The organism is Klebsiella sp. PK18, assembly GCF_057784655.1.
This window is the reverse complement of the sequence record NZ_CM173493.1, coordinates 3343098-3399988: the sequence shown is the minus strand read 5'-3', so window position 1 is coordinate 3399988 and position 56891 is coordinate 3343098. Positions and strand designations below refer to the sequence as shown.

The following is a 56891-nucleotide window of genomic DNA, read 5'->3' as shown; positions in this document are numbered from 1 at the left end:
GGTAAATCGGTAGCTCGGACTATTAGGTACACCTTCCTTTCGTTACTGCCTTGGTAGCCGACTTTCCTCCAGCTTCTCTAAGTGGTTTTTTTGTTCATAATCTGCTCGAATTTGTGGCGAGCTTCCACAGATTGATTTTCAGTATGGTTATACTGTGAACTTATTTCCTTAGTTGATAACGATTATTGTTATCACTCCTTGCCTCGTTAAAGAGCTAACACCGCGTTACATGCGTATTCCGGGGATAAGCGCCGGAAAGGGGATGTGACTAAATGTATCGAGACCCAGCTCCTGCGGGGTTTTCTTTTCCAGTGCCCCTTCAATAGTTGCAGAACCTTTACATTTTTATTGATTAGGTTCTTAATCCACCCTGAGGAACACAGAATAAGAAGGTGGAGTAGTGGATCTCATTGAGTTGGCAGAGGGCGTAATCTGGCTATTGCTTGTAGTTCTCGCAACGTTTTTAATTGACCTTTGGTTCAGGCGTAAATGATTTCGTTATTAATGAGTTGAAGTAAGCATAATTCTCAAAAGGCTCGCATTCGCGGGCCTTTTACGTAACTGCAATCCCGTCAGGGCTATTGGATAGAGCTGTGCTGCGCGACACGTCAATGCCATTCCGCGCAGAGTCCTGAACCAGATTGGAAGATGCCACTCAGTGGTGGCAGCACCGACGGCGCGTTAAAGAGCACCGCCGGGGCCCTGGTGGGCTATGACCAATTTGTGTGAACTGACTAACCTTTGTCATTGTGTATATCGGAATTACCATCAGGAGGTGCTCGGTCTGTCTCATAGTCATTTGCGGAGTAACAGCGGACGGGAGCGGAATTGGATGGCCTATCGTCGTCGTCGATAGTGGCTATTTTGCATAGCTCACCATCAGCCGTATTAAACAACAGAACCTCGGTCACATCTCCTTTGGCATTTTTCTTTTTTTCGATAAGTTGCCATGTTCCTGCTTGATTTTCGTATTTAGCATGCGGCTCGTCAGGAATTGGTGGGGGAGAAGATCTAGCATCATCACACCCGGAGATGCAAATCATGACAAGAACCGGAAGAAATTTGTTCATGTGATTACCTTGATTTGGCAGAATTTATCGGTAAGACGTTAGATGTTCATGAAAGTTCACTATTGACTTATTCAATTCGGTAACCTGTATGGCTCACATTCGCGGGCTTTTTCATCTATGCACCTGTGCCGGTGCATATCATCCTCAGAGCCTTAACAGGCGTGAGCCGATCAGTGGATCCTATGCATCCTGTCAATATATGTAGGGGCTGGAAAAGGATTATGCCAAAGTCGAGAGCAACGCCAAAGGCGGTGCGCGCTCGCTGGCGAAATTCACCACAGGCGAGTATGACGCCTTCCTCTGGGTATCTGCGCCGGGCCGGTCGAATAAGTTTCTGGGCGCTGTTTGCCGTTGTGCTGGTTGTAGAATGGCACTGGCTGGCATGCTCATGGATGTGCTGCTGGTTATCCTCGAGGCGTTGGAGGTCTGCAGGTGCTGGTCATTTACAAGAAAAACGTGACTTTGTGCAAAAGGCATAGAAATGATGCCTTTGACAGAATGCCTGCTATTGACGATAAGAGTGATAGCATCATAGATTGTCGGCGTGGTGAATCCCCCTATGCGGAGGGGCGTAAACAGCATTGTTATTATCTGCTAAACCGTATGCGCGAGTCATGGTGGCTGACCAAATGCTCACCGGGAGGCACCCGGCACCACACTTCCACTAAACATATTTAAGATTTATGGCAGGTTTACTTTTGCGGTTGCCCTTCTATGTTTATAGAACGTAACGGCAAAAGTGAATGCTTCCTGGTAAATCGGTAGCTCGGACTATTAGGAGTGCCTTCGTTTCGTTACTACCTGGAATGCCTACTTTCTGCCCGCCTTCAGGCGGGCTTTTTTACGCCATCAATAGGGCGCTTCAGAAAGAAAAGGTAAACATCATTTGAAGGCTGCGCTTTGCGTGGCCTTTCTTATTTCAGGCTCACGGGAACCATCATCGATACGGCTCGTTGTTAAATCAGCCCGATGGGCCTGACCCCCTACACGCACAAAGCACCCCGTTAACCCGGAGGTGGAGTATGTATCGAATGGACAAGCTAACAACAGGTATTGCCTACGGAACTTCCGCAGGTAACGCGGGGTTCTGGATGTTGCAATTGCTCGACAAAGTATCCCCATCCCAGTGGGCCGCTATCGGTGTTCTGGGAAGTCTGGTATTCGGCTTGCTGACATACCTGACGAATCTGTTTTTCAAAATTAAAGAAGACCGGCGAAAAGCTGCTCGAGGTGAATAATGTCTCCGACACTACGTAAAAGCGTTCTTGCGGCGGTCGGCGGCGGGGCCCTGGCGATTGCCTCTGCACTCATCACTGGCCCGACGGGTAATGATGGGCTTGAGGGAGTGCGATACGACCCTTATCAGGATGTGGTAGGTGTCTGGACGGTTTGTTACGGCCACACAGGGAAAGATATCATGCTCGGCAAAACCTATACCGAGGCAGAGTGTCGGGCCCTACTAAATAAAGACCTGAACACCGTCGCCTGGCAGATCAACCCTTACATCAAAAAACCGATCCCAGAAACAATGCGTGGGGCTCTGTACTCATTCGCCTATAACGTCGGAGCCAGGAACTTCCAGAACTCTACTCTGCTTCACAAAATCAACCAGGGGGACCAGAAAGGTGCGTGTGATCAGCTGCGCCGCTGGACCTATGCCAAAGGTAAGCAGTGGAAAGGACTTATTACCCGGAGGGAAATTGAGCGTGAAGTGTGTTTATGGGAGCAAAGATGAGTCGCTTAACCGCCGTTATCATCGCAATAGCAATCCTGCTAATGTCCTGTGCCATTTCATGGCGTATGGGATGGAGTTCCCACGCTGATCACATCAATGCTCAGGCTGCGAAGAAGAGAGAGAAGGCCGAGAATGCCATTAAGCCTGTAGAGGAAAAGGCCGCTACTGCTAACGAAGCGGGTAAGGTCATCTACAAAACAATAACCCGCGACGTGGTGAAATATGTTCAGTCTCCGAATCGTACTGTGTGTAGGTTTGATGATGCTGCTGTGCAGTTGCGTCAGCACGCCATCGATGCTGCCAACTCCATCCCCGGATTTGATGAGTCCGCCGTGCAAAGCAAGTGACGCAGGGAATGACAGCGATGAAGATTTACAGTCTGATGTAGAAACCGCTCAATGCCTGCGCCAGCTCCGTTTGGATAAGTATCGCTGGCAGGCGTACTATCGGGCGGTGAGTAAGTAACAGGCATAGCACATGAAATAAGTGGCCTTAAGTGAACAAAAAATCTGAAAACAAGACATTCAAGCTTTCAGCATAGAAATGTTTGTATCTAATTCAGGGAGTGTCATGCACTATAGGTTCTCAAACCACTCTTAACTAAGTAGCCACTCATGACAGTAAACTTACTACCACAACTACCATGCGGTTATCGTTACGGCATTGAGCGCTCGATCCGGCCCCAGACTGGTGCGGAATTTTTTCCGCCACAAGGGTGTGTTATCAAATCTGTTAACTTTGGGGATGGTGTGGTTATTTGTGTGCCCATCCAATGGTACATTAAACAATTAGATTTATGGGTCACTGTCTAAGGAACCATCGAATAATATGTTAGTTACCAGCCTCGTTAGGGCGAACTGATAATTGCTCTCAAAAGACCAGCATAGAAGCCTGTTGCTCTGGTTGAATGTTCCGGCAAGTTGAAAATGATTGGTTCAATGAGCTCTTTCGATATTTAAATGCTATCGATAACTTAAATGAAGCTATCATCACGTTATCACTGCCAGCCAACACCGAAACGGCAGTGGTCAGTTAAAAAGCAGAAAAGCCTCTCTTGGGTGGCTCCTGAGAGATTTTAGTTTTCTAACTGGTACTAACCAAAGGTCGCATATCTATGCGGCCTTTTTTTTAGCCGGTTTCATGGCTTGAGGACATCCTGGACGAGAATATGTGACAAAACCAATCAGGGGAAACAGGAATGCCCTGTGAGCGGATTTACGAATCGGTGCGAACGTCTATCCCCTCTAAGGGATAAAAAAACGATATCCCTTTTAAGAGATAATGAGGAGAAGCAACTTGAAAACGTTGAAAGTCACTATTACAAACCTTCAACAGATTAATGATGGCATTGTCTGTGGGGTCAAAGTCAGATTTAAAGTCATTCAGTCTGGTTGCGTGCTGGTCGAGAAGGTTATATCAGGCAAGGCTACCGCTCCGTTTACCTTATCTTATGATGTCAATGCGAATGATGAATCTCTGGTGGTGGAACATGATCGCCCAGACCTGCAGGAGCTTGTAGTCTCAGCGGCAATTTCCTCTGCAGAGTGTTATAAACCGGATAATACCCTGACCTCTGTCAGTGCTTGGAGCATTCAAACGCAGGGTAAGATATACGCTTCAGGTATGCAGCCAAACATTGATGAGGTATTCAAACGGTTAGATGCTGCTGAGGCACTACTACACTTTATGGACTGTAAGATTGCGGAACTACAATTAAGATATCGAAATAAATAATAGATCGGCAGACAGCCTGTAACCGTCTGCCATAGCTATTAAGGTCGGTTATGGATATGTTGGATTTGCTTTAGCATCTCCAAGTTTTTCTGGTTGTATTCATCATCAATCTGCGAAAGTTGATGTATTACGACACCCTTCATATCCTGATCAAGGCAAACAAACATAGTTGCCAGAAGACCTTTGAGAGCTCTTATTTCTTTTGCTGCAGACTCCAGAGTTGAGCAATCCACCTCGATGTTATATTTAATTTCTTCTTCCATTTTAAAGTTCCTTAAGCAGAGCTAATCAGCCATTCCTCTGCAAGTACAATATTTAACTGTGTCCCACCACAGATAGGCTGAGCCGCAACCTTACACTCTGAGCTTTCACAGTAACACCCTGATATTTAACCAGTAGCCTCGCATCTGCGGGGCTTTTTTATTCGCAAAAGGTAACGCGATGAAGAACTTAAAAATTGCATACGTAGACGAGAAGCTGGTGGCGATTGAGTGTGACGGATTGTCATGCTCATCGCTGCCCGTTTCAGAGTTTCCCATCGACAGTGCCGCTTTAACTCTTCTCCCTCAACTCATGCTCGAGGATGTTTATGCCGCCACGAGCTAAACGACCTTGCCGGCACAGAGGATGCACGGCTGTGACCAATGATGTCGGAGGATACTGTGAGATGCATAGGCAGCAACACGCTGGTGATGGCTGGCGTAACTATCAGCCCGGAAAAACTCGGCAGGAACGTGGTTATGGTCGACCGTGGGAAATTAAACGGGCCCGTATCATGAAGAGGGATAAATACCTTTGTCAGAACTGCAGGCGAGACGGTATTGCCACGAAAGCCTCAAGTGTCGACCACATCATTCCTAAAGCTCATGGCGGTACCGATGATGACTTTAATCTGGAGTCATTGTGCTGGACCTGCCACAGCAAGAAAACAGCAACAGAGAGAACCCGATGAAGAGTTTCAAAATTGAATACGTTGATGGTGTTTTGACCGTTCTGGAGACGGATGGTCAGTCACGAATGAATGAAGCCGTACATGGCATCCATTTTGAGCATGTCCAGGGCGGCCGCCCACTGCTGAAACTGACGATTGCACATGATATTGCTCCGGCCCCTGTTTCATCACCTGCACTGGATCAGGAGCCTTTAGAGGGGGAGTTGGTGCAGGAACAACAGACAATGGTTCCCGGTGGTCGCCGTTCACGTCATCGTCGTGGAGGTAAGCAATGATGTATCAACGCACGGATCTGACGCTTTCCATGTTCTATGCATCCAGCGCTGATGCAGACGGGAACAAAGTGGCTACGTTGACGATGCAGGTCATCGCTGCAGAGGCTGGGGCCGTCCAGACCAGCCAGCTGCGATGTATCACCGATAGCGCGAAGAAAAAAACGTATAGCGTAGGTGAACAATCTGTCAGTAATGGTTCCGATCCGTTGCTGGTCGCGATTGAGAATTACTGGCGTCAGAGTACGGATGTCGTCGTTAAAGGATTGATCGCCGAGGTGACCGACTTCATCGCAGGGAACATCAACTCAGTCAGCACCTGGATCGGTCAGTTTGGCATGAAGGTGTTCGAGAACCAGCCATTAGATGAACGGCTACCAGAAAGCGTACTGCAGGCCGATGGAGGCTCCGCTACCGAGACAGGATCCTGATCGCCGGTATAACAACTGGTGTTCATTGAACGTCTGAGATACGCCGGCCCACGCAATGCGAACCGTATTCGCCGCCGGCGCAGCCGGAATGACGACCTCCACCTCGACAGAGGCAGCTGCAGCCAGGGGTAGGGGGGAGCAAATCCCTGACCCCTTTCGCGCTTCGGGACTGCCCGTTGAAGTCTATTTTTACACGCCAGAAATAAGAAACTTTTTTCCGGAAGGTTTCATCTATCAAAGGAACGTTTATGGCCGGAGGAATTCGATCGTCCGGTGGTGGCCGAAAACCCACTTTACCCACCGGGCAAAAAAGCAAATTAACACGTATTGCGCCTCCCGCTGAGTTAATGGGGGAGGCGGCAATAAGAATGTGGAAGACGCAAAGCAAAATACTCATCGACCGAGGGGTGTTTGAGCTGGAGGACGCACCTTTGTTGCTGGCTTACTGCAATGCTTTTCATCTGATGCTCGAAGCCGAAAAAATGCTGGCCAGCGGACTGACCTCAGAAAGTGAAATGGGGGGCTTGAAAAAACACCCTGCAGTTAATGTCCGGAATGACTCGGTTTCCCAGCTTGCCCGCCTCGGCTCTCTGTTGGGGTTAGATCCGCTCAGTCGTCTTCGCATGACCAGCGGACAAAAGGATCCGGACGATGACGGGAATGAATTCGATGAGTTTGACTGATGGCTACCTATCCGAACGTCAATGCGGCGAACCAGTATGCGCGGGATATCGTTGGCGGGAAGATTCTGGCGTGTCAGTTAACGGTACTTGCCTGTCAGCGACATCTGGACGACCTCGAACGAGCAAAGGATCCCCACTGGCCCTACCGCTTCGATAAAAACAAAGCAGAACGATTTCTTCGTTTTGCCCAGAAAATGCCTCATACCTCAGGGGAATGGGCCCGGCGTAAACTCCGGATTGAATTTGAAGCCTGGCAGAAGTTCGCTCTTGGCGTACCGTTTGGATGGGTACACAAGAAGACAGGCCTGCGTCGTTTCTCTGAAATCTATATCGAGGTGCCCAGGAAGAACGGGAAATCCGCTATTGCCGCTGCTGTAGGAAATTATATGTTTTGTGCAGATGGCGAGCATGGTGCAGAAGTCTATTGCGGCGCCACGACTGAAAAACAGGCATGGAAGGTATTTTCTCCGGCGCTGCAAATGGTGAAAAAGCTGCCGGCATTGCGGCAAAAATTCTCGATAAAACCTTGGGCAAAAAAAATGACGCGCCCTGACGGTTCGGTTTTTGCGCCTGTGATCGGTGACCCGGGGGATGGTGATTCGCCATCATGCGCCATCATTGATGAATATCACGAACATACTACTGATGCGCTTTACACTACCATGACCACCGGTATGGGGGCTCGTGAACAACCGATGACACTGATCATCACCACCGCCGGCTATGACATTACATCCCCTTGCTATGAAAAGCGTACTCAGGTTGTCGAGATCCTGCGGAGAACCCGTAATGGCGAGGAAAATGAAACCATATTTGGGCTGATTTATGGCCTTGATGACGATGATGACTGGACGACTCCTGAGGCATTAATCAAGGCAAACCCCAACTATGGCATTTCGGTAAAAGCAGATTTTCTCCGGGCTAAACAATTATTGGGTATGTCGACGCCCGGGCAGACAAACAAGATTCTGACCAAGCATTTCAATCGCTGGGTAAGCGCAAAATCAGCTTATTACGACCTGAGAAAATGGATGGATGCAGCCGATAAAAACCTTAAGTTGTCAGATTTTGAAGGGGAAGAATGCTGGCTGGGTATAGATCTGGCCTCGAAAGTTGACCTCAATGCCGTGGTTCCAGTTTTTCGTCGTGAAATAGACGGAATAACACATTTTTACTGTGTTTCTCCTCTGTTCTGGGCACCAGAAGAAACCATTTACTCGCAGGAGACCGCGCTGAAAAGTACCGCAGAACGTTATCAGTCCTTTGTCCGGCAGGGTAAGTTGATCCCGACCGATGGTGGCGAAGTTGATTACAGGCTGATATTTGAAACGATCCTGAAGCTGCGGAATACCGTAAAAATTGCCCAATGCCCCATTGATCCTTATGGCGCGACTTCATTACGTCACATGCTTGAGGAAGAGGGGCTTGAGCCTGTCGAGATAAGACAAAATTTTACCCATATGAGTGATCCTATGAGAGAGATTGAGGCTGCGCTCATCTCGGGGAGATTCCATCATGACGGACACCCTGTCATGAACTGGTGTATTTCCAATATCGTCGGCCAGTACCTTCCCGGAAGTGACGATATTGTGCGTCCCGGGAAAGAAGGGCGGCAGAACAAGATAGATGGTGCGGTTGGTTTAATGATGGGGCTGGGGCGCGCCATGCTCAACAGTTCAGTGATGACATCCGTATACGATGAGGAAGATATAGCATGCTAATTTCAGTTCTGAGTTTTATTGTCGGCCTCACTGGTGCTGGATTGTTATCCGCAGGTGCCTGGCTTATTTCTCCATCAGTGGGATTGATAACAGGAGGGATTATTTGTCTGGGCTGGTCATATATGACAACCCGGGCCTTTTCCTCCGGCATCAGCAATGGCGGAGGTAAATAATGTTCCTACCCCAGATGTTCAGGGGCCGACAATACTCGGGTAATAGCTTCTGGGAAGCCATGCTGGGCGGGGTTCGTTCAAGCCAGAGCAAAACTGGCATCATAATCACGCCGGAAACCGCTCTTGGACTTTCAGCGGTCCGGGCCTGTGTCACCCTCCTGGCGGAGTCAGTCGCGCAGCTGCCGTGCGAACTCTACCGGCGGGATAAAAATGGCGGGCGCCAGCGTGCGACGGACCACCCGGTTTATGACCTGATTCACTCCCAGCCCAACAGGAAAGACACCTCATTCGAGTATTTCGAGCAGCAGCAGGGGTTGCTGGGGCTTGAGGGAAATTGCTACTCGATCATCGAACGGGACGGAAAAGGCTACCCGAAAGAGCTGATCCCCATTAACCCGAAAAAGGTCATTGTGCTGAAAGGGCCGGACGGTATGCCGTATTACGAACTCCCGGAAGTCGGCGAAATTCTGCCGATGCGCATGATGCACCATGTGAAGGTCTTTTCTCTGGATGGCTATATCGGCAGTTCCCCAATTCAGACGAACGCCGATGTTCTGGGGCTGAATCTGGCGGTTGAGGAGCATGCGGCCGCGACATTCCGGCGCGGGACAACGATGAGCGGGGTGATAGAGCGTCCGAAAGAGGCTGCGACCATTAAAAGCCAGGATGCTATTGATCGCCTGCTGGCGAAATGGACCGAGCGCCATTCCGGTATTCACAATATGTTCTCTGTGGCATTGCTGCAGGAGGGCATGAGCTACAAACAACTGTCGCAGGATAACGAAAAGGCGCAGCTGCTACAGTCGCGGCAGTGGGGCGTGGAAGAGGTCTGCCGGCTCTATAAAATCCCGCCACATATGGTGCAGATGCTGGCGAAAGCAACCAACAACAACATCGAGCACCAGGGCCTGCAGTTCGTGATGTATACGCTGCTGGCCTGGCTGAAACGCCATGAGGGTGCGCTGCAGCGCGATCTGCTTCTGCCCAGCGAACGCCGCGATTTGTACATCGAGTTCAATGTTTCCGGGCTGCTGCGAGGCGATCAGAAATCACGCTATGAATCTTATGCGCTGGGCCGCCAGTGGGGATGGCTATCCACTAACGATATCCGGCGTATGGAGAATCTGCCGCCAATTGCCGGCGGGGATAAATACCTGACGCCGCTCAATATGGTCGACAGCGCGAAGATCCTTCCTGGCGATAAATCGCCGACAGCAAAACAGCTGGCCGAAATCGAAACCCTTCTGGCCAGAGCCTGATTATTTCCCGCCGCGCGGGATGACCTGGAAGACAACATGACAACGAAATTAATTAACCTGCCGCACCTAGCAGATATGGTCTTTGGCGTGCCGCATTACGTGACGCGGCAAACAATGGACTCCGTGAAAGCGGTGCTCATCCCCCGTATTCAGGGGATCACCGAAGATGCCGCCATTCAGATGGCATTGAATCCGGGTAAATCACCTGCTGCTGAGCAGGTCCAGCCCACCGGCGGGGTGGCGGTGATCCCCGTTCACGGCATTCTCGTTCCACGCCGGGGGCAGATTACGGCGATGTGCTCCGAGCTGACCAGCTACGAGCGGATTCGCGGGCAGTTGCAGGCGGCGTTAAACGACCCCTCAACAAGCGAAATCGTTCTGGATATTAACTCCGGCGGCGGCGCAGCGGTGGGGTGCAAGGAGCTGGCCGATTACATTTATCAGTCTCGCGATACGAAGCCCATCACGGCGATTGTGAACTACAGCGCGTATTCCGCCGCGTATTTCATCGCATCGGCCTGCAGCAAAATCATCGTCAGCCAGACCAGTGGCGTGGGGTCGATTGGTGTGATCATGGAGCACCTCGATACGTCGAAGATGGAAGAAAAAATGGGGCTGACGTTCACCACCATTTACCGGGGAGATAACAAAAATAACGGCACCCAACATGAACCACTGAGTGAAGAGTCGCTGGGTATGTTCCAGGGCATGATCGACGAAATGTACGAGACGTTTACGGGGTCGGTGGCCGAATATCGCGGCCTGAAGCAGCAGGCCGTCATTGATACGCAGGCGGGGCTGTATTTTGGCCCTGGCGCTGTGTCTGCCGGCCTGGCGGATGAAGTCTCTGACCCTCAGGCGGCGATCAATGCTATCGCGGCAAAGTATCAGCAACCCCGTCAAAAAACCTCCATTCAGATGCAGGCAGCCGCGATGGACCTGCAAACCAAAATGTAACCCGGCGCAAACATAAACCGCGTCACCTTAAGCAGCCAGCAGGCTGCTTTTTTTATGTCTAAAAAGAGAGAAATAAAATGCCACATATTGAAGAATTGCGTCGTCAGCGTGCGGGTATCAACGAACAGGTTCAGGCCCTGGCAACCATTGACGCCAGCGGCGGTACGCTGACTGCGGAGCAGATGACGGAGTTTGCGAACCTGCAGCAGCAGTTCACTGATATCAGCGCCAAAATTGAACGCCTGGAAGCCGCCGAACGTGCTGCGGCGCTGGTCGCAAAGCCCGTGAAAGCGACTCAGCAGGCCCCCGGCATTATTGTTAAGCAGGAGCCGAAACAGTACACCGGTGCTGGCATGACCCGACTGGTGATGTCTGTCGCCGCAGGCGCAGGGAATCTGCAGGACGCGGCAAAATTCGCTTCAGAAGAGCTGAATGACCAGTCCGTATCGATGGCCATTTCAACCGCTGCGGGTTCCGGTGGGGCGCTCATCCCGGAGAACATGCAAAACGAAGTCATCGAGCTGCTGAGCGACCGTACCATTGTCCGTAAGCTGGGTGCCCGCTCCGTTCCGCTGCCTAACGGCAATCTGACGTTACCGCGCTCGGCTGGCGGTGCAACGGCCAGCTACACCGGCGAAGGAAAGGATGCCAAGACGTCTGAATCAAAATTCGACGACGTAAAACTGAGTGCCAAAACCATGATCGCCCTGGTCCCGATGTCGAACCAGCTGATTGGTCGCGCCGGTTTTAACGTTGAGCAGCTGGTCCTGCAGGATATTCTGACCGCCATCGCTGTTCGTGAGGATAAAGCGTTTATGCGCGATGACGGTACCGGCGATACACCGATTGGTATGAAGTCGCGTGCGACGCAGTGGAACCGCCTGCTGCCGTGGGAAGCGGGTTCCACGATCAACCTGAACACGGTTGATGAGTACCTGGACAAGATTATTCTGATGGCGATGGATGGCAACAGCCTGATGATCCGTTGCGGCTGGGGTATGTCGAACCGTACCTATATGAAGCTGTTTGGCCTGCGTGACGGCAACGGCAACAAAGTCTACCCGGAAATGGCGCAGGGTATGCTCAAGGGCTATCCGATTCAGTATACCAGCGCGATCCCGGTTAACCTGGGCGAAAGTGGTAAGGAAACGGAAATTTATTTCGCCGACTTCAATGATGTTGTCATCGGTGAAGATGGTTCCATGAAGGTCGATTTCTCCAGAGAAGCCACCTATCTCGATGCAGAAGGTAACCCAGTTTCCGCGTTCTCGCGTAACCAGTCGCTGATCCGCGTCGTCCTCGAACACGATATCGGCTTCCGTCATCCGGAAGGCCTGGTGCTGGGTACCGGCGTCCTGTTCTAACCCACCCCCTCTGTTAATAAAGCCCGCATATGCGGGCTTTTCCCTTAAAGGAGAATGCTATGGCTGCGAAAAATAAAGCAGTGGAGCCGGAAGAAACGGTCGTACAGGACAACCATGCGACCGTGGTCGCACAGGTTGAACGTAAATCCGTTGTGTTCCTCGGTCCGCATAGCCGTTATTCCCGTGGTGATATCGCGTGGTTTGAAGGATCGCACGCCGAAGAGCTGGTTAAGCGCCGTATCGCGGTATGGCCGAAGGATGCCGAACGCGCGCTGAAACCGAAGCCGGGAGACAGCGATTTTGATACTGACATTGGATGATGTGAAAACCCAGCTACGCCTGGAACTGGACTTCACGGAGCATGACGCCATGCTCACGCAAATGGTGAATGCCGCGCAGCGGAGCATCGAGCGTGATTATTACTGCAAGCTGGTCACCAGTGATGAAGAGCTGCAGGCACTCCCGGAGACCGTCCGCGGATTTATCGCGGATGAAGATATCCGGCTGGCCATTCAGTTTCTGGTCAGCGATGCGTATCTGAATGGCCATACCGGACAGTGGCTGGAAACCGCTGCGGTGAGGCATCTTCTTTTCCCCCTGCAGGAGCATACGCTATGAGCCTGAAACCGGGTGATATGAACTGTCGCATTGCGATTAGCTACGTTCAGTCCGGTCGGGGGCCGCTGGGCGAACCGCTACCGGAAAAGCAGGTTGAATCGGGAAAAGCGTGGGCAAAACGGGAGCTGGTATCGGGGCGGAAAGTCCGCACGCTGGATCAGCAGCAGGTGGTGGAAACCTGCCTGTTTACGGTCTATCCGGGTGTGCTGGTTGATATTGACTGGAAAATCACGACGAAAAATCTGGTTTATACCGTCCGGAATATCGACCGCAAAACGGACCGGATCATTATCACGGGGGAGGCTGACGGGCGGCATGATAGAGCTGGCGATTAAGGGTGCGCTGGAGCGCATCACCGGCATGAATGCGTATCCGCTTTTACTGCCGGACACGGTCCAGGAAGGAGCGACCTTTCAGCGTATCTCTGACCCGGAGATGGTCTCGGGAATGCTGCGAACGGGGATCGTCTCTGCCCGTATCCAGGTGAACCTGTACCTTCTCGATAATTACACCTCACTGCTGCAGCTGGATAAAAAAATCTGGGCGGAACTGAAGTCAGTCGTTCATGGCCAGCTGGAGGGTATCCCGGTTCAGTATGTGGAGCGAGGCGGTATCCATCAGGATAAAAACCAGCTGACGAATCGTCGCATTCAGTATCGCCTGACCCGAGATTTCATCATTCACTACGTGGAGGACTCCTCGTGATCCGAATGGAAGTTAAAGGGCTGGATGAGCTGGAGCGGCAGTTAATGGCCCTGGGCGAAAAAGTGGCGACGAAGGTATTGCGGGATGCCGGGCGCGAAGCGCTAAAGGTCGTCGAGGAAGATATGAAGCAGCATGCCGGCTTTGACGAAACGTCTGCCGGGCCGCACATGCGGGACTCAATCAAAATCCGCTCTTCCACCCGCAAGGGTAAAGGGAACGCGGTTGTAACGCTCCGTGTTGGCCCCAGCAAGCAACACCATATGAAGGCGCTGGCGCAGGAGCTTGGCACGGTTAAACAGGTTGCAGACCCCTTTATCCGACCCGCCCTGGATTACAACCTCCAGACCGTTTTGCGCGTGTTAACCGTGGAAATCCGAAACGGCATTGAAAACAGGTAGCATCCGCTGCCGTATAAAAAGAGAGAGAAACATGGCTGATAAAACTTCGCCTGAATATGCGATGTTGCCGGCGGGCACCATTGTGAAATACGGGGAGCCTGGCGCTGCCACGTCAGCGCTGAAACCGCTGATTAACTGTAAAGCGCTGGGTGCAATGGGGCAGACGGGGGGCTTTGTCGACTGCACCACGTTACTGGATAAGCAGAAACAGTCCATCAGCGATCTGCCTGACGGGCCTGAAAAGTCGCTGGGCTTCATTGATGATCCGGGCAATACCGATTTTGCCGCGCTGCTGAATGCAGCAGAGGCCCGCAAGACCATCCAGTTATACGTCGAATTACCCAACAAGCGAACAGCGACGATGCTCCTGGCGCTGTCCGGCTGGCAGATGAATGAAATCGCCGCTCCGGCGAATGAGGTCATCCAGATCACTGTTCAGGGTAAGCAGAACAAGATCACCTGGGGAACCGTCGCTGTCTCCGGCGGCGCCTGATTAACTTAACCTGTAAACAGCCACCTTCGGGTGGCTTTTTATTTTTAAGGACTACCTGTGAAAGATAAAGATTACCTGTCCACGCTGAAATCCGCGTTGCTTAAATCGGAGCCAACCGTCATTAAAACCGAGTTGTTTGGCGCCACCGTATTCATCCGCCGCCTGACCGGGGATTACCTCATCAGCTACGAAGAGAAAATGGCTGAAACCGCAAAAGCTGGCGCAGCGCGCGAGGCATCGGAGCAAGTCATCCAGATCGTCATCGATGCACTGGTTCAGCCGGATGGAACGGCCATTCCGGATGAGTTTAAACCCACGGCAGCCGAGCTGCTGAAGGCCCATGAAAACCCCGAACTGCTGGCCGCAGTGGAAAAAGTGAAGCAACACGCAATCGGCAAGCTGGAGGAAGCGGAAAAAAACTGAGTGACTCGCCCTGGCTGGAGCTGATTTTCTGGCTGGCCGACCGCTGGGGCGAGCCTGACCCATCCAAAATTGCCGCGTTGCCGGCAAACACTCTGTACCACTGGCGAGCCTACTTCCTGAAACAGGGCACTTTCCGCCGTCCTGGCGATGAAAACGCGCCACCAACCGAAACCACACCTGCGCCATCCCGGGTCGATGATGAATGCGCGGCAGTCATGAGGGCATTAATGTAATGGCAGACGTCGCATCTTTAGCGGTCGGGCTGCACCTGAACGCAGCCAGTTTTAAATCCCAGCTGCTGGGAGCGTATGGCGATGCGGAGAACCAGTCACGACGGTTTAACCGTAATGCCCAGGCGGACGCGAAAAAGACGGAAGACGCCTATAAGAAGGTCGGTCTGTCGATATCCGGGATGGCCAGCCGGCTGGCGGGGCTGGCAGGAGCCGGCCTTTCCATCGGTACGATCGTCACCACGTCCAGACAATATGGACAGGCGTTATCAGATCTGCAGGCCATCACCGGTGCGACTGCAGCTGAAATGAAAGCGCTGGATCTGGCTGCGCAGGAAATGGGGCGCACGACAGAGTACAGCGCCAGCCAGGCCGCCGAAGCGTTAAAGCTGATGGCGTCGGCTAAACCGGAGCTTTTAAAAACGTCCGATGGACTGCAGAAGGCTACGAACAGCGCGCTTATCCTGGCGCAGGCCGCCGGCACAACGCTGCCCGATGCGACCAGAACGCTGGCGCTCTCCTTAAACCAGTACGGGGCGAGCGCGCAGGAAGCGGATCGTTATATCAACGTGCTGGCCGCCGGCGCGAAGTACGGGTCGTCGGAGATTGTGGATACAGCGGCCGCCATTAAAAATGGTGGCGTTGCAGCCGCACAGGCCGGCGTTGGTTTTGAGCAGCTGAATGCCGCGATTCAGGTGCTGGCAGAGCGTGAAATTAAAGGCGGTGAAGCCGGCACGGCGCTGCGTAACGTCATCCTGAACCTGGAAAAGGGCACAGACAAGAGCCTCAAGCCATCCGTGGTTGGTCTCAGCCAGGCGCTGACCACTCTTTCCGGGAAAAATCTATCCACGGCCCAGGCCGTAAAACTGTTTGGCGTGGAGAACCTGAATGCGGCGTCTATCCTGGTCCAGAACCGTTCAAAGCTTGATGAGCTGACCGCTTCCCTGACCGGTACCAAAACGGCGCATGAGCAGGCATCCATCAGGGTTAACAACCTGAACGGCGATTTGCTGGGGCTGAGCAGTGCGTTTGAAGGGATGGTCATTAAGATCGGCCAGAGCAGTAATGGGCCACTCCGCAGCGGGATTCAGGTTGCTACGGAGGCACTGAACAGCCTGGCAGACAATTTCAACACCGTCTCCAGCGTGGCGCTTTACAGCCTGATCCCCGTGTTATCCACGAAACTGACTGCAGGGCTGCGGGAGAATATCGCGGCCTGGCGGGAAAGCCAGGCGGCGGTAAAAGCGCGGGCGCAGGCTGATGCGGATATTGCCCGCAAAACTCTGGATTCGACAGCTGCCATCCTGAAACAGAACGACGCTGAGTTTGGTCACTACCGGCAGATGGAGCGGACGGCTAAACAGTACGGGATGAATATCAGTTACCAGGATGAGTTTACCCGCCTCATCCGACAGGAAACTGAACAAACCAATCTGGCCAGCCAGGCGAAACTGAAACTGGCGGCGGCAAACCGGCAATTGTCGATATCAGCCCGTGCGGCCTCCGTTGCGGTGGGCCTGGCAAGAGGCGCCCTGGCTTTTGTTGGTGGTCCGGTTGGCGCGGCGACGCTGGCTGGCTCTGCATTACTGTATTTCCATCAACAAGCAAAAGAAGCCCGGCAATCGGCCATTGATTTAAAAGATGCCGTAGTGGAAACCAGTGAAGCGCTGATGCGCCTCTCGCTTAACCAGTTAAATGTGAAGCAGTTCGACCTGGAGGATAAGTACGAAAACCAGGTCGTGCAGCGTAACCAGCTGATAAAAGAGATTCAGGATGCCGACAGTCGTATCGACAGCCTGAAAGGGTTTGACCCCTTCGGCCAGCTGGAAGGGGTGACAAAAGACCAGACGCGGGCGCGGGCGGATCTCGATAGCGTTAACGAGGGACTCCGCAAAACCGAGGAAAACATTAAGCGTGTCAGTGATGCAAAAACACTGGCTCAGCTGGGTTTATCGGGAAAAATAACCTCCCTTACGGACGATCTGAAAGGAGCGTTAAGCACGCCCCCCAAAGAGACCGGAGATGGAAATCCCTGGGGCGGCGATGGCGGTACCGGCACGGGGAAAGGCAGTAAGTCCCAGGTCGACCAGTTCAAAACGCTGCGGCAGCAAATTGAAGAAGCCCATGCATCCAGCCTGGCCAGAATTAACCTGCAGGAAAAGGACAGCAACAGGGAGCTGCAGGAAGCGGCGAAGAAAAATGGCGCCAGTGATGCTGACCTGCAGCGCGCGCTGTTAATGAATGCAGAGAACTACCAGAAACAGCGACTGGATCTGGCCGCGCAGTATTCCCCCGCCCAGGAAACCCTGCGAAAAGAGCAGGAAGCCAGCCGGGACCTGGCTGAGCTTTTCAAAGCCCGCCTTCTTGATGAAAAAGAGTACCAGGCCGCACGAATAACGCTGGCCAGAGATACTGCGAAAGAGCTGCTGCAGGCGCATGCCGATGAAATCGCTGCGCCGGCACTGGATATCGCCGGCGAAGTTGATCCACTGGTCTCGCTGCGCAATCAGCTTGCGCAGCGGCAGGCATTGCTGCAGGCGTACTACCAGGGCAGCGCGATCAGCAAAGAACAGTACGAAATGCTGATGCAGAAGGCGACGAAAGAATCCGCCGATGCGCAGTATCAGACGTCACTGGAGTTATACCGATCACAGGGAGAATTCCAGAGCCTGGCCGTCGGGTTATTTGAAACGGCCCATGAGCGCTCAAGCAACTTCCTGACGAGCATGCTGACGCGGACGAGAAGCTTTAAGGAGAACATGGCTGACCTGTTTTCCTCGCTCACGCAGTCGATCATAAAAAACCTCGTTGATATGGCCGCTCAGGCGCTGGTCACCAGTTCCGTCATGCAAACCATTATGGGCGTGGTGGGCGTCGGGACCAGCGTTGTCACGGGCGCTGCGGGCGCAGGCTCGGGGACGGCGATCCAGAATGCCGCCAGTAACTTCCAGTTCAACGCCAAAGGCGGCGTTTACGACTCACCGTCGCTGAGCGCATACAGCAACCAGGTCTACGACTCTCCGCAGTTCTTCGCTTTCGCAAAAGGGGCCGGCGTATTTGGCGAGGCCGGGCCGGAGGCCATCATGCCGCTGACGCGTGCCGGCGATGGTTCGCTGGGTGTACGCGCTGTCGGTGGTGTTCAGAACGCCGGCGCGTCGGAAGGGCCAAAAGTCTATATCACGATTGAAGGCGGAAACACCTCAACGCAGGCGCCGTCTGGTTTTGAGCAGTTTGGCCAGCAGATCGGCTCGTTTGTGGAGAAAAAATACAGGGAGCTGATGGCGCAGGATATGCGCCCTGGCGGGATGGTCTGGAATGCAGTTAAAGGGCAACGTTGATGGCTATTGAGATATTCACCTGGAGTCCGCGGGTTAATCCCCAGCAGACCGTTAACTTTCGTGTCCGGAAGGCGCAGTTCGGTGACGGGTATGCGCAGGTATCCGGCGATGGTATTAACACCCGATCACAGGATTGGGAGCTGAGTTTTGTCGGTACGGAGGACTATATCCGTCCGATTAAGCAGTTCTTCGACCGTCATGCCGGCACCCGCGCGTTTCAGTGGACCCCGCCTCTGGAAGAGGTGGGGCTTTACCGCTGCGAACAATACAAACCGGTGCCGCTGGGCGGCGGAAATTACTCACTTTCAGCCACTTTTATTCAGGCATTTAAACCATGAGCCTTAACGCGAATTATCAGAAGTTAGAGCCAGGCGATGAGGTTCGTCTCCTGGAGATCGATGGCCAGGCGTTTGGCCTGGATGAGGTTTTGTATTTCCACGGCTATAACGTTCCCCATACTGCAGCCGAAATCCTCGCCGCTGGCGGCGACCTGGATAAGCTGCCGGCGAAAAGCATCTGGTGGCAGGGGCGGGAGTATAAAGCCTGGCCATGTGAAATCGAAGGGATCGAGTCCTCCACCACGGGCAGTGACGCGCAGCCAACGCTGCGGGTAGGGAACATCGACGGGAAGATATCCGCGCTTTGTCTTCATTACGACGATCTGGCTCTGGCGCGGGTTGTCATCCACGACACGCAAAAACAGTATCTCGATGCGAAGAACTTTCCGGACGGGAATGCCTCAGCTGATCCGACGCAGGAGAAACGGCGCCTTTTCTTCATTGACGTAAAGCATTATGAAGACGATGAGAAGGTGGAATTTACTCTCTCCAGCCCGTTTGCCCTGCAGGGGATGATGATCCCGACTCGCCAGCTGCATGCGATTTGCACCTGGTGTATCCGCAATCAGTACCGCAGCGGTAACGGGTGCGACTATGCCGGCACCCGGTATTTTGACAGGAACAATCAGCCAGTTGATGACCCGTCGCAGGATGTCTGCAACGGCACGCTCACGGCCTGTAAATTACGTCATGGTGAGAATAGTGAACTGCCGTTTGGCGGGTTCCCCGGCACCTCATTAATTAGGAGCTGATATGCGTCAGAAAACGATTAAGGCCATCCAGGAACATGCGGCCGCAGAATATCCGCGCGAGGCCTGCGGCCTCGTCGCCCAGAGGGGCCGAGCGGAGCGTTATTTCCCCTGCCGGAACCTGGCCACAGAGTCGAAAGATAATTTTGTGCTGGCGCCGGAGGATTATGCGGAGGTTGAGGAATGGGGAACGATCACCGGTATTGTTCACAGCCATCCTGATGCCACCACCCAGCCGAGCGAACTGGATAAAGCGCAATGCGACGCGACCCTTCTCCCCTGGCATATTATCAGCTGGCCAGAAGGCGATCTCCGTACCATCCACCCGCGTGGTGAGTTGCCGCTCCTCGAGCGACCATTCGTGCTGGGTCACTACGATTGCTGGGGCCTGGTGATGAGCTATTTTCGGCAAACCCACGGCATCGAGCTGCACGATTACCGCGTCGATTATCCGTGGTGGGAAAAGGAGTATCCGGACAATTTTTATCAGGACTGCTGGTATGAATGCGGGTTCCGTGAGTTTGATGGTCCACCGCAACCGGGTGATATGGTGATCATGCAGGTGCAGGCGGATAAGTGGAACCACGCCGGGATTCTGCTGGAAGGGAACCTGCTGCTGCATCACCTGTATGGCCATCTCAGCAAGCGCGTGCCGTATGGTGGGTACTGGATGGAAAGGACGATGAAGGTCGTTCGGTATAAGTCTCTATGTTAATATTTCGTCTTCTTTAAAAGGAGATGAATTAGTGAAAATTATTTTAGCATTGCCGATTATTATCGGGGCATTCATTCTTACTGGTTGTAAGTCACCTTCGGAAGTCCGTCAGAGTGGTCCGGAAGAAATATTTCATTCGAATAAGAATGTGAATGATGTTTCTGAGTGCATTTTATCAGGCTGGCAGGAAAAAAGTTTTCTAACAGGACCTGTCCCGGTATATATTCAGCCTTATAAAAACGGTAAGACTGTCTATATAGACGTATATACTTGGGTTGCAGATGTGATTCCTGACCAAGATGGGAAAAGTAAAGTTATTTACTTCTCTCAAAATGCCAGAAGAAGCGCTGAAATGAAATCGGTGATCAAATCATGCATATAAAAAAGGTGTGGTTTTATGATTACAGTTCAGGAGTCAATGGTTAATATTGAGCTGAGCGGTGAATTAGGAAAGCGATTTGGTAAAAAACATAAGCGCCTAGTAGCCACTACAAATGAAGCTATTCAGGCGCTTTGCTGTACGATCAGTGGCTTTGAAATGTTCATGAATAAAGCGAAAGAACGAGGATTGACTTTTGCGATATTCAAGAACGGGAAAAACATAGGGCTAAATGATTTTTCTTATCCTGTTAATGATGAAACTATAAAAATAGTCCCTGTTGTTATTGGCAGTAAAAAAGCAGGGGTATTGCAGACTATCCTTGGCGCAGTAATCATAGCTGCTGCCGTTATGCTTGGACCTGCCGGCGCCGGTGCTTTAGCCGCAGGTACTGCGTGGAATGTCGGGTTGGCTGGCGGCGCCATGATGCTCGGCGGCGTCGTTCAGATGCTTTCCCCACAGCCAGCTGGCCTGGCACGAAAAGAATCCGCTGACAATAAAGCGTCCTACGCCTTTGGGGGCGTGACGAACACTGCCTCTCAGGGATACCCGGTCCCTTTGCTTTATGGCAAACGCCGAATTGGCGGCGCCATTATATCTGCCGGTATTTACGTAGAAGACCAGCAATAAGTTTTATTCAGTAAACCATCCAATTCAGGCCACCTTGCGGTGGCTTTTTTTATGGGCGTAATATGGCAAATAACATAATTAAAGGGCGCAAGGGTGGCGGCTCAAAGCAGCGTACACCGACGGAACAGCCGGATGATTTACAGTCCGTTGCAAAAGCCAAAATTCTGCTCGCATTAGGTGAGGGTGAATTTGCAGGTGGTTTAACCGGGAAAGATATTTATCTTGATGGCACCCCGCTTGAAAATGCTGATGGTTCGCAAAACTTCAGTGGCGTGTCCTGGGAATTTCGCCCCGGCACGCAGGCTCAGACTTATATTCAGGGTATTCCCGGTACTGAAAATGAAATCAGTGTAGGAACGGGAGTTTCCATCAAGACAGCCTGGACCCATACCTTTACTAATACCCAGCTTTCTGCCGTTCGTGTCCGCCTGAAATGGCCGTCCCTGATGAAACAGGAAGATGACGGCGACGTGGTGGGCAGTACCGTCAAGTATGCGATTGACCTGCAGACCGACGGTGGCGCCTGGCAGACGGTGCTGGAAACCGCTGTCACGGGTAAAACCACCTCCGGTTATGAGCGGAGCCATCGTATTGATCTGCCCCATGCCGGCAGTACCTGGACGCTACGCCTGCGTAAAATCTCTCCGGATGCAAACAGTGTCAAAGTTGGCGACGTGATGACGCTGCAGAGCTATACCGAAGTGATTGACGCGAAGCTGCGTTATCCCAACACCGCGCTGCTTTATATCGAGTTCGACTCCAGCCAGTTTAATGGCTCCATTCCGCAAATTTCCTGTGAGCCGCGTGGGCGCGTGATTCGTGTGCCGGATAACTACAATCCGGAAACCCGCGAATATACCGGCGTCTGGACCGGCGGGTTTAAATGGGCCTGGACGGATAACCCGGCCTGGATCTATTACGACATTGTTACAGCTGACCGTTTTGGTCTCGGTAATCGTCTGAGCAGCGCCAATATTTCGAAATGGACGCTGTACCAGATTGCACAGTACTGCGATCAGCTGGTTCCTGACGGGCGCGGTGGTGACGGCATGGAGCCGCGCTATACCTGTAACGTCTACGTCCAGGAACGCAACGATGCTTACACCGTGCTGCGAGACTTTGCCGCCATTTTCCGGGGCATGACCTGCTGGAACGGTGAGCAGATTGTTGTGCAGGCTGATATGCCGCGTGATGTCGATTTTACCTATACGCGCGCCAATATTGTCGGCAAACCCCGTTATTCGAGCAGCAGCAGCCAGGTTCGGTACACCAACGCCCTGGTTTCCTGGTCTGATCCGGATAATGCTTATGCTGATGCAATGGAGCCGGCGTTTATCCCGGAACTGGTTTCCCGCTACAGTTTTAACCAGCTCGAAATGACCGCGATTGGCTGTACGCGCCAGAGCGAAGCCCACCGTAAGGGGCTGTGGGGCATACTGACCAACAACAAAGACCGGGTCGTTGAGTTTGATGTGGGGCTGGACGGTCGCATTCCTCAACCCGGTTATATCATTGCCCTGGCGGATGAGTTGCTGGCCGGACGGGTCAACGGCGGGCGAATCAGCGCGGTGAATGGCCGGGTGATTACTCTGGATCGTGATGTGGATGCCAAACCTGGCGACCGTCTCCAGCTAAACCTGCCATCCGGTATCTCACAGAGCCGGACCATTCAGGCTGTTAACGGGCGCCGGCAGATTACGGTCACAACGGCGTACAGTGAGACACCAGAACGGGAATGCGTCTGGGCCGTTGAATCCGATGACCTCTTCCTGCAGCAGTACCGGGTTACAGGGGTAAAAGAGAACAGCGATGCCACCCTCACGATCACCGGCGTGGCACATGACCCGGATAAATTCGCCCGCATCGATACCGGCGCTATTATCGACCAGCGCCCGGTTAGCGTATTGCCGGCGGGCAACCAGTCACCTCCTGACGATATTGTCATCACATCCCGCTCGGTCGTGAATCAGGGGATCAGCGTCGAAACGATGCAGGTTAACTGGTCAGCTGTCAGCGGCGCTATTGCCTACGAGGCACAGTGGCGCCGTAACGACGGGAACTGGATTAATGTGCCGCGCAGCTCGACCACCTCGTTTGAGGTCAGCGGCATTTATGCCGGTCGTTATCTGGTTCGCGTCCGCGCGATAAATGCGGCGGAGATCTCGAGCGGCTGGGCGTATTCCGAAGAGAAAACCCTGACCGGCAAGGTCGGCGAGCCGCTGGCACCGCTGGCGCTGGCAACCCGTTCTCTGGTTCATGGGGTCCAGGTTAGCTGGGAGTTCCCGACCGGCTCCGGGGATACGCTGCGCACGGAACTACAGTACAGCAAAAATCAGGACGGCAGTGCGCCGATGCCGTTATCAGACGTGGCCTATCCGGGGAAAAGCTATCAGCAGATGGGCCTCAGTATGGGCGCAGAATTCTGGTATCGGGCGCGCCTTGTGGATCGTCTTGGCAATGAAAGCCCGTGGACCGGCTGGGTCCAGGGGATGGCCAGCGATAACTTTGATGACTACTACGAAAACCTGACCGACGCGATCAAGGATACGGCTGCCTGGGAGGAAACGCAGCGCACCATTAGCGAAACACAGGAAGGTATCCGCAATACGCAGCAGGAACTGGAGCAGACCGCTGAAGCTCTGCGTAAGGAAGCCGAAGACCAGGCGAAGCAGGTCAGCCAGAATATTGATGCATCGGCGAAAAGCATCACGGCTGATGTTGACGGGAAGATCTCCGCCGTGAATAAAACCATCACGGATGAGATCACCTCGGTCAATGAGGCTCTCGATTCTGGTCTGGCTCAGGCAAACAAAGGCGTTCAGGAGGCAAAATCCGCCGTCGCAGATGCGAACAAGCAGATCGCAACTGTGAACAAGTCGCTGACCGACAGCATCACCCAGGTAAGACAGTCAGTCACCGATACGGCTGCGGAAATCAACGCCACCATCGACCTGGAGATTGCCAGGGTCAGCAAAACGCTGGCCGACGGCGATGCCGCATTGAATGCGCAGATAAAGACTGCCGAAAATGGCCTGAAGCAGTCGCTGTCTCAGGTCAACACCACGCTGACCAATGCGGTGAAGCAGGAGACCGCGGATCGTATCGCCGATGTTAACGCGAAGGCGTCACAGGCCGCTGATGAACTGCTGGCGGCAACGCAGGGGATTGAGGCGAGTATCGAGAGCCTGACTCAGGTGATGAAGACCGCCGATGAAAATCTGGCGCGGGAAATGTCCAGCCTCGCTGCCGGCGCTAATATCCAGTTCGATTCGCAGGTTATCTGGCATTTCAACAATCAGACGACCGAGGGCTGGACCGGCAGCGCCGGCGTACCGGGTGTGTCACAGGATGGCTGGTTACGCCCGGCGGACAGCGCCACCGATCCGTACATTACCTCTCCAGGCGGGCTGGCTGTCAATGGTGCGGCGTACCGTTTCATCATGCTGCGCTTTCGTAAAACCGGCAAACCAGTCTGGGCGGGTGAGATCCGCTGGGTGTCTGCCGGCGAAAACTTCAATAACACGAAGCGATACATTGTTGCTGAGCCGGAATATGCCGATGGGGTGGCAACCCTGACGGTGCGTGATATTCCGTGGACAGGGAACATTGATCGTATTCGCCTGGACCTGACGAACCAGCAGGATGCCAGCAACTTTATCGAATTCGACTGGATCGCCGTTGGCCGGCCAGCACCCGGCGCCAGTACGGCGGCTTTGCAGGATGTGCGCAGTACGCTGAGTAACGCGCTGACCGCCGAAGCGCAGGCACGCAGCACGCTGGCGGCGCAGATGCGTGGCTCCTATGATGGGAGCGATCTGGAGAAAGTCACCTCCGGGCTGCTGTACCAGGAAAAAACCGCACGCGTTACCGCCATCTCGGCGGAAGTTAAGGCCAGAGAGTCCCTGCAGACGCAGTTTAACGACAACAAAGCTGCTGTTTCTGGTGAACTGAGTTCTCTGACGACAGAGCAGAGCGCGCAGGCGAGCCGTATCGGTGGCCTGGAAACCAGCCTCGGGAAAAAAGCCGATGCAGCCGCGCTGACGTCCCTGACGCAGAAAGTTGAGCAACAGGGCGCCACGCTGACATCGCAGGGCGCCGCGTTAACATCGCTCACTAACCGGGTTGGCCAGACGGAAACGGGCCTGGCTGGTACTAATGAGGCGCTGAGCGGGCTGCAGTCTGTTGTTACCCAGCAGGGTGACAGGATAACCAGCCAGGGTCAGTCCATCACGAAACTGACGAGCGATTTGGGCACGACAAATGCCGCGCTGGCGAAGAAAGCCGAAGCGGCTGCGGTCACTGCCTTAACGCAGCAGGTAGAGCAAAACGGGCAGGATATTCGCAGCAATACTGACAGCATCACCAGCCTGTCGAATCAACTGGTCAATGGCCAGCCGAATCGCTGGTCCCGTCGGATCTATCCGGTGCAACTGGCTAACGCCGGGACAGTCCCGTCATTCAGCGATGTTCGCGCTGTGGCACCAACGGTAGTGGATGAGGTGGCCGACGCGGCCAAACTGGACTTTACGTCCGCCGGCAGCTATCTGATCGCGCTGTATTCCTGCCAGGTGAAAGTGGCCGCAGATACCACCATCACACTGGCGCCCGGCGCCAGGGTTTTTGATGATACCGGCGCCATATTTGTGAATGGGGTTCAGGTCGCCTGGGGTAACGCCAGCTGGAATACCGTCAGTTTTGAACTGAAAGCCGGCTGGAACACCGTTGAGTTTCTGGTGAATCAGTGGACCGGCCAGGCGTATATCAACCTGGGCCTGAAGCTGTCAGACAAGGTTGCTGAGATGTACTCCGGTCTCGGGGTTTCCGCGCTGGCAAACGCAGGCGGCGTGCTCAGCTCGAATGTCAGCCAGATTGGCAACGATGTGGTCAGCAATTCGCAGAACATCACCCAACTCCGGAATGCGCTGACGCAGACAGACGCGAACGTGGCCAGCAAAGCGGATCAGACGGCGATGAACTCGCTAACCGGACGAGTGGAGAAGACGGAATCCGGGCTGACGGCTGCTAACGCCAACATTACCTCGCTGAAATCCGCTGTACGGGCCGGAAACGCATCAGGCGGAGATTTAATTCCCAACCCGACATATGACCCGGCTTACGACCAGATGGGGTTTAGCGTCGTATCCACGACGGCTGAGGAGGTCCCTCCTGGCTGCCCGTATGGTTATGCGGCCAGAATTGCCAGCCGGGATCACCATCCTAACTTTGCCGCGTTCCCGGCCACGCTTAACGATGTGATTGAGATCAGCGCACTGGTTGCCTGCGGCGCCGGCACGGCGAATTTTAATCTGTATGTTGGCACCGCCGTTCGGCCAGATACGAGCACCGGTGCGCCACTCATGGCGGGTGGCGGGAAATCCCCCTCCGCGACCTGGCAGAGAACCACCTGGCGCTTCAAGGTCACGCAGGCGATGGTGGACAGGGGTTATATCCGCCCGTTCCTGCAGATCTCGCAGAACAGCCCGTATGGCACCGTATGGTTCGTTACGGACTGGCATATGCGAAATGTGACAGCGGCGCAAAAGGTTCAGGATACTGCGGATGCCACGGCGGCGGCGGTTGACTCGCTGACCACCACCGTGACGCAACAGGGTAATCTGCTGACCTCGACCGGCAACCGGACAACCCAGCTGGAAAACGGGCTGGCAACCACCAATGCCGCAGTGGCCAAAAAGGCTGATGCGACAGCGGTGCAGGATTTGACCAATACCGTCACACAGCTGGGCAACGATCTGACTGCTGCGAACAGCGCCATCACGAAACTGACCGGAAATCTGGCGAATACCGATAAAGCGCTGGCGCAGAAAGCCGATGCGACTGCGCTGGCCACGCTCGACACGAAAGTGACGCAGCAGGGTAAAACGCTGGAGAGCCAGAGCAATTCGCTGACGAATCTGTCGAACAGTCTCTCGCAGGTTGCGGCAGATATCGATGCCAGCGGTCAGATACCGGGTAACCTGGTCGTGAATCCATCATTTGAACGCGGGCTGGATGGTTATACCGGGCGGTCAACCGCGACCAGTGTGGTGGAGGTTTCCGCTCCTCACAGCGGGACGCGGGCGCTGAAGGTTGATCCGGGGAGCGTGTCTCCGGGGCAATACATCCCGTTTGTTCAGGGGCGAACCTATGAAATCGGGGTGTGGGTCAAGGAACCCGGAGCGACGACGGATAATGGCGCGGGGAACAACAAGTTGCGGATCGGTAACTCTGCCGGCCAGCCGGTCTTTGAGCGTCCGTACAACAGCGGCACGGTGGGGACAAACTGGACCCTGGTTTCCGGTCGCTGGAAAGCGACGGAGACAGCCAGCCTGCCGGTGACGCTGAGCAACTATCTGATTAGCGGCAGCCGCTACTTCGATGATTTTTACGTCACTGACGTTACCGACCGGGTGGACATCGATGCCACCGCCGGCGCCGTTACCGGACTGACGAGCCGGGTCAGCACAGCGGAAGGGGCTATCACCTCGCAAAGCCAGCAGCTGACGAACCTGCAGAACAGCCTGAACACGACCAACAGCAATGTGTCGAAGAAGGCCGATGCAACGGCACTGACTTCGGTCGATAACCGGGTAACAGAGGCGGAAGGGAAACTGACCACACAGAGCCAGCAGCTGACAAATCTGGCGAATGTGCTGACGGCCACCCGCAACGCTGGCGACAACCTGATCCCGAACTTTGATTTTCTGCAGGGCAGCACGGCCTGGGATATTCAGTATCCAGCCGGTGTGACCTTTGGCGATTTCGGGGACGGGAAAGCGGGGGTCCGGCTGAACCGGACGACTAACACCAGTCCGGGGATCTTCTCCAACAACAACAAGCCGGTGCCGCTGAATGGCCAGCGCAAGTACCGCGTGGTGGTGAAGGCCAAAGGTGTTTCCGGCGCGATGAGTCTGCTGATCCGTCGCCAGAACAAAATCGGCCAGACGGACAGTACGTATGAGGATAAAACGGTCACGCTGACCACTGACTGGCAAACCATCACCTGGGAAACCGGATTGACGGCTGCCGGCGCGGACGGGCAGAACTTCAAACTTTATTCTCATCCGACAAACGGTGAAATCTGGCTCGATTCCGTCCGGGTTTTTGATATCACCGATGAAACCAACATCAAGGCGACCAGCGATGCTGTTTCGTCTCTGACCGGGACGGTGACGAACCAGGGGAACACCCTGACATCACAGGGGCAATCCATCACGGCGCTGAATAACGCGCTGGAAGGGGTCAAAGGCGATGTGGCGAAGAAGGCTGATGCGTCGGCGGTCAGTTCACTGACCAACCGGGTTACCCAGACTGAAAAGGATATCCGTAGCCAGGCCGACAGCCTGACCAGGCTGAATACATCGCTGAAGCAACAGGCAACACGGGGAGCCAATGTACTGCCGGACGGCAGTTTTGAATCCTATGCCGTCGGCGATGTTCTCAGTAATGCCCGCGCTGTTATCACCAGTGAAGCTGCGCACAGCGGGACCAAAAGCCTGCGTGTTACGCGCAGTACGGAGTACAACCCGAACGCGACGGATAATAACGATACCCATATCTTTTCTGGTATGCAGGTTCGCGATAATGCGGTCTATTACGTGGAGGCGTGGGTTAAGTTGCCGGCTGGCTCGACCGCCGATCCGACCGTTTATATGGTGCTAGGATTTTCCTTCCAGGATTCTGCCAATGGCTGGTCGTGGCCTGGCCTGAACGTGAAAGTCTCCGAGTTGTCGGTGGACAACTGGACAAAGGTCAGTGGCTATCTGACCAACAACCGAACCGCACTGAAACAGGCAATGGTGAGGATCTCCATCCCGAATACACCAAAAGTTCGCCTGGGTGACGCCTTCCTGATTGATGATCTGATCATCACTGACGTGACCGATGCGAAAGCGGCGCTCGATGCCGCCGATGCGAATGCGCAGGCGCTTTCCAGTCTGTCCGCGTCAGTCACGCAGAACGGGAAGAATATTACGTCTCAGGGCAGCGCGATCACGAAACTGCAGTCGGATGTGACTCAACTTGGTAAGGATATCAGCGGCAAGGCCGATGCCAGCGCGCTGACGAATCTGACGACCCGCGTGACGGCTACCGAAGGCAGCCTGAAATCGCAGGGAGACAGCCTGACCAGCCTGCAGAACAGCCTGAATACGACTAACAGCAATGTGGCGAAGAAGGCTGATGCAACGGCGCTGCAGAGCCTGCAGAACACCGTTGAACAGCATGGCAGGGATCTGACCACGCAAAGCAGCGCGCTGACGAACCTGGAAAACAACTTTTCCTCCCTGGCCGTGGGCGGGACCAACCTTATCCGCAATGCGGACACACTGGAAGGATGGAGCAGCCGCCACGCCACAGAGACCTATCTGGGCGACCGCGTGGCCTACACCCGGCTGGCGAAAGGTGCATCCGGTTATACCCAGCTGGATGAACAGACGCTGGACGTTACCGGGCGTACGGAATTTGTATTCAGCTTCTATGCGAAAGGGGCTTATGACGGGCAGGAGATGGCGAGTTATTTCTATAACCCGTCGAACACCACCACCACGGAAACCAGCCAGGGCGTTAAAGGCGGGGCCGGTGACGGCAAGGCGGTCACGAAACTGACCACCGCATGGGCGCGTTACTGGGTGAAATGGGTTATTCCTGCCACCAGTGGCACCAAACGGCTGATTGCCGCGCGTCTGGAAAGCGCGACATCTGCCGACAAAGAAGTCTGGCTCTGCCGCCCTCAGCTGGAAACCGGGACCGTGATGACCGACTGGTCACCGAGTCCGGATGATGCGGCCAGCGGTATTACCGCGAACACATCGGCCATTAACAGCCTCACCAGTCGGGTGACGAATGCCGAGGGGCAACTGACCGCGCAGTCTCAGAGCATCACGAATCTGCAGAACAGCCTGAACACCACCAACAACAACGTGGCACAAAAGGCCAGCGCGCAGTCGGTGAGTGATCTCACCAGCCGGGTCACCAGTGCGGAAGGCAAAATCACCTCCCAGGGGCAGGCTATCACGAAGCTGCAGGGCGATTTGAGCAGCACCACCGATAAGGTCAACACCAAAGCGGATCAGACGGCGCTTAACGCGCTGACTGGCCGGGTGGAGAAAACCGAGGCAGGCCTCACGGCAGCCAACAGCAACATCGTCAGCCTGACGGCGGCGGTGAACGCCGGGAATGCTGCCGGGGATGATTACATTCCAAACCCGTCATTTGATCCGGCGTATGACCGCATGGGTTATGACGTGGTGGAGACCACCGCCGATGGTGTGCCGGCTGACTGCCCGTTCAGGTATGCCGTCCGGCTGGCCGGGCGAGACCATGTGCCAAAAATCAACAATATCGCCGTGACACCGGGCGACGTTTTCGAAATGTCTGCTCTGGTAGCGTGTGGTACCGGCAGTGCTGACTTTAACTTCTATATCGGTCGGGCTACTACCGCCACCGGTGGCATCGGAGCGAAAGCGTCCGGGGGCAACACTAAGACCACCTCCGCGTGGAAACGAACCACCTGGCGCTTTACGGTGCCATCCGATACCAGCTTGCTGCGGCCGTTCCTGCAGGTTAATCAGAGCAGCCCGTTCGGCACCGTCTGGTACGCTGCCGACTGGCATATGCGTAACGTGACGGTGGCGAACAGTGCGCAGAAAACCGCAGATGCGACTGCAAAAGCGGTGGATTCACTGACCACCACGGTTAGCCAGCAGGGCGATACGCTCAGCAGCATCGGCACGCGGACCACCTCGCTGGAGAACAGCCTCCGGTCGACAAACGATACGGTGAGTAAAAAGGCTGACACGACAGCGGTGACGCAGCTGCAGGGCACGGTGACGCAGCAGGGGAATGACATCGCGGCAGCTAACAGCGCGCTGACAAAACTCAGCAGCGATCTGGCCACGACGAATGCGAACGTGAACAAAAAAGCGGATGCAAGCGCGATGAACACCCTGCAGAACCAGGTCACGGAGCAGGGCAAAACACTCAGTGCGCAGGGGGATTCTCTGACGAAACTGAGTAACAGCCTGAGCCAGACGGCAGCGGATATTGACGCCAGCGGGAAAATGCCGGGCAACCTCATTGTCAACGGCAGTTTTGAGCGCGGCGCGGCGGGCTTTACCGGCTGGAGCAGTACCGCGACGGTGGCCGATTTACAGGTTCCGCACTCGGGTAACAAGGCGCTGAAAATGTCCGCCGGCCAGTCGAACCTGGTCGGACAGGAAATCAGTATCACGCAGGGCCGTACCTACCGCATGGGGGTATGGGCGAAGCAGGACCCGGGGACCACGATTAAAGATGCGGGTAACACGAAGTTTCGTGTGGCCGACAGCACTGGCCTGCTGGTCGGCTCAAACTACGGACCGTTTAGTTCTGGCTGGCAACTGGTAACGTTTGACTGGAAAGCCACGAAGACCACGACGGCCAGTTTCCAGCTGACAACCTTCCTCAGCGCGGGGGCAATGTATTTTGATGATTTCCATGTCCTCGATGTTACGGATGAAAAGGATATCGCGGCTAATGCCGGGGCTATCTCTCAGATGAATACCCGCGTCACCGCTGCGGAAGGGGCTATCACCACCCAGGCGCAGCAGCTGACGAAACTCAGCGGCGATCTGGCTGTCACAAATGCGGCGGTCAGTCAGAAAGCAGAGCAAAGCGCTGTCACCGGGCTGACCACCCGGATGACGTCTGCCGAGGGTAAACTGGATTCGCAGTCGCAGCAGCTCACCAGTCTGCAGAACAGCCTGACCACGATGAATACTGAGCTGGGTAAAAAGGCTGACACGTCCGCGGTGAGTTCACTGACCGGTCGCGTCAGCCAGGTGGAAAACACCATCACCAGCCAGTCGCAGAGCATCACGTCCCTGACCAGCACCATCAATACCATCCGCACTCAGGGAGCTAATCCGTGGGTTGACGGTACGTTTGAAAGCTACAGCGATGGCCAGGTGCTGGGCGGGAACGGCACCGCCGTTGTGGTGGCGTCTCAGAAATTCACCGGCGATAAGAGCCTGAAGTTGAGACGGGATGAGAACAACGGCGGCAACAGCGATAAACAGCTTGGCACCTGGCAGTCAGTCCGTGAGGACGCGAAGTTCCGGTTTGAGTTCTGGGCCATGATGCCGGCGGATCAGGCGCCCTCCTCCGGGTGGACAACGCTGGTCGGTATCCAGTCACAGAATGCTGCCGGGCAAAATGCCTGGCAGGCGGCGGTCACTGTCAGCGAAGCATCTCTGGGCGCGCGCGATAAATGGGTGAAATTCACGGGTATCGCCAGTAACAACGGGGCGGGCAGAACACGCGCGGTGGTCTGGATCTCCACCCGTGGCGCCACCGGCAACGGTACCCCTGGCTATTCACTGTATATCGACGATCTGGTCATCACGGATGTTACCGATGCGAAAGCAGCACAGGATGCCTCTGACGCGACGGCGAGCGCCGTGAGTGGCCTGACGGCGCGCGTAACGGATGCCGAAGGGAAAATCACTGCCCAGGCGCAGCAGCAGACGGCACTGGCTACGAAAGTGGATAACGCCAACTCCCGCGTCGATAACATGGCGAAGACGCTGAGCGACAGCCAGAGCACACAGGTCAGCCTGAATACCTCGCTTCAGTCGCAGATTGACGCGCAGGCGGCCGCCAACATCAAAAACCAGACGACGCTGGACAACACGATTAAATCGGTGGCCAGTATCACCAGTACCCAGCAGACGCATGCAACGGCACTGGAGGCGCTGGCAACGCAGCAGACGACCCTGACATCCAGTGTCGGGGATCTCAGCGCTTCCGTTCAGAACACCGCCAAAACCGTGGCGGATGTGAATGGTACGGTGAGTTCGCTGTGGTCGATGAAGGTTGAGACGGTTAACGGGAAGAATGTTGGCGCGGGGATTACGCTGGGCAGCAATGGTGAAACGAGCGACATGATCCTCTACGCCGACCGCTTCTCGCTGTTTAACCGTAACAATGCGACGGCAGTGCCGGTGATGATTGCCGAAGGCAATGAACTGTATATCGATACGGCACGTATCAAAAACAGTTCCCTGACCTCAACCAAAATCGCGGACGGTTCCATCACGAACGCGAAGATCGGCAAAGAGATCCGCTCGGATGACTTTGTTGACGGGGCACGCGGCTGGAGCATCAACAAGGATGGTGGGGCGCAGTTCAACAATGGGATCTTCCGTGGTCACATTGAGGCGGCAAGCGGCAAGTTCAAAGGCACCCTGGAAGCTCAGTCATTTATCGGTGATATCGCAGTAGCTCGCCGCTACGATGATATGGCTTTCCGCCGCAACCAGACTGTTCAGCGTAACGGGGCATACCAGAACCGTGGATATGGGATGACGATTGTTCTGTCGTGCACACTGGTTTACCAGCTCACTGGCGCGGGCAATGTTCAGCAGTCGTATTCCGTTGATATCACGTTCAACATTGGCGGGCAGGAAGTAACACGTCGCTTCTTTGCCAACGCCGGCGGTTTCCAGTCTGGTGACTTCACTCAGGAATTCCGCTTCGCTGCTGATCTGCTGGCTGATAACAACAATGTCAGCTTCTTTATCAAGGCGCGCGGCAACGATGCTTCGATTGACTATAGCTGCTCGATCCAGAACATCACCGCCACGGCGTTCCGTACAAACAGCAACTCATTCAGCTAACAGAGGCCCCGCAAGGGGCCTTTTCTTTTTCCAGGGATAACCATCCAGGAGGAACTTTATTATGGCGATGTATGAAGTCGGCACCGTCACGGGCGCAGCATCTCAGGCGCGGGTGACAGGAGCGACAACAAAGTGGGCACAGGTGGCGCTGGGGATACAGCCGGGGTCGATTCTGGTGGTCTACCGCAGCGGTAGTGCTGACCTGTATGCGATCAAATCCGTGGACAGTGACACGCTGCTGACGCTGACCCGGAATATCACCACCGCATTTTCCGGCGCCAGTTACGGCATTATTACCGCTGAAACCGCCAGTACCTCGTCGTTTGCTAACCAGCTGGCCAGCGCATTTGCATTCTGGCGTAGTGTGGTGGAGGGCTGGTCGATGGCCCTGACCGGCAGCGGCAATATCACCCTGACTGACCCGATCACAGGAAAGCAGGTAACCGTGCCGGCGATAGGCGGGATGGCGAAGGCATCGGATCTTAACGCGCTGGCAAAACTCACCGGAGGAAACAAACTCGACGGCTCGCAGGTTATAACCAGCGATAATGCCGGTTTTATTCTCGGTAAGAACTCAGATCTGGCTCTGCTCAAAAAACAGGGGCAAGGCGGGACAATTGCCGTTGGCTCGGGAACACCGTTCAGAGTTCAGCGTTCAAGAGCGACCACTGTGTCACCGTCAGATACCTTTGATGACATCCTCGTTATTGGGACCGATAACCAGACGACTTTGCCCGGTGGGTTATCAGCTGGCGGCAACATCGATAACACGTCAAAGGGGAAGGTTCTGACGCAGGCGATCGAGCTGTCAATGAGCACGCCTTACATTGACTTCCACTACAACGGCAGCAGTGCGGATTATACCGCTCGCCTTATCCACGACAGGCAGAACCGCCTGAACGCGCAGGTACAAAGTTTTTGGGTAACGGACGGGAGGATCACAGCATCATCGACCATGCCAGCCAACCCAGCCATCGGAACGCAACTGACCTCCAATCCGGTACGCTCATTGATGGCAGGGCGAGGAGCGTATGGTGACGTGGATGGCGCTTACGTCCAAATGTACATGGAGGAGCAGGTAGGCACCGAACACCGACTTGTTCTGTACGCTGACGGATTCGGGCGAACCGATGCATGGATTTTCCGGGCTGGCGGCACGATCTCCACCGGTAAGGGTGACGTCCTGACCACCGGCTCAGATGTCCGGCTGAAAGATGCGTTCATGGAGCCTCAAGAAGGGGCCTGCAGGCGCATTAACTCGCTGGGAGTATGCGAGTTCAATATGAAAGGCGAAACGCGCCGGAGGCGTGGCTTTATCGCCCAGCAGGCTGAAAAAGTTGACGACTTGTATACCTTCCTCGGCATCGAGCAGGAGATCGATGGTGAAAAATTCAGAGTGATGAATGTGGATTACACGGCAATCATTGCCGATTTGGTGACCGTGGTACAGGATTTGATTAGGCGAGTTGACGCACTAGAAAGTTGAGGAGCATAAAAAATCCCCCGGAGGCACTTGCCGGGGGCAACTGAAACGACATTAATTGCTGTGTACATCACAGAATAATTTGCAGTAAACGATAAGTAAGTTCAAGTAAAGTTTTACTGGTCAGATGTTGTGTTATTTTTTAATAACCTACCAAAATTAATAATGAAGTAGTGCTAAATTCTGCTGGGAATTAATTTTTAAGGATATAGCCCTAAAATATTGCTGTGCATCAGATATAAATCGTGAGAATAGGTTCAAAAAAATGGATGCCAAATGTTATTATTGAGACGTTTATCATTAATTGAAGTGCAATCTTGTAATTTTCACATTCGTGTTATAACTTTGTAATGCAGGAAGGTTTTATCTTGTTATTTAGTGGGTTGACGTGATGGCAGTTCTTAGTGATTTATAATAGGCTTTCTATGTTGACAAATTTCCCGGATGAGAAGTACATATCTGATAGAAATACATCGTTCATTAAGCGAGTATATTTTTTACGTCAGATTGGTGTCGTTCTTTGCTTTATTCCTATATATTCAGTCCTCCAGGAACAGTCACATCAAAAAATAACAACAGCCTTGTTAATTCTGAATGCACTCATCTGGCCATCGGTTGCTTATCTTGCAAGCATGATGTCGAAGGATATGCTGAGTACTGAAAAGAAGAATATGATACTTGATTCATTCTGGGCTGGAATCTGGATAGCCGTAATGCAAGTTAGTCCAATTCCATCATTATTCATAATCTCAGTTCAAATAGCTGATCGCTATGCTGCTGGTGGATGGAAAATTTTAAAACCAGCATTAATGTGGATGATGATTAGTTTCCTGACAGTTTGGTTAGTAAATGATTTCAGATATACGATAGAATTCAGTACCCGAACGGTATTGCTTTCTTTACCCTTGGCGACCTGTTATCCCATATTACTGAGTATTGTTTCAAGGCACTTATCTATAAAGTTGAGGAAAAGAAGGGAGTTACTGGAAAAACAGGCTCTGATGGATCCTGGCTTAGATCTGCCAAATCGCCGTTTTTTTGAGCAGAAAATGGAAAGTGCTTTTCGTGCGACACGTAAAAAGAGAACGCATTCTTATCTTATGCTCATTGATGTTGATAATTTTAAAAAAATTAATGATACCTATGGGCATGAAGTAGGTGATGCGGTGTTATCTCGTATATCATCAATATTACGAGACTGCGCTGGCGAGAAGGACGTACCAGCAAGATTTGGTGGCGATGAGTTGGCTATTATTGTTAACAATAGTAATAATAAGCTTGTTATAGCTATGGTTCATATAATTCAGAAAAAAATTAAAGATCTTTCATTACCTTCTCACAAAGATATTTACTGTACTGTCAGTATTGGTATTTCTTGCGCAGAAAATAAAGAATCAATCATCGAGTGGATCAAAGAGGCTGATGAAATGCTATATGAAGTTAAACGTAACGGGAAGAATGGATATTGCATGCCGAATAATTGAAGATGATATGATTTCTTTTCTCATGAGTTTATGCTTATAAATTTTAAAGATAGTTTATGATCGGCATTACCAATACGGATAAATTTATTCGGAACCACAGACACCATCTCAACTAACGTTTGATACCTGCCACCAAATTAGTGGCACCACTTAACTGTATGATTTTATTATAATTAATGACGGTCTCGTGTTAATTGCTTTTCCCTTTTGAGTCATTTGATTTGAATAATCGATCAATTTATGAAATATGATAGGTTTCGCCTATTGTTCGATCGTTATCGATCATTTTAAACTATTTCTCTTTCATTGTTAATTATGACACGATTAGGATTATTCCTAGTTCCGGTGTTTTTTTAATGATAAAGAACAGTGTGGAAATAGATTTCTGTAGATTTGTTTTAGAACCATCTTTTAAAAAAGATGGTTCTATTCATTCTTGGGAAATTCTCACGAAAAATGTTAAAAAAAAGCATTGCAATGATTATCTTGCTAATGAAGTTGGTTTTTGTTTCACTTCATTAAGCGATAAAGAAAAAATCGATGTGTTTAAGAAACAGATATTGACAATTGAAAGACTTGATACATCAAAATTGAAGTCCAAGCCAGTTTCGTTGAATGTTGATAGTCTTATTAGCGATTGTATTTTGAACGATAAATATATTGGTGATTACTTAAAAAACCAAAAAAACATTGCTTTTGAGATTAACGAGCATTTTCATGAATTCAATACTAAATGCTCTATGGTTGACTTAAAGTGTCTTTCAAAATTGTGTCCAGTATGGCTGGATGATTTTGGGAGCGGCTTAACAAGCTTAACAATTATAGATATGTTTAATTTTGAATGTATAAAAATTGATAAAGATTATTTCTGGGAAATACAGAGTGAGAGCGAATTCTTTAACGTAATAAATAAAGTAAAATCATACTGCAATTTCGTGATTGTTGAGGGAGTTGAGACAATAGAACAAAAAAATAAAGTACATTCTGTTGTTGATTGCGCTTGCCAGGGAAGGTTGTGGATGAGTGATTACTATTATATTGAGATTTAAAATAAATGACAACAAAAGATGATAAATGTCCATTTTGTGGTGCAAATTTAATTAATGAGGACCGCTGCCACAGTTGCCATGCCTTTAAGATTAAAGGTTATGTATCAAGAGACGCACGCAAGACAATTAATTTGATATCTATCTGCACATCTTTACTGGTAGCATTCTTTGGGATCTTGGTTATGTTTCTGGTATCTTTCGGTATCGGGACGTATATTGCTATCATTGCGTTTTCGCTTATTTTATATTTCATTATGAAAAGAATTCTGTATATAAAAGAAGAAAAAAAAGGGAAGATGGTATGGAAAAGAGCAATCATTACATGGTAGGTAGTAATTAAATAATATAATGGTGCTGCTGGTTCCAATGCAAGCCTCGGATTTCGAGGCTTTTTTATTTTCTTTTCAAATGATGAGTTATAACACCGGAAATATTTAACCCGACTCACAGGGAGTGAGTATTATTGGCTAATAATTCACTATCCAGATGAGCTGAAAGACTCAAAGCTGGTTATCAAAACTAAAAATATACTAATGAATTTCAATAGGTTAGAGATTAGACTAAAAACATTAACCACGCATCAAAAACACCTATTTTCCTTTTTTAATCAATAAGTAATGACGTTATTAGTTAACTACTGCTGCGCCATATGCAGTGGTTCGAAGCCGCAGACCTGATCGTCAAAGGCATGGAAGGCGCTATCGCCGCCAAGACCGTGACCTATGACTTCGAACGTCTGATGGAAGGCGCTAAACTGCTGAAATGTAGCGAGTTTGGCGACGCGATTATCGCGAACATGTGATCCCCTTGGTGGATTAAGTAAAAGCGGGAGCCGATGGGCTCCCGTTTTTTTTGATTTTCAGTCAATGATTCCCCCAGGTGCTCATCGGATCGTGTAGAGACAGATATCATGCTGCACGACGCCACCAGTTCAATGCTGCCTTTCTAACTGAAGTATTTGCCATGACCGGGTTATGAACTCAGAAAAATATCAGGTTAGGAAATATCTTGGCAGTTTGCCATTGCCAGAAGTGTATATATAGAATCTCTTTTTCTTTAAAAAAACATTCATAGCGAAAAAGAATGCGTTGCATGGGTGAAATTCCCTAAAAATCTTGTTCTTCTAATTTTCTTCAATACAATGAAAAAGTCTTACTTTATCTATACAGACTCTAATTCATACATCAAGGAGAGATACTATGGCAGTCCACACTTATAAGGAATTAGCAGAAATATATGCTGCTCGCATATCTAAATGCAAAGATGGAGATATGCGAGTGATAGAATTGAATAAAATCTGGATGGAAATTCAGACTTTAACAGTAGGTGGAAACCCTCTTACTGAGCATCAACGGGTTCGTATGCTCGAAGAGCTAAAAAAGGCCCTGACGGACATGGGGTATGACGATGATGTTATCGCCCTTGAACACTACAGTGGTAGGGAGGATTATGAGGCGTTAGCTAAATCAGGCTCATCCATTAGCAATGATGAAATACTAGCAATGATGAGAATGGTAGCAAAAGGACCGAAACCATGAATCAAGAACAATTAAATATTGTAACGCTTACGCTTTCATGTATAGCTTTGGTGGCTTCTATCTATTCAGCACTTCAATATCGTAATGCAAACGTTATTTCCAAAAGAGCGCTGAAGTTACAGGAAGCTGCTCTCGAAAGTCAGATTACAAATAGTATTGCTACTGCAACAGTACAGCTGCGCGAGGCATTGATGAAATACGCAGAAGCTGATAGCTCTGCTGTCAACTATCCAATCATCAGCAAAAATTATAATTCAGCACAAGAAACTTGGCTCAATGCATATGATCAAGCCTGTATGAGTTATCGTGAAGGAAAACTAAACAAGGAAACGTTTAAGAAAACTTATCACGTTCCAATCAGAGAGTTGTACGAAGATAAGGAGTTGCACTTTTTCTTCAGTCCTGCTGACACATCTAAATATCAGTCAATTATATCGGTTTACCGGGAATGGGAAACATATCATCGCTGACAGTTTCGACAAGAGTCGGGATTTGGCAAGTTATTGTTTTTAGATTAAAATATAAAAAATTAATCTTACTGAACAGGTTTAACTTATTGATTTTAAATTTATTATAGAAGAGGTAGTGAAACATATTATTTGTTTCTGGTTAGGAATGAGCACAGATTAGCTTATCCTCACATGGCGCCCTTAATCCCCCGTCACACGTTCCCCGACATAGAGGTGCGGAATTTATGCGGACATGCAAACAGATGCACCAAAGTTAGAGGGTGAGTTCGGGGAGAAAATGCAGGTTAAAACCGCGCCGAACGGTAAGGCGCCAAATGGGTGACTGAAAAGCAATACGCTATCCGCTCACCTTCAGATTAAACAGCCGGGACAGCGCCGCTCTGCCGCTATCCGTCACTTGCACTTCCCGATATCCCGGCGTGCGGGTTATCCATCCTTTCTGCTCAAACAGTGCCATCAGCGACGAACCGGCATCACCGCCCAGATGAAAACGTCTTTCACTCCAGTCAAGACAGGGGCAGCAAGGCTTACGTCGCGGGCGGGTGTTCAGTACTGCGCCAAGGCGTTCAAGCTGGGCTTTACCGGCTGATGTCAGGGCCAGGCCATCGGCCGCTAGCCATTTTTCCCGCAGCATATACTCATAAATATTCACCGCCAGCTCGCCCGCCAAATGGTCGTAGCAGGTGCGTGCGTAACGAAGATTAACCGGCGTGCTGGGGAGAAGCGTCTTATGCGCCTGCATAGAGACGCCCATCAGGTTTTCCAGCAGCGCGGCGATATGCGCGCCCGCCAGGCGGTAATAGCGGTGACGCCCCTGCGCGAGACACACCACCAGCCCGTTGCTGAGCAGTCGGGCAAGATGCCCGCTGGTGGTGGAGGCAGACACCTCGGCAACCGTACTGAGTTCGGTTGCCGTCCATGCGCGCCCATCCATTAGCGCGCATAGAATACTGACCCTTGACGGGTCAGAGAGGGCGGAGGCCACCATCGCCATAGCGGTTTCCAGCGCCTCCTCTGGCTCACTGTCTTGCTGCGTTTTCAGGAGATTCATTCAGAAAGTATGGCCCATTTTTTGGTCACTTCCGCTGCCCGGGTGTCATCATCGGTAATGAGAATGAGCCGGTTACGGTGGTCGCTGTACTGTACCAGAATATTAATGCCATTGCGGGCCAGGGTGTCTGCGATGTCTCCCAGTTCACCAGGTCGTTCCTGAGGTAACTTTCTGATCAGAGGACGGCATACGCTGCTGACGGCAAAACCAGCCTCGGTCAGTACCCTGCGGGCTTTCTCACCGTCTTCCACCAGAAAATGCGCATGTCCGGCATCAGGCGTGGTGAATACGCCACCGCCTTCGAGCCCCACGCCGTTGTTACCCAGCGCCATACCCATTGCGCCAAGCGAGCCCGGCGTGTTGCTGAGAATCACGTGAATGTCATACATCTGGCTGTGCTCCCCGATCCGATGCGTAATCCCGGAACACGCGGGCAACGCGTATTCTGTAGTATGAAAAAATCGATGCTTTGCCTTCGCGCTGGGCAGCCAGATGCCGCTCATTTTGCTGCCAGTTGGCCACCGATGCTTCATCTTCCCACCAGGATAGCGAGAGGATTTTGCCGGGCGTACTCAGGCTCTGAAAGCGCTCAATGGCAATAAACCCCGGCGTGTCTGAAAGCAAAGGCGTCAGCCCGGCCGCAAGCTGTAAATATCTTTCCTGTGCTTCTGGTAAGGCGTCGGCCTCAAAAAGTACTGCAATCATCAGTCTGCTCCGTGGTGAATGTCCCTGCAGTCTACTGACGGCCACAGCAGAATGCTTCGGTCTGCAGCGAAGTATGGCTGAGGGGGGATACCCTCAGCCGCCGTCCCTGCGCACCGGATTACCCTTCAGAAACGCGTTACTCTGCGTTAAAAATAATAAATTCAGGTTGGTAACTGACCGGGAAATTGACCGAACGGGCGATAAAACAGACGTGATGGATCTGCTGATGAATGGCCGTGGCGGCGTCGAGATCGGTACCTGGTAGTACGGTGATTTTCGGCCTGAGGGTGGCAGAAATAAAGCGACCCGCGCCCCCTTTTAACACTTCACCCGTTGCCACCGGCGAGTCCTGATATTCCATGACCGTAATGCCGGCATCGGAGGCCAGATGTAAGTACCACAGCATGTGACAGGCTGAGAGAGAAGAGAGCAGGAGATCTTCCGGGTTCATTTTGCCGGGATCGCCGCCCAGTAATGGGTCATTTGAACAATGAATGGGTTCTTTTCCCTTTACCGCGATATCCCAGGTCCGGGCATAAGCCTTGTAACCCGAAGTACCCGTGCCCTGATTGCCGGTCCATGTGATATGGCTGGTATAAGCATGTTGCATAGGTTTGCCTTTTCTCTGTGGAGGGGGGGATTTATGTGCTTTTCATCGCAGAGGCATCTTCCCGTTTTGTTGCGTTGCCTCAACGAAGCTGCCCTTGGAATCGCAAGGTTGTCATGACGCTAATGTCAATGGCATAATGGTATACCATTTATGCGTGATGTAAAGAGAGCCAAATGAACACCGCTTCCCGTTCGACCGCCGATATTCTTGCCGGTGAGCTAAAAACCTTAATCAACAAGGGGACGTTGCGAGATGGCGACCGTCTCGTTGAGAGGGACCTGGCCAGTCAGTTTGCGGTCAGCCGTATCCCAATGAGAGAAGCGATACAGCAGCTTGAGCGCGAAGGTCTGGTTGAGATTTACAGAAATCGTGGCGCGGTGGTGAAAACGCTGACGGCCGCTGATGTCGATGAAATTTATCAGCTGCGGGCACTCCTGGAAGGCGAAGCCATTTTTCATAGCCTGGAGAATATGGACCCGGAAACGCTTGCCCGGGCAGCACTGGTGCATCAGCTACTGAGCAGCGCTTCTGAACCCGAGCAGCAGGGGAGATATAACCGGGAGTTTCATGAACTGCTTTATCGGAAGTGTAATAATCAGCGCCTGCTGAAGATGATCGGTGAATTGCGCGAGCAGATTGAAAGATATGAGCTTTTTCAGAACAGACTGCTGTCGGATACGCTGAAATTCCAGGATGAGCATCAGCAGATCCTGATGGCCTGCCAGCAAAATCATCCACAGGAGGCGCGGGCGTATACCGTGAAACATATTCTCTCAGCAGGCGAAATCCTTCGCGCTTATATCTTAAGCCGTTAATGGTTGTGCAAAGCGGCTGCGTTGATCGCGCATAAATTGCCATCCGTATCTGCTCAATGCTATAAGAAAAGAGCCGTTTTAATCGTGCTTATGTTTTATCGGTAAGGAATCAGTGAAGGTCAGATAATGATTACGTCAGTTCAGCCTACCACCACCGTCACCACCACCACGACCGTAACCAGCGGTGGTGTGGGCGTATCTGTGACCGGCTCCTGACAAACAGATCCTCACTCCCCGCCAATGTGGACGGGGAGAGACCTCTCCGTTCGTGACACACTGAATGGAGACCCATCATGATTTCATCTGAGCATGCCCTTTTAATTATCGATATGCAGCAGGGGCTTTTCCATGGCCCGGTTTCTCCGTATCAGGCCGATGCGCTTCTGGCGAACGTTTGCCTGCTAATTGAAAAAGCGAGACAGGCTGGGGTGCCCGTCTTCTTTGCCCGCCATACCGGGCCGGACGATTCTCCGTTCTCAGCACAAAGTCCATTAACCCAACTGCTGCCTGAGATGGGGGTTAACGGCGAGCGGGATATCGTCTTTATTAAAAAGTACCCCTCCTGTTTCCAGCACACTGACCTTGCGCATCGGCTCGCCCAGGCCAGCGTAAAACAGCTGGTTATTGCCGGGATGAAAACCGAATTCTGCGTGGACACGACCTGCCGTGCGGCATCGGCGCTGGGATGGCGGACGGTGCTGATCTCGGATGCGCATTCAACTATGGATAACGAACGGTTGTCAGCGCCTGACATTATCGGCCATCACAATATCACGCTTGCCGGGCCATTTGTGACGCTATCGACCGCCGCAGAGTGGCACTTTTCTGCAGAGAAATAAGGGTGAAGAAAGGGAGCTCGATGGCTCACGTTTGCCACGCCAGTTCATCCGGTTTTACTGTGCATGGCGGCGCAGGGTGGAGGCGGGGTGCCGCCGCAGCGCCTCTTCGGGACGCACAGGGCGCCGCACCAGTTCGCCGCCGCAGTTTGGGCAACGACCGTGCAGCCGCGCCGTCATGCAGTCCCGGCAAAAAGTACACTCGAACGAGCAGATAAACGCCTCGGGTGAGTCTGGCGGCAGATCTTTATCACAGCATTCGCAATTCGGGCGTAACTCGAGCATTAACTTCTCCTGTGGTTAACGGCTATATCAGCGACGGCGGGTCAACGCATGCTGTTTTTATATCACGGCCCGGACTGGCTGCCGAGGAGGGCGGATTAACTTCCGCCTCAAAGCGTTGCCTTCCCGGGCTGCATCCCCGGCACAAGGATGACTTTGCGGCATGCCTCTTCGCGTTTCTCAAAGATCTGATAGCCGCGCGCGGCCTCCTCCAGCGGCATATGGTGAGTGACGATCTCCTCAGGGGTGAGCAGCCCTTGCTCAATCAGCGCCAGCAGGTCCGGCAGCCAGGCATGGACGTGGGTTTGCCCCATCCTGAAGGTCAGCCCCTTATCAAAGGCATCACCAAACATAAACCCATGAATGAAACCGGCGTAAACCCCGGGCACGCTGACGATACCGCCGCGGCGCACGGCGGCGATGCACTGGCGCAGGGCTTTTCCGCTGCTGCCCTCGATTTTCAGGTTGCTGAGGACGGTTTCCGTGAGGCTGCCTTTCGCCTCGAAGCCCACGGCGTCAATCACCGCGTCGACACCGCGATGTCCCGGCGTGTTATCGATAATCCACTGCGCCGGGTCGTCATGGGTGTCGAAGTTTATCGGGATCGCGCCATAGCGCTGCTGCGCGAAATCGAGTCGGTAATCGTTATGATCGATGATAAATATCTGCTCTGCGCCATTGAGCCTGGCGCAGGAGGCGCACAGCAGGCCTACCGGGCCGGCGCCAAAAATAGCCACGCTGCTGCCGGGTTTGACCTCGGCGTTTTTTACAGCCTGCCAGGCGGTGGGCAGAATATCTGACAGAAACAGCACCTTTTCATCGGGTAAGGTGTCAGGCACTTTAAATGGACCGGTATTGGCTTTGGGGACCCGTACATATTCAGCCTGGCCGCCGGGGATGCCGCCGTACAAATCGCTATAGCCAAACAGGGCCGCCGGTGGCGAAATGCCTTTTCGGTTGAGCGTTGCCCCCTGGCCGCTATTGGTGCTTTCGCAGGCGGCATACTGCTGCAGGCGACAAAAGAAGCAGTCTCCGCAGGCGATCACAAACGGGATAACCACCCGGTCGCCTTTGCGGACCGCGGTGACCTCGGAACCCGCTTCCACCACTTCCCCCATAAATTCATGGCCGAAAATATCGCCGTGATGCGTGCCGGGGATCTTTCCGCGGTAAAGATGGAGATCGGAACCGCAAATCGCCGTCGCGGTGACGCGCAGTATAATATCGTCCGGCGCTTCAAGGGCCGGGTCGGGCATGGTGTCGACGCTGACATGATGGGGACCATGATAAGTGAGTGCTTTCATTGCATATTCTCCTGGAGAGAACGGCTGACCGCATCAGGTGCAAAGGCATATTGACCTGACGCGATGGCCACCGATAAACCACCGTAAAAATAAAGCGTAGAGTACAAGTAATGGAACTGCGTGATATTTCAGTTGTTGGGTGTGTTTTACGTTTCGCTTATTTCACGTTTGGTTTGTTGGGTTATTTGCATATTCGGATGACGAAGTCTAGCCTTAATCAGGCATGATATTCGCTCCATTTTTTTATTTGATAGCCGCTCCCCCAGCGGCTTTTTTTATTGGTTATCTTTAGAAAAGTTCTGAATTTCATGCTGACGAAGCCTCGCCGCGCCGCTTCGTTATATACCTCAACAGGAGTACTCCGATTGTATCGATAATACGAGGGCTGCAGGTATTATTTCCCTGCACACAGTAAGTTAGCGGTGATGTGCCGTCTGGTTATTTTTAATGTGTGTTGTAGAATTATTCCGAATTACTGCTGAAAGACGTCGGGAAAACGGAATAATAATTTGACTAACCAGCATTACCCGCTAGAGTTAAATATCGAACGACGAGTGATACGGAATATTTTCGTATCGTACTGACATAACCGATATACATGAGGTGAAATATGGCAGAGCATCGTGGTGGTTCCGGTAATTTTGCTGAAGACCGTGAAAAAGCTTCTGAAGCAGGTCGTAAAGGTGGTCAGCACAGCGGCGGGAACTTTAAAAATGATCCGCAGCGTGCGTCCGAAGCGGGTAAAAAAGGCGGACAAAACAGCCACGGCGGTGGCCGCAAGTCCGATAATTCCTGATTATCCTTTTCCTTGCACCCTGAAGTGAAAGTATCTCCTGCGAGTCTGTATAGACTCGCAGTTATTTTCTGACTCCAGAAGGTATTTCTATGAATATGAAAAGCATTGAAGATGTATTTATTCACCTGCTCTCAGATACCTACAGCGCAGAGAAACAATTAACCCGCGGGCTGGCTAAACTGGCCAGAGCGGCGTCCAGTGAAAAACTCAGCGCGGCGTTCAATGCTCATCTCGAAGAAACCCAGGGCCAGATTGAACGTATTGACCAGATTATTGAGCAGGAATCCGGCCTGAAAATCAAACGCATGAAATGCGTGGCCATGGAAGGATTAATCGAAGAGGCCAATGAAGTCGTTGAGAGCACGGAAAAAAATGAGGTACGAGATGCTGCGCTAATTGCCGCTGCGCAAAAGGTCGAGCATTACGAAATTGCCAGTTACGGCACCCTGGTCACCCTGGCAGAACAGCTGGGCTATAAAAAAGCGGTCAAATTGCTGGCCGAAACGCTGGAAGAAGAAAAGCAAACCGACGTTAAATTAACCGATTTGGCGGTAGGTAACATTAATAAAAAAGCGGAAAAATAAACGCGCCCTGACACGAGGAAATGACCATGAATCACGTTGAACATTATCATGACTGGCTACGCGATGCGCATGCCATGGAAAAGCAGGCAGAATCCATGCTGGAATCGATGGCTGGCCGTATCGATAATTATCCGGATCTCCGTGCCAGAATTGAACAGCATATTAATGAGACCAAACGGCAAATTACCGTGCTGGAAGAGATCCTCGACCGCAACGACATTTCGCGCTCGGTGATTAAAGATTCGATGAGTAAAATGGCGGCTCTCGGCCAGTCCATCGGCGGAATGTTTCCTTCCGATGAAATCGTCAAAGGCTCGATCAGCGGGTACGTCTTCGAGCAATTTGAGATCGCCTGCTACACCTCTCTGCTGGCGGCGGCTGAAAAAGCGGGCGACACCGCCTCCATCCCGGCTATTGAGGCTATCCTGGCGGAAGAGCGGGAAATGGCCGACTGGCTGATCAAACATATTCCTCAGACCACGGAGCAGTTTCTCCTGCGTTCAGATGCTGACGGCGTAGAAGCGAAAAAATAACCCAGGAGGCAGGCCTATGTTTCGTCATGTGAAACAACTGCAGTATACCGTGCGCGTTGCTGAACCCAATCCGGGGCTCGCGAATTTACTGCTCGAACAGTTTGGCGGTCCTCAGGGCGAGTTGGCCGCCGCGTGTCGTTATTTCACCCAGGGATTAAGCGATGACGATCCCGGCCGCAAAGATATGCTGATGGATATCGCGACAGAGGAGCTGAGCCATCTGGAGATCATTGGCACCCTGGTCGGCATGCTGAATAAAGGCGCCAAAGGAGCCCTGGCGGAGGGCACCGAGAGCGAGGCGGAACTTTATCGTTCACTCACCGCCAACGGCAATGACAGCCATATTACCTCGCTGCTGTACGGCGGCGGTCCCCCGCTAACCAACTCGGCGGGCGTGCCGTGGACGGCGGCCTATATTGATACTATCGGTGAACCCACCGCCGACCTGCGGTCGAATGTCGCCGCGGAGGCGAGGGCGAAGATCGTCTATGAACGCCTGATCAACGTGACCGACGATCCCGGCGTGAAAGACGCGCTGGCGTTCCTGATGACCCGCGAAGCGGCGCATCAGCTCTCTTTTGAGAAGGCGCTGCAGTCGATTCGCAACAACTATCCTCCGGGCAAACTGCCGCCCATTAGCGAGTACGCTAACACCTACTACAATATGTCTGAAGGTGGAGAAGTACGCGGCAGCTGGAACAGTGACAAACACTTCGATTATGTCAAGGATCCGCAGCCGGCCGTGGATGGCGGAGATGGCAGCGCTACTGTCGGCCTGACGCCAGAGCAGGAAGCGCTGTGCAAAGCGATGCTGAAGCGAACGCAGTCTGACCCGCAGGGCGATCCTTTGACCGGCGCCGAACTCGGCGCCGGTAAGCAAAACACTTCCTCATCGGCTAAGTGATGTTCGCATGAGCCCCGGCTGCGGCCGGGGCGATTCACAATGATGGGTGTGGAATATGTTTGAATTCGACGCGTTTCATCTGGCCCGATTGCAATTCGCCTTTACCGTTTCCTTCCATATCCTCTTTCCGGCCATCACCATCGGCCTTGCCAGCTACCTTGTGGTGCTTGAGGGGATGTGGCTGCGAACCCGGGATAACGTCTGGCGCTCACTCTACAATTTCTGGCTGAAAATTTTCGCCGTCAATTTTGGGATGGGTGTGGTCTCCGGATTAGTGATGTCCTATCAGTTCGGCACCAACTGGAGCGGATTTTCCCAGTTTGCTGGCAGCATAACCGGCCCGCTGCTGCTGTACGAAGTGCTGACTGCCTTTTTCCTCGAAGCGGGATTCCTCGGGGTGATGCTATTTGGCTGGAATAAGGTGCCGCCGGCGCTGCATTTTTTTACTACCTGCATGGTGGCGCTTGGCACCCTGGTCTCCACTTTCTGGATCCTCGCCTCCAACAGCTGGATGCAGACGCCGCAGGGTTTTACCATCGAAAATGGCCATCTCATTCCGCAGGACTGGCTGGCGATTATCTTTAACCCCTCGTTCCCGTATCGTTTGTTTCATATGGCGATAGCCGCGTTTCTCAGCAGCGCCATGTTCGTCGGGGCCTCAGCCGCGTGGCATCTTCTGCGCGGCAACGACTCGCCGGCCATCCGCAAAATGCTGTCGATGGCGATGTGGATGGCGCTGCTGGTAGCGCCAATCCAGGCGGTGGTGGGGGATATGCATGGTCTTAACACCCTTGAGCATCAGCCAGCGAAGATCGCCGCCATCGAGGGGCACTGGGAAAACCGACCCGGCGAGGCCACGCCGCTGCTGCTGTTTGGCCTGCCGGATATGGAACAGGAGCGCACCCGCTATGGCCTCGAGATCCCCGCTCTCGGCAGCCTGATCCTCACTCACAGTCTGCATAAGCAGGTGCCGGCGCTGAAAGACTTCCCGAAAGAGGACCGACCCTATTCGCCCGCCGTTTTCTGGTCGTTTCGCATCATGGTTGGGATGGGCGTATTGATGATCGCCTTAGGGATCTGCAGCGCCTGGCTGCGCTATCGGCGGCGACTGTATCACTCGCGTCCCTTTCAGTGGTTTGCGCTCTGCATGGGGCCTGCCGGCCTTATTGCCCTGGTCGCCGGGTGGGTGACTACCGAGATGGGCCGCCAGCCGTGGGTGATCTACGGCTTGCTGCGCACCCGGGATGCGGTGTCGTTGCACAGCACGCTGCAGATGGCCATCAGCCTGCTGGTGTTTATCGTGGTCTACTGCGCGGTATTTGGCGTGGGGTATTACTATATTTTCCGGCTGATTAAAAAAGGGCCGCAACCGGTGACGGAGCTGACCTCGCAAACCGCAGGCACCCCGGCGCGTCCGCTCTCGGCGGCAGAGCCGGTGCGTGATGAGGAGAACGCATCATGAGCATCGATATCTCGGTGATTTGGTTTGTCATCATCGTCTTCGCCACGCTGATGTATATCGTGATGGATGGTTTCGATTTAGGTATTGGGATGCTGTTCAGCGTGGTGCATGATGGCGAAGAGCGCGATGTGATGGTCAACAGCGTGGCGCCCGTCTGGGATGGAAATGAAACCTGGCTGGTACTCGGCGGGGCAGGGCTGTTCGGCGCCTTTCCGCTGGCCTATGCGGTGATCACCGATGCGCTGGTCATCCCGCTGACGGCGATGCTCATCGGTCTGATTTTTCGCGGCGTGGCGTTTGAATTTCGTTTTAAAGCGGTTCCCTCGCATCGTACCTTTTGGGATTATGCCTTCGCCGGCGGCTCGCTGCTGGCGACCTTCAGCCAGGGGATTGTCGTCGGCGCGTTTATCAACGGCTTTGCGGTGGCTGACCGCCGCTTCGCCGGTTCAACGCTGGACTGGCTTACCCCCTTTAACCTGTTCTGTGGTCTGGGGCTGGTGGTGGCCTATCTGCTGCTCGGCACCACGTGGCTGATCATGAAAAGCGAAGGCGCGCTGCAGCAGCGGATGCGCGAGCTGACCCGCAAGGTGCTGCTGGCGCTGATGGTGGTGATCGCGGTGGTCAGCGTCTGGACGCCGTTGGGCTGGCGCTATGTGGCGGAGCGCTGGTTTACGCTACCCAATTTCTTCTGGTTCCTGCCGGTACCGATCCTGGTGTTGGCGCTGAGCCTGTGGATCTGGCGCCTGAGCGCGCGCCCCGCCAGCCACGCTCGTCCCTTTATCCTGACGCTGGGCCTGATTTTCCTCGGCTTCAGCGGGTTGGGGATCAGCGTCTGGCCGAACATTATCCCACCGAATATCTCCCTGTGGGATGCCGCCGCGCCGCCCTCCAGCCAGGTATTTATGCTGCCGGGGGCGCTGCTCATTATCCCGGTGATCCTGATGTATACCGCCTGGAGTTATTACGTCTTTCGCGGCAAAGTCTCCGGCAGCGAAGGCTATCACTGAGCCTGATTCGCGCCGGCAGGTGAGGATTTGCCGGCGCGTCGCGCCAACCGCGCGGGAATGACCGAGATAGTCGCGGACAAGCCGGCGACCCGTTCCACCCCCTCGGGCAGGGTATCGATATGGATGCGTACCGGCACACGCTGCGCCAGCCGCACCCAGCTGAAGGTCGGCTCGACCTCCGGCAGGCCCAGGGCGCCGGTCTCATCATTGGTATCGCCGATCCCGTGTCCGATACTCTCGACATGGCCGATAATGACCGGATCATACCCCATCAGCGTGATATGTGCGGTATCGCCAACGTGGATGTGGCGCAGACGGGTCTCTTCAAAATACCCTACCACCCAGAAACGCTGGCCATCGATAATGGCCACTTTCGTCACCCCGGCGGTGGCATAGTCGCCCGGGCGTAGCCGCAGATGGGTGACGTACCCGGCCACCGGCGTCCGCACGGTGGCATGCGCTAAATTCAGTTGCGCCAGCGCCAGTGCCGCCAGCGCGCCCTGGTAGTTAGCGGCCGCGACGCTGGCCGCACTATTGGTCTGTTTCAGATCTTCGCTGGAGATGACGCCCTGGATCTGCGCCCGTCGTCTGGCGGCATCCTGGCGCATCGCCATCTCCTGGCGTCGGGCTTCCACCTCCGCCTGGGCGCTACTGACCGCCAGCTTCAGCCAGCGCGGATCGATGGAATAGAGCACATCTCCCCGATTGACCCACTGGTTGTCTTTTACCGCCACGCTGGCCACCGGTCCCGAGACATCGGGAGCGATCTGCACCACGTCGGCCCGTACCCGACCATCGCGGGTCCAGGGCGTTTGCGCCTCCTGTTTCCAGAGAATGAAAGCCAGTAGCGCGGCGGCGGCAACGGCGCCTAAGGTCAGGGCGTAGCGGCCCACAAGAGTGAGATAGACTGTCATACGGCAAACCCCAGCGTGTTAACTTCCTGCAGAAGCAGGAAAAAGAGTGCGATATAGAGGGAAAGCCCCCACAGCGGGCGGCAGGGCAAGCGGCCCAGGCCCCGGACGGAGAAAATAAGCGGTTGCAGCAGCAGCGTCGCGAGCAGGGCGACAAGGCCGACAACCAGCAGGCCGGGGAAAAATACCCCGCCCATCGCGAGATCACGCATGGTTTTGGCTCTCCTCAGGCCGGTGTAAGGCGCAATACAGGGAAATGAGCGCTTCCGCGCGCTCATGTGAGGCGGCATCAGCCGGTAAACCGTGGGCCAACAGCGCGTCAACAGGCTGCGCGAGGGCCTCTATGCCCGGCTCCTGTTTAAGGGCGTCAAGCAGCGTCTGCACAGGGGGATCCGTTTCGCGATCCACCGGCTGATAGCTACGGCGCAGGTGGATCACCGCCAGGCCGGTACGAATATCGTGCAGCATCTTGTCCAGCAGCTGACCTGCGGCAGGCCCGCTCTGCGGTAGCCGCGGCAGCAGTAAAGCGGTCCGGTCGATCATCAGATTGGTCCAGCGGTGGGCATTCTGCGCCAGTCGGCCCCGCGCGGCGCGGCGGATATCGCGACGGCACAGCGTCAGCAGACGATGGACCGCGGCATCGGCCTGCACGGTTTGCAGCAGGCGCATACCAAACGCGGCATAGCCGATGGCGACAAACAGCGCGATAGACGTATTCATCGCCGTCGCGAAATCCCCCTGGTAGCTGGGGCCCAGTTCGCACAATATCGGTAGCGTCAGGGTGATGCCCATCGCCATAAAGGTGGTCGGCGGCCGCGCCTGCAGCGAACCGGCCAGCAGATAGACCGGTGCGAGCATCGCCGCCAGCAGGGCAAATTCGCTCACCTGCGGCAGCAGGACGAAGCTATACAGCAGGCTGAACAGCACGCCCCACACGCAGCCGATCAGGTATTTCACCAGCTGCGCCGCCGGCGCATCGAAGCTGGCGAACAGGCTACAGCAGACGCCGAGGATCGAGACCGCAGTGCCGCCATCGGGCCAGGCGGAGCCTATCCAGATCAGGCAGCCGCTGAGGATGATGACGAAGGCGCCGAAGGCGGTCCGCAGGGCGCTGAGCGGATCGCGATGGAAAACATAGCCCTTTGCCGAGCGGGCGTCAGGGGGCAGGGTTGGCGCTCGGCGGTGATAAATCGCCTTCGCCAGCCGTTCGCTCTGCTGCAGGAGACGGATGGCTTCCGCCAGGTGGCGCACCAGGCTAACGCGCAGCGCCTCGTTCAGCGTCTGCGCAGGGGCGCACCGGTTGATGAGCTGCTCGCAGCGGGAGAGTAGCCCGTCGGCGGAGAGCGCCGTTCTGTGGGCTTCCGGACCTCTCAGCCAGACCTCTGCCTCCGTTAGCAGCGTCTGCAGGTCGTCAGGTGGCTGCCCGCACCTCTGTAAACGGTCATACAATTCGCCATTAACGATCAACAGTCGCGCCAGCCGGTCGTGGATCGCTTTTCTGGCCTGGCGGTGGGGAGCCGAGAGGTCGTCATCCCAGGGAAGATGGTGGTTGATGCCCTGCAGAAACTGCAGGCTCAGCGCCAGCCGCAGCGTTTCCGCCGCCACCGGCTTACCGGCCAGCGTATCGGCGATCCGCTGCCGGGCGGTTGCCAGCGTCTGTGCCAGCGTGCTGTTAAACCGCCCGGCGATGCGCACCGGCAGCACGAAGCGGTGAATCAATCCGGCGCACAAGATACCGATGGCGATCTCTTCCACCCGAATGACCGCGAGGTCAAAGATGGTCCCGGGCGCGGAGACGGCGGGGAAACCAATCAGGCTTGCGGTGTAGCCCGCCAGTAAATATGCGTATCCGCGCGGCGTGCGCTCAAGCAGCGACAGACACAGGCAACCCGCGATCCACAGGCCCAGCATGGCGCTACACAGGATCGGCTGGTTAACGAAGGTGGGCACGATGAAGACGGTGGCCGTCGCGCCGGCGAGGGTCCCGAGCAGGCGATAGACGCTGCGGCTTAGCGATGCGCCCACCGAGGTCTGCGACACGATATAGACAGTGATGATGGCCCACGAAGGCCTTTGCAGACCGATGGATAGCGCAAGATAGTACGCCAGCATCGCCGCGGCGAAACTCTTTGCGGAAAAGAGTATTGCCTGGGCATCACTGCGCAGGACGGCTGAAGTCGATTGCGGCATGAAACGGCGCGCGAGGGCGCCTGCGGCACGCAGCCAGGAGGCCTGGCGAAAGTGGTTGATGTTCATGCCGCGGATTATGGCTGGCTTGCGCTTGCGGCGAAATACTCTATTCTGTCAAAAAATACCTGAATCTGGCCAATCGTATGCCATCACCTTTTGCCAATACGCTGTACGATCCGGACGCCGCGTCCTGTCCGGCCGTCGCCTGTCATCTTGATTTTATCGAGTATGAAGCGGAAGTGCCGGTGCATACCCATCGCAAAGGGCAGTTGATTATTGTGCTGTATGGTGCGGTGAGTTGTCGGGCGGAAAATAACCTGTGGATTGTGCCGCCTCGCTGCGCGGTATGGATCCCGGGCGGTATTCCGCACAGTGTGTCCGCCACCTGGAACGCGCGCCTCAATTATCTGTTTATTGAACCCGGCGCTGCCGCGCTGCCTGGCAGCTGCTGCACCCTGGCGCTCTCTCCCCTGATCCACGAGCTGGTGGAGCGACTCACTCGTGAGGGGGCGGATTATGTGGCGGATAGCCATGCCGGGAGACTCACCCGAGTGACCCTTGACGAACTGGCGACCATGCCGGCGCAGCGCCTGAATCTGCCCGTCTCAGCACATCCCAAAATTCGGGCGATGGCCGACCGGCTGGTCAGCCATCCTGACGATCGCAGCACCCTGTCGGTGTGGGCGAAGCGTCTGGCGCTGAGTGAGCGCTCGCTGGCCCGGGTGATGCTGCGGGAGACCGGCCTGACCTTCGGGCGCTGGCGCCAGCAGCTGCATTTGATTATTGCCCTGCAGGAGCTGGCCAGCGGCGTTTCGGTACAAAACGTGGCGGCTAAGCTGGGCTATGAATCGGTAAATGCCTTTATTACCATGTTCAAAAAAACGATGGGGACGACACCGGCGCACTATTTTGCCGAGCGTCAGACCGCGGCTCGTTAAGAAAACCTTGTCGGGCCGCGACGGCTGGCGTGGCACCCAACAAGGCGGCAGGGGGCGCTTACGCTTTCGGCGGCTTGATCTTAATAATAAATCGTTCGTTAACCCGGGTGATCCTCGCGCCAATGTCGCCAAACTCGGTGGCGATTTTAAAAAAATCGTCCGCGGCGACATCAAAATCGAGTTCAATTTTCGGGTGTTGTCCTGTCGCCAGTAATTCATAGAAATGGTCAAGGCTGCGGGCTTTTTCGCTGGGCATCTTATTTCTCCATGGTAAACCAATCAGCAGGGCGTTTATTGTTTAAAGCGTTTTCCGGATTATTCAGCAGGATGACAGTGGCGCCTGATATAAGATGATGCAATGTCATTAAGGATACGGTGGGGCGATATTATTCCATGTTGTTAAACCTGTGGCCGCGCGTTTCTCCTGGATGCCATGGGGGCGGGGCAACCCTGCGGCGCGGGTTGATGATAGACATTTTATGATGACAAATTGATGACAGTAAAATGAACGTACAATAGCGCCGGGCTTTCTTTTGACTAAATAAATTTATTCGGTGGCTGTTAAGGCAGAACTTAACTACTTTATGGTGAGGGGCGTCATTCGGCGATGGCTAACAGTGAGGGAGCAACGATGCAATTACTTGATTTATTCGCAGGTTTATTGTGGTTAAGCAGCGTTATTTTCCTGCTGTATCTCCTTGATGTGGTCATCACCCGTTATCTGTATCGTAAATAACCGGGAAGGGGATGCGCGAGGGCGCTCGGCATAGGGTACTGCGCCAGAGGATGTTATTATGACGCCGGACTGATTCAGAAAGGAATGCGCGGTGGCCGGGAGAATTGATTACGATATTGAAAAATACCAGTTTACCGAAGCCGGTGAGTCGCCACGGCTCAGAGCGCAGTGGCGTGAGGTCTATCTGGAGTGTCGTCAGCAGCAGGCCGGGGCTGAGGAGCGTCTGCGCATTGCGCTATTGAATGTCGACTATGTCACCAGCTTCGAATTGCCTTTTCGCCTGCTGCTGGTGCGCGCGCCGCAGCTGATCGCCGACGTGCGCGATCAGCTGCAGCTCAATCGTAAAGCCGCCGTTTTCAACGGCAAACGTTACGGTTGTGTCTACAGTCTGAAGCAGGATTTACAGCCGATTCCGGAGTCCTTCCATTACCACCTGTCAAACCGTATCCGTCGCGTCGATCCGCAGGGACCGACGGCAGCCCCGTACCAGCAGATTGCCCGCGAGATAAAGCCGGCCCGGGAGCGGCTTCGCCATGCGTTACTTGCCGGCTTGCCGGTTACCGCGCTTGATGCGCTGTTCTGGTTCGGCAGTCAGCGGGTGGCGGCGGACATTGCGCAATTGCGCCGGTCCGGCATGGGAATTGTCACGGAAGAGGTGGAAGCCTGCGATAATCTGTTCAACACCACCCGGCGAGTACCGGTTTATCGTCTGACCAGTAAATGATGCGGCGAGCCTTCGCCCAGTCGTTGCTTCGGCAGGCAGCTCACCATTGCCCCGTCAAACCAAACGCACTGCATGCTGCCGGTGTGCCGCGGCGCAGGGCCCAGCCATGCGCTGGCGATGAGCATGAATAGCATCAGCCCCAGCGGAATCACGTTTATTTTTTTCACTGCCTGTCATCCACTTCACTCTTCTTCGCTGCAGGATAGCGGGAAAGTATGACGTTTTGTCGACTGAGTCACACTTTTTTATTGAGGACTCATGGCATGCCAGGCGAAGCGGCGCCTCAGGACGCAGCGTTATTCATATTCGGCATAATGATATGACTAAAACTGGCGGCTTGTATTTTTCATTTTTATTACCCCTCTCTTTTTTTACCTGGCAGCACAAAGCGTGAGACGACCAGGCTTTACGCAGAATACTCTGGTAACTGTCTGGTTTGAAACAATATTTTAATTGACT

56 protein-coding genes and 1 pseudogene are annotated in these 56891 nt (G+C 53.6%); 44 read left to right on the top strand and 13 right to left on the bottom strand.

The features are described from left to right. Positions 1 to 734: 734 nt before the first annotated feature. The gene (locus AC3EMD_RS16695) at positions 735 to 1070 is read right to left on the bottom strand and encodes a hypothetical protein (RefSeq protein WP_064160814.1); all 336 of its coding nucleotides are present in this window, start codon (positions 1068 to 1070) and stop codon (positions 735 to 737) included. Between the two features lie 1022 nt (positions 1071 to 2092). On the opposite strand from AC3EMD_RS16695, the gene AC3EMD_RS16690 reads away from it, so the two are divergent. From AC3EMD_RS16690 to AC3EMD_RS16675, 4 genes are all read left to right on the top strand, one after another. Next, positions 2093 to 2308 carry a class II holin family protein gene (locus tag AC3EMD_RS16690; RefSeq protein ID WP_021462597.1) on the top strand — a complete coding sequence of 72 codons (216 nt, stop codon included), beginning with the start codon at positions 2093 to 2095 and terminating at the stop codon, positions 2306 to 2308. Beyond that, a complete protein-coding gene (locus tag AC3EMD_RS16685) occupies positions 2308 to 2805 on the top strand; it encodes a lysozyme (RefSeq protein ID WP_023159886.1) in 498 nt (165 codons plus the stop codon). The genes AC3EMD_RS16690 and AC3EMD_RS16685 overlap by 1 nt, the downstream gene beginning before the upstream one ends. Then, complete coding sequence (locus tag AC3EMD_RS16680) at positions 2802 to 3152, top strand: hypothetical protein (RefSeq protein ID WP_064160813.1); 351 nt, start codon at positions 2802 to 2804, stop codon at positions 3150 to 3152. Before AC3EMD_RS16685 ends, AC3EMD_RS16680 begins: the two co-directional genes overlap by 4 nt. Positions 3153 to 4101: 949 nt before the next feature. Beyond that, positions 4102 to 4539, top strand: coding sequence for a hypothetical protein (locus AC3EMD_RS16675; protein WP_065888617.1), 438 nt, complete (start codon positions 4102 to 4104; stop codon positions 4537 to 4539). A 38-nt stretch (positions 4540 to 4577) separates the two neighbouring features. Here the strand turns inward: AC3EMD_RS16675 and AC3EMD_RS16670 are convergent, their stop codons facing one another. Then, a complete protein-coding gene (locus tag AC3EMD_RS16670; protein WP_032749552.1) occupies positions 4578 to 4802 on the bottom strand; it encodes a hypothetical protein in 225 nt (74 codons plus the stop codon). 178 nt (positions 4803 to 4980) lie between these two features. On the opposite strand from AC3EMD_RS16670, the gene AC3EMD_RS16665 reads away from it, so the two are divergent. From AC3EMD_RS16665 to AC3EMD_RS16520, 30 genes and pseudogenes are all read left to right on the top strand, one after another. Next, complete coding sequence (locus AC3EMD_RS16665; protein ID WP_162838183.1) at positions 4981 to 5145, top strand: hypothetical protein; 165 nt, start codon at positions 4981 to 4983, stop codon at positions 5143 to 5145. Beyond that, a complete protein-coding gene (locus tag AC3EMD_RS16660; RefSeq protein WP_032428746.1) occupies positions 5129 to 5491 on the top strand; it encodes an HNH endonuclease in 363 nt (120 codons plus the stop codon). Before AC3EMD_RS16665 ends, AC3EMD_RS16660 begins: the two co-directional genes overlap by 17 nt. Then, positions 5443 to 5766 carry a hypothetical protein gene (locus tag AC3EMD_RS16655; protein ID WP_023297386.1) on the top strand — a complete coding sequence of 108 codons (324 nt, stop codon included), beginning with the start codon at positions 5443 to 5445 and terminating at the stop codon, positions 5764 to 5766. The genes AC3EMD_RS16660 and AC3EMD_RS16655 overlap by 49 nt, the downstream gene beginning before the upstream one ends. Beyond that, complete coding sequence (locus AC3EMD_RS16650; protein WP_014907818.1) at positions 5763 to 6194, top strand: hypothetical protein; 432 nt, start codon at positions 5763 to 5765, stop codon at positions 6192 to 6194. The genes AC3EMD_RS16655 and AC3EMD_RS16650 overlap by 4 nt, the downstream gene beginning before the upstream one ends. Before the next feature lie 248 nt (positions 6195 to 6442). Next, a complete protein-coding gene (locus AC3EMD_RS16645; RefSeq protein ID WP_012542168.1) occupies positions 6443 to 6877 on the top strand; it encodes a phage terminase small subunit P27 family in 435 nt (144 codons plus the stop codon). Continuing rightward, positions 6877 to 8598 carry a terminase large subunit gene (locus tag AC3EMD_RS16640; protein ID WP_012542167.1) on the top strand — a complete coding sequence of 574 codons (1722 nt, stop codon included), beginning with the start codon at positions 6877 to 6879 and terminating at the stop codon, positions 8596 to 8598. Before AC3EMD_RS16645 ends, AC3EMD_RS16640 begins: the two co-directional genes overlap by 1 nt. Continuing rightward, positions 8592 to 8771, top strand: a complete 180-nt coding sequence (locus tag AC3EMD_RS16635) for a hypothetical protein (protein WP_032418045.1) — start codon at positions 8592 to 8594, stop codon at positions 8769 to 8771. Before AC3EMD_RS16640 ends, AC3EMD_RS16635 begins: the two co-directional genes overlap by 7 nt. After that, positions 8771 to 10030 (top strand): phage portal protein, encoded by a 1260-nt coding sequence (locus AC3EMD_RS16630; RefSeq protein WP_012542166.1) that lies wholly within the window; start codon positions 8771 to 8773, stop codon positions 10028 to 10030. Before AC3EMD_RS16635 ends, AC3EMD_RS16630 begins: the two co-directional genes overlap by 1 nt. 36 nt (positions 10031 to 10066) lie before the next feature. Further along, positions 10067 to 10987, top strand: a complete 921-nt coding sequence (locus AC3EMD_RS16625) for a S49 family peptidase (protein WP_023317952.1) — start codon at positions 10067 to 10069, stop codon at positions 10985 to 10987. 77 nt (positions 10988 to 11064) lie between these two features. Further along, the gene (locus tag AC3EMD_RS16620; RefSeq protein WP_094336801.1) at positions 11065 to 12351 is read left to right on the top strand and encodes a phage major capsid protein; all 1287 of its coding nucleotides are present in this window, start codon (positions 11065 to 11067) and stop codon (positions 12349 to 12351) included. Between the two features lie 59 nt (positions 12352 to 12410). Further along, the gene (locus tag AC3EMD_RS16615) at positions 12411 to 12671 is read left to right on the top strand and encodes a hypothetical protein (protein ID WP_117112836.1); all 261 of its coding nucleotides are present in this window, start codon (positions 12411 to 12413) and stop codon (positions 12669 to 12671) included. Then, positions 12652 to 12969 carry a head-tail connector protein gene (locus AC3EMD_RS16610; protein ID WP_020317538.1) on the top strand — a complete coding sequence of 106 codons (318 nt, stop codon included), beginning with the start codon at positions 12652 to 12654 and terminating at the stop codon, positions 12967 to 12969. Before AC3EMD_RS16615 ends, AC3EMD_RS16610 begins: the two co-directional genes overlap by 20 nt. Then, positions 12966 to 13304 (top strand): phage head completion protein, encoded by a 339-nt coding sequence (locus tag AC3EMD_RS16605; protein ID WP_014228910.1) that lies wholly within the window; start codon positions 12966 to 12968, stop codon positions 13302 to 13304. The genes AC3EMD_RS16610 and AC3EMD_RS16605 overlap by 4 nt, the downstream gene beginning before the upstream one ends. After that, entirely contained in the window at positions 13285 to 13674 is a 390-nt protein-coding gene (locus AC3EMD_RS16600; RefSeq protein WP_048263894.1) for a hypothetical protein, read from the top strand. Before AC3EMD_RS16605 ends, AC3EMD_RS16600 begins: the two co-directional genes overlap by 20 nt. Positions 13675 to 13679: 5 nt before the next feature. After that, positions 13680 to 14072, top strand: coding sequence for an HK97-gp10 family putative phage morphogenesis protein (locus AC3EMD_RS16595; RefSeq protein ID WP_014228912.1), 393 nt, complete (start codon positions 13680 to 13682; stop codon positions 14070 to 14072). Positions 14073 to 14103: 31 nt separating this feature from the next. Beyond that, positions 14104 to 14565 (top strand): major tail shaft subunit, encoded by a 462-nt coding sequence (locus AC3EMD_RS16590; protein ID WP_014228913.1) that lies wholly within the window; start codon positions 14104 to 14106, stop codon positions 14563 to 14565. 57 nt (positions 14566 to 14622) lie between these two features. After that, positions 14623 to 14988, top strand: a complete 366-nt coding sequence (locus AC3EMD_RS16585) for a phage tail protein (RefSeq protein ID WP_014228914.1) — start codon at positions 14623 to 14625, stop codon at positions 14986 to 14988. A gap of 232 nt (positions 14989 to 15220) precedes the next feature. Next, positions 15221 to 18556 (top strand): phage tail tape measure protein, encoded by a 3336-nt coding sequence (locus AC3EMD_RS16580; protein ID WP_087499131.1) that lies wholly within the window; start codon positions 15221 to 15223, stop codon positions 18554 to 18556. Next, positions 18556 to 18894 carry a phage tail protein gene (locus tag AC3EMD_RS16575; protein WP_017898999.1) on the top strand — a complete coding sequence of 113 codons (339 nt, stop codon included), beginning with the start codon at positions 18556 to 18558 and terminating at the stop codon, positions 18892 to 18894. The genes AC3EMD_RS16580 and AC3EMD_RS16575 overlap by 1 nt, the downstream gene beginning before the upstream one ends. Beyond that, positions 18891 to 19646 carry a phage minor tail protein L gene (locus AC3EMD_RS16570; RefSeq protein WP_023289191.1) on the top strand — a complete coding sequence of 252 codons (756 nt, stop codon included), beginning with the start codon at positions 18891 to 18893 and terminating at the stop codon, positions 19644 to 19646. Before AC3EMD_RS16575 ends, AC3EMD_RS16570 begins: the two co-directional genes overlap by 4 nt. 1 nt (position 19647) lies before the next feature. Next, on the top strand, positions 19648 to 20358 hold the full coding sequence (locus AC3EMD_RS16565) for a C40 family peptidase (protein WP_017880253.1): 711 nt from the start codon (positions 19648 to 19650) through the stop codon (positions 20356 to 20358). A gap of 31 nt (positions 20359 to 20389) precedes the next feature. Continuing rightward, a complete protein-coding gene (locus tag AC3EMD_RS16560; RefSeq protein ID WP_021462612.1) occupies positions 20390 to 20740 on the top strand; it encodes a hypothetical protein in 351 nt (116 codons plus the stop codon). 15 nt (positions 20741 to 20755) lie between these two features. After that, positions 20756 to 21367 (top strand): tail assembly protein, encoded by a 612-nt coding sequence (locus tag AC3EMD_RS16555; RefSeq protein WP_014228919.1) that lies wholly within the window; start codon positions 20756 to 20758, stop codon positions 21365 to 21367. Between the two features lie 62 nt (positions 21368 to 21429). After that, a complete protein-coding gene (gpJ, locus tag AC3EMD_RS16550; RefSeq protein ID WP_200617467.1) occupies positions 21430 to 34020 on the top strand; it encodes a TipJ family phage tail tip protein in 12591 nt (4196 codons plus the stop codon). Between the two features lie 61 nt (positions 34021 to 34081). Beyond that, positions 34082 to 35506: a tail fiber domain-containing protein gene (locus tag AC3EMD_RS16545; RefSeq protein WP_200617466.1), complete on the top strand. Its 1425-nt coding sequence runs from the start codon at positions 34082 to 34084 to the stop codon at positions 35504 to 35506. A 422-nt stretch (positions 35507 to 35928) separates the two neighbouring features. Next, positions 35929 to 36987, top strand: a complete 1059-nt coding sequence (locus AC3EMD_RS16540) for a sensor domain-containing diguanylate cyclase (protein ID WP_023297391.1) — start codon at positions 35929 to 35931, stop codon at positions 36985 to 36987. A gap of 356 nt (positions 36988 to 37343) precedes the next feature. Continuing rightward, positions 37344 to 38036 carry an EAL domain-containing protein gene (locus AC3EMD_RS16535; protein ID WP_023297392.1) on the top strand — a complete coding sequence of 231 codons (693 nt, stop codon included), beginning with the start codon at positions 37344 to 37346 and terminating at the stop codon, positions 38034 to 38036. A 634-nt stretch (positions 38037 to 38670) separates the two neighbouring features. Next, a pseudogene (locus AC3EMD_RS16530) lies at positions 38671 to 38838 on the top strand (isocitrate/isopropylmalate family dehydrogenase); the annotation flags it as partial. Between the two features lie 397 nt (positions 38839 to 39235). Next, positions 39236 to 39574 (top strand): hypothetical protein, encoded by a 339-nt coding sequence (locus tag AC3EMD_RS16525; RefSeq protein WP_080930056.1) that lies wholly within the window; start codon positions 39236 to 39238, stop codon positions 39572 to 39574. Next, positions 39571 to 40044: a hypothetical protein gene (locus AC3EMD_RS16520; protein ID WP_060875925.1), complete on the top strand. Its 474-nt coding sequence runs from the start codon at positions 39571 to 39573 to the stop codon at positions 40042 to 40044. The genes AC3EMD_RS16525 and AC3EMD_RS16520 overlap by 4 nt, the downstream gene beginning before the upstream one ends. Positions 40045 to 40381: 337 nt before the next feature. On the opposite strand, the gene AC3EMD_RS16515 is transcribed toward AC3EMD_RS16520, so the two are convergent. The 4 genes from AC3EMD_RS16515 to AC3EMD_RS16500 all read right to left on the bottom strand — a co-directional run bounded on the left by AC3EMD_RS16515 (position 40382) and on the right by AC3EMD_RS16500 (position 42410). Then, on the bottom strand, positions 40382 to 41095 hold the full coding sequence (locus AC3EMD_RS16515) for an ArsR/SmtB family transcription factor (protein ID WP_012542153.1): 714 nt from the start codon (positions 41093 to 41095) through the stop codon (positions 40382 to 40384). Continuing rightward, complete coding sequence (locus AC3EMD_RS16510) at positions 41092 to 41484, bottom strand: amino acid-binding protein (protein ID WP_012542152.1); 393 nt, start codon at positions 41482 to 41484, stop codon at positions 41092 to 41094. The genes AC3EMD_RS16515 and AC3EMD_RS16510 overlap by 4 nt, the downstream gene beginning before the upstream one ends. Beyond that, positions 41477 to 41800 (bottom strand): antibiotic biosynthesis monooxygenase family protein, encoded by a 324-nt coding sequence (locus tag AC3EMD_RS16505; RefSeq protein ID WP_012542151.1) that lies wholly within the window; start codon positions 41798 to 41800, stop codon positions 41477 to 41479. The genes AC3EMD_RS16510 and AC3EMD_RS16505 overlap by 8 nt, the downstream gene beginning before the upstream one ends. Before the next feature lie 136 nt (positions 41801 to 41936). Further along, entirely contained in the window at positions 41937 to 42410 is a 474-nt protein-coding gene (locus AC3EMD_RS16500) for an OsmC family protein (protein WP_008807711.1), read from the bottom strand. Positions 42411 to 42583: 173 nt separating this feature from the next. Here AC3EMD_RS16500 and AC3EMD_RS16495 point away from each other — a divergent pair, with 173 nt between their 5' ends. Both AC3EMD_RS16495 and AC3EMD_RS16490 read left to right on the top strand, forming a co-directional pair. Further along, complete coding sequence (locus tag AC3EMD_RS16495) at positions 42584 to 43225, top strand: GntR family transcriptional regulator (RefSeq protein ID WP_080930055.1); 642 nt, start codon at positions 42584 to 42586, stop codon at positions 43223 to 43225. A gap of 293 nt (positions 43226 to 43518) precedes the next feature. Continuing rightward, positions 43519 to 44064 (top strand): cysteine hydrolase family protein, encoded by a 546-nt coding sequence (locus AC3EMD_RS16490; RefSeq protein ID WP_224231303.1) that lies wholly within the window; start codon positions 43519 to 43521, stop codon positions 44062 to 44064. Positions 44065 to 44118: 54 nt separating this feature from the next. Here AC3EMD_RS16490 and AC3EMD_RS16485 read toward each other — a convergent pair whose 3' ends face one another. Together AC3EMD_RS16485 and AC3EMD_RS16480 are read right to left on the bottom strand one after the other, a co-directional pair. Further along, positions 44119 to 44346: a DUF1272 domain-containing protein gene (locus AC3EMD_RS16485; RefSeq protein WP_012542149.1), complete on the bottom strand. Its 228-nt coding sequence runs from the start codon at positions 44344 to 44346 to the stop codon at positions 44119 to 44121. 107 nt (positions 44347 to 44453) lie between these two features. Beyond that, positions 44454 to 45647, bottom strand: a complete 1194-nt coding sequence (locus tag AC3EMD_RS16480; protein WP_008807708.1) for a zinc-dependent alcohol dehydrogenase — start codon at positions 45645 to 45647, stop codon at positions 44454 to 44456. A gap of 610 nt (positions 45648 to 46257) precedes the next feature. Between AC3EMD_RS16480 and AC3EMD_RS16475 the strand changes: the two genes are divergently transcribed. The 6 genes from AC3EMD_RS16475 to cydB all read left to right on the top strand — a co-directional run bounded on the left by AC3EMD_RS16475 (position 46258) and on the right by cydB (position 50933). Next, positions 46258 to 46443 (top strand): con-10 family general stress protein, encoded by a 186-nt coding sequence (locus tag AC3EMD_RS16475; RefSeq protein ID WP_004150795.1) that lies wholly within the window; start codon positions 46258 to 46260, stop codon positions 46441 to 46443. A gap of 89 nt (positions 46444 to 46532) precedes the next feature. Continuing rightward, positions 46533 to 47027, top strand: a complete 495-nt coding sequence (locus AC3EMD_RS16470; RefSeq protein WP_008807707.1) for a YciE/YciF ferroxidase family protein — start codon at positions 46533 to 46535, stop codon at positions 47025 to 47027. A 26-nt stretch (positions 47028 to 47053) separates the two neighbouring features. Then, complete coding sequence (locus AC3EMD_RS16465) at positions 47054 to 47560, top strand: ferritin-like domain-containing protein (RefSeq protein WP_008807706.1); 507 nt, start codon at positions 47054 to 47056, stop codon at positions 47558 to 47560. A gap of 16 nt (positions 47561 to 47576) precedes the next feature. Then, the gene (locus AC3EMD_RS16460) at positions 47577 to 48464 is read left to right on the top strand and encodes a manganese catalase family protein (protein WP_012542146.1); all 888 of its coding nucleotides are present in this window, start codon (positions 47577 to 47579) and stop codon (positions 48462 to 48464) included. 55 nt (positions 48465 to 48519) lie between these two features. Continuing rightward, on the top strand, positions 48520 to 49926 hold the full coding sequence (locus tag AC3EMD_RS16455; protein ID WP_012542145.1) for a cytochrome ubiquinol oxidase subunit I: 1407 nt from the start codon (positions 48520 to 48522) through the stop codon (positions 49924 to 49926). Next, on the top strand, positions 49923 to 50933 hold the full coding sequence (cydB, locus tag AC3EMD_RS16450; protein WP_008807703.1) for a cytochrome d ubiquinol oxidase subunit II: 1011 nt from the start codon (positions 49923 to 49925) through the stop codon (positions 50931 to 50933). Before AC3EMD_RS16455 ends, cydB begins: the two co-directional genes overlap by 4 nt. Here the strand turns inward: cydB and AC3EMD_RS16445 are convergent. Genes AC3EMD_RS16445 through AC3EMD_RS16435 form a run of 3 tightly spaced genes read right to left on the bottom strand, consistent with a single transcriptional unit; the run spans position 50927 to position 54100 of the window. After that, the gene (locus tag AC3EMD_RS16445; RefSeq protein ID WP_131033497.1) at positions 50927 to 51847 is read right to left on the bottom strand and encodes an efflux RND transporter periplasmic adaptor subunit; all 921 of its coding nucleotides are present in this window, start codon (positions 51845 to 51847) and stop codon (positions 50927 to 50929) included. The genes cydB and AC3EMD_RS16445 overlap by 7 nt on opposite strands. Continuing rightward, positions 51844 to 52056 carry a DUF1656 domain-containing protein gene (locus AC3EMD_RS16440; protein ID WP_012968537.1) on the bottom strand — a complete coding sequence of 71 codons (213 nt, stop codon included), beginning with the start codon at positions 52054 to 52056 and terminating at the stop codon, positions 51844 to 51846. Before AC3EMD_RS16440 ends, AC3EMD_RS16445 begins: the two co-directional genes overlap by 4 nt. Continuing rightward, on the bottom strand, positions 52049 to 54100 hold the full coding sequence (locus AC3EMD_RS16435) for an FUSC family protein (protein ID WP_302073601.1): 2052 nt from the start codon (positions 54098 to 54100) through the stop codon (positions 52049 to 52051). The genes AC3EMD_RS16440 and AC3EMD_RS16435 overlap by 8 nt, the downstream gene beginning before the upstream one ends. A 77-nt stretch (positions 54101 to 54177) precedes the next feature. Between AC3EMD_RS16435 and AC3EMD_RS16430 the strand changes: the two genes are divergently transcribed. Beyond that, a complete protein-coding gene (locus tag AC3EMD_RS16430; protein ID WP_032735280.1) occupies positions 54178 to 54972 on the top strand; it encodes an AraC family transcriptional regulator in 795 nt (264 codons plus the stop codon). A gap of 58 nt (positions 54973 to 55030) precedes the next feature. On the opposite strand, the gene AC3EMD_RS16425 is transcribed toward AC3EMD_RS16430, so the two are convergent. After that, positions 55031 to 55228, bottom strand: coding sequence for a hypothetical protein (locus AC3EMD_RS16425; protein ID WP_004140506.1), 198 nt, complete (start codon positions 55226 to 55228; stop codon positions 55031 to 55033). Positions 55229 to 55799: 571 nt separating this feature from the next. Between AC3EMD_RS16425 and AC3EMD_RS16420 the strand changes: the two genes are divergently transcribed. Beyond that, entirely contained in the window at positions 55800 to 56432 is a 633-nt protein-coding gene (locus tag AC3EMD_RS16420; protein WP_016160693.1) for an ECs1377 family protein, read from the top strand. Here AC3EMD_RS16420 and AC3EMD_RS16415 read toward each other — a convergent pair. Beyond that, the gene (locus AC3EMD_RS16415; RefSeq protein WP_032691162.1) at positions 56411 to 56599 is read right to left on the bottom strand and encodes a hypothetical protein; all 189 of its coding nucleotides are present in this window, start codon (positions 56597 to 56599) and stop codon (positions 56411 to 56413) included. The two genes, AC3EMD_RS16420 and AC3EMD_RS16415, sit on opposite strands and share 22 nt — an antisense overlap. Positions 56600 to 56891 lie beyond the last annotated feature (292 nt).

Excerpts from the sequence above, each read along its gene's own strand:
- AC3EMD_RS16480 (WP_008807708.1), bottom strand. The coding sequence starts at position 45,647 with ATGAAAGCACTCACTTATCATGGTCCCCATCATGTCAGCGTCGACACC.
- gpJ (WP_200617467.1), top strand. The coding sequence starts at position 21,430 with ATGGCAAATAACATAATTAAAGGGCGCAAGGGTGGCGGCTCAAAGCAG.
- AC3EMD_RS16595 (WP_014228912.1), top strand. The coding sequence starts at position 13,680 with ATGGAAGTTAAAGGGCTGGATGAGCTGGAGCGGCAGTTAATGGCCCTG.
- AC3EMD_RS16640 (WP_012542167.1), top strand. The coding sequence starts at position 6,877 with ATGGCTACCTATCCGAACGTCAATGCGGCGAACCAGTATGCGCGGGAT.
- AC3EMD_RS16665 (WP_162838183.1), top strand. The coding sequence starts at position 4,981 with ATGAAGAACTTAAAAATTGCATACGTAGACGAGAAGCTGGTGGCGATT.
- cydB (WP_008807703.1), top strand. The coding sequence starts at position 49,923 with ATGAGCATCGATATCTCGGTGATTTGGTTTGTCATCATCGTCTTCGCC.
- AC3EMD_RS16505 (WP_012542151.1), bottom strand. The coding sequence starts at position 41,800 with ATGATTGCAGTACTTTTTGAGGCCGACGCCTTACCAGAAGCACAGGAA.
- AC3EMD_RS16570 (WP_023289191.1), top strand. The coding sequence starts at position 18,891 with ATGAGCCTTAACGCGAATTATCAGAAGTTAGAGCCAGGCGATGAGGTT.
- AC3EMD_RS16465 (WP_008807706.1), top strand. The coding sequence starts at position 47,054 with ATGAATCACGTTGAACATTATCATGACTGGCTACGCGATGCGCATGCC.
- AC3EMD_RS16625 (WP_023317952.1), top strand. The coding sequence starts at position 10,067 with ATGACAACGAAATTAATTAACCTGCCGCACCTAGCAGATATGGTCTTT.
- AC3EMD_RS16490 (WP_224231303.1), top strand. The coding sequence starts at position 43,519 with ATGATTTCATCTGAGCATGCCCTTTTAATTATCGATATGCAGCAGGGG.
- AC3EMD_RS16485 (WP_012542149.1), bottom strand. The coding sequence starts at position 44,346 with ATGCTCGAGTTACGCCCGAATTGCGAATGCTGTGATAAAGATCTGCCG.
- AC3EMD_RS16515 (WP_012542153.1), bottom strand. The coding sequence starts at position 41,095 with ATGAATCTCCTGAAAACGCAGCAAGACAGTGAGCCAGAGGAGGCGCTG.
- AC3EMD_RS16455 (WP_012542145.1), top strand. The coding sequence starts at position 48,520 with ATGTTTGAATTCGACGCGTTTCATCTGGCCCGATTGCAATTCGCCTTT.
- AC3EMD_RS16680 (WP_064160813.1), top strand. The coding sequence starts at position 2,802 with ATGAGTCGCTTAACCGCCGTTATCATCGCAATAGCAATCCTGCTAATG.
- AC3EMD_RS16590 (WP_014228913.1), top strand. The coding sequence starts at position 14,104 with ATGGCTGATAAAACTTCGCCTGAATATGCGATGTTGCCGGCGGGCACC.
- AC3EMD_RS16445 (WP_131033497.1), bottom strand. The coding sequence starts at position 51,847 with ATGACAGTCTATCTCACTCTTGTGGGCCGCTACGCCCTGACCTTAGGC.
- AC3EMD_RS16690 (WP_021462597.1), top strand. The coding sequence starts at position 2,093 with ATGTATCGAATGGACAAGCTAACAACAGGTATTGCCTACGGAACTTCC.
- AC3EMD_RS16580 (WP_087499131.1), top strand. The coding sequence starts at position 15,221 with ATGGCAGACGTCGCATCTTTAGCGGTCGGGCTGCACCTGAACGCAGCC.
- AC3EMD_RS16535 (WP_023297392.1), top strand. The coding sequence starts at position 37,344 with ATGATAAAGAACAGTGTGGAAATAGATTTCTGTAGATTTGTTTTAGAA.
- AC3EMD_RS16670 (WP_032749552.1), bottom strand. The coding sequence starts at position 4,802 with ATGGAAGAAGAAATTAAATATAACATCGAGGTGGATTGCTCAACTCTG.
- AC3EMD_RS16635 (WP_032418045.1), top strand. The coding sequence starts at position 8,592 with ATGCTAATTTCAGTTCTGAGTTTTATTGTCGGCCTCACTGGTGCTGGA.
- AC3EMD_RS16660 (WP_032428746.1), top strand. The coding sequence starts at position 5,129 with ATGCCGCCACGAGCTAAACGACCTTGCCGGCACAGAGGATGCACGGCT.
- AC3EMD_RS16525 (WP_080930056.1), top strand. The coding sequence starts at position 39,236 with ATGGCAGTCCACACTTATAAGGAATTAGCAGAAATATATGCTGCTCGC.
- AC3EMD_RS16695 (WP_064160814.1), bottom strand. The coding sequence starts at position 1,070 with ATGAACAAATTTCTTCCGGTTCTTGTCATGATTTGCATCTCCGGGTGT.
- AC3EMD_RS16630 (WP_012542166.1), top strand. The coding sequence starts at position 8,771 with ATGTTCCTACCCCAGATGTTCAGGGGCCGACAATACTCGGGTAATAGC.
- AC3EMD_RS16555 (WP_014228919.1), top strand. The coding sequence starts at position 20,756 with ATGATTACAGTTCAGGAGTCAATGGTTAATATTGAGCTGAGCGGTGAA.
- AC3EMD_RS16545 (WP_200617466.1), top strand. The coding sequence starts at position 34,082 with ATGGCGATGTATGAAGTCGGCACCGTCACGGGCGCAGCATCTCAGGCG.
- AC3EMD_RS16430 (WP_032735280.1), top strand. The coding sequence starts at position 54,178 with ATGCCATCACCTTTTGCCAATACGCTGTACGATCCGGACGCCGCGTCC.
- AC3EMD_RS16440 (WP_012968537.1), bottom strand. The coding sequence starts at position 52,056 with ATGCGTGATCTCGCGATGGGCGGGGTATTTTTCCCCGGCCTGCTGGTT.
- AC3EMD_RS16510 (WP_012542152.1), bottom strand. The coding sequence starts at position 41,484 with ATGTATGACATTCACGTGATTCTCAGCAACACGCCGGGCTCGCTTGGC.
- AC3EMD_RS16540 (WP_023297391.1), top strand. The coding sequence starts at position 35,929 with ATGTTGACAAATTTCCCGGATGAGAAGTACATATCTGATAGAAATACA.
- AC3EMD_RS16475 (WP_004150795.1), top strand. The coding sequence starts at position 46,258 with ATGGCAGAGCATCGTGGTGGTTCCGGTAATTTTGCTGAAGACCGTGAA.
- AC3EMD_RS16460 (WP_012542146.1), top strand. The coding sequence starts at position 47,577 with ATGTTTCGTCATGTGAAACAACTGCAGTATACCGTGCGCGTTGCTGAA.
- AC3EMD_RS16575 (WP_017898999.1), top strand. The coding sequence starts at position 18,556 with ATGGCTATTGAGATATTCACCTGGAGTCCGCGGGTTAATCCCCAGCAG.
- AC3EMD_RS16520 (WP_060875925.1), top strand. The coding sequence starts at position 39,571 with ATGAATCAAGAACAATTAAATATTGTAACGCTTACGCTTTCATGTATA.
- AC3EMD_RS16500 (WP_008807711.1), bottom strand. The coding sequence starts at position 42,410 with ATGCAACATGCTTATACCAGCCATATCACATGGACCGGCAATCAGGGC.
- AC3EMD_RS16495 (WP_080930055.1), top strand. The coding sequence starts at position 42,584 with ATGAACACCGCTTCCCGTTCGACCGCCGATATTCTTGCCGGTGAGCTA.
- AC3EMD_RS16425 (WP_004140506.1), bottom strand. The coding sequence starts at position 55,228 with ATGCCCAGCGAAAAAGCCCGCAGCCTTGACCATTTCTATGAATTACTG.
- AC3EMD_RS16600 (WP_048263894.1), top strand. The coding sequence starts at position 13,285 with ATGATAGAGCTGGCGATTAAGGGTGCGCTGGAGCGCATCACCGGCATG.
- AC3EMD_RS16565 (WP_017880253.1), top strand. The coding sequence starts at position 19,648 with ATGCGTCAGAAAACGATTAAGGCCATCCAGGAACATGCGGCCGCAGAA.
- AC3EMD_RS16620 (WP_094336801.1), top strand. The coding sequence starts at position 11,065 with ATGCCACATATTGAAGAATTGCGTCGTCAGCGTGCGGGTATCAACGAA.
- AC3EMD_RS16685 (WP_023159886.1), top strand. The coding sequence starts at position 2,308 with ATGTCTCCGACACTACGTAAAAGCGTTCTTGCGGCGGTCGGCGGCGGG.
- AC3EMD_RS16435 (WP_302073601.1), bottom strand. The coding sequence starts at position 54,100 with ATGAACATCAACCACTTTCGCCAGGCCTCCTGGCTGCGTGCCGCAGGC.
- AC3EMD_RS16470 (WP_008807707.1), top strand. The coding sequence starts at position 46,533 with ATGAATATGAAAAGCATTGAAGATGTATTTATTCACCTGCTCTCAGAT.
- AC3EMD_RS16650 (WP_014907818.1), top strand. The coding sequence starts at position 5,763 with ATGATGTATCAACGCACGGATCTGACGCTTTCCATGTTCTATGCATCC.
- AC3EMD_RS16615 (WP_117112836.1), top strand. The coding sequence starts at position 12,411 with ATGGCTGCGAAAAATAAAGCAGTGGAGCCGGAAGAAACGGTCGTACAG.
- AC3EMD_RS16605 (WP_014228910.1), top strand. The coding sequence starts at position 12,966 with ATGAGCCTGAAACCGGGTGATATGAACTGTCGCATTGCGATTAGCTAC.
- AC3EMD_RS16645 (WP_012542168.1), top strand. The coding sequence starts at position 6,443 with ATGGCCGGAGGAATTCGATCGTCCGGTGGTGGCCGAAAACCCACTTTA.